Source organism: Catellatospora coxensis (genome assembly GCF_016862635.1).
Lineage (GTDB): Bacteria > Actinomycetota > Actinomycetes > Mycobacteriales > Micromonosporaceae > Catellatospora > Catellatospora coxensis.
Map to the genome: position 1 here is coordinate 1 of NZ_BONI01000001.1, position 56,494 is coordinate 56,494.

General features: G+C 71.9%; 52 protein-coding genes and 1 tRNA gene (1 of these 53 cut by a window edge). 23 read left to right on the forward strand and 30 right to left on the reverse strand.

The window, feature by feature from the left end:
* Positions 1-149: 149 nt before the first annotated feature.
* Positions 150-476, reverse strand: a complete 327-nt coding sequence (locus tag Cco03nite_RS00005) for a hypothetical protein (RefSeq protein WP_203687790.1) — start codon at positions 474-476, stop codon at positions 150-152.
* 235 nt (positions 477-711) lie between these two features.
* On the opposite strand from Cco03nite_RS00005, the gene Cco03nite_RS00010 reads away from it, so the two are divergent.
* Both Cco03nite_RS00010 and Cco03nite_RS00015 read left to right on the forward strand, forming a co-directional pair.
* Positions 712-1,206, forward strand: coding sequence for a DUF3145 domain-containing protein (locus tag Cco03nite_RS00010; RefSeq protein WP_203687791.1), 495 nt, complete (start codon positions 712-714; stop codon positions 1,204-1,206).
* 35 nt (positions 1,207-1,241) lie between these two features.
* Complete coding sequence (locus tag Cco03nite_RS00015) at positions 1,242-2,993, forward strand: glycoside hydrolase family 3 protein (protein ID WP_203687792.1); 1,752 nt, start codon at positions 1,242-1,244, stop codon at positions 2,991-2,993.
* A 104-nt stretch (positions 2,994-3,097) separates the two neighbouring features.
* Here Cco03nite_RS00015 and Cco03nite_RS00020 read toward each other — a convergent pair whose 3' ends face one another.
* From Cco03nite_RS00020 to Cco03nite_RS00030, 3 genes are all read right to left on the reverse strand, one after another.
* On the reverse strand, positions 3,098-4,405 hold the full coding sequence (locus tag Cco03nite_RS00020) for an RNA polymerase sigma factor (RefSeq protein WP_203687793.1): 1,308 nt from the start codon (positions 4,403-4,405) through the stop codon (positions 3,098-3,100).
* Positions 4,402-4,740 carry a YciI family protein gene (locus Cco03nite_RS00025; protein ID WP_203687794.1) on the reverse strand — a complete coding sequence of 113 codons (339 nt, stop codon included), beginning with the start codon at positions 4,738-4,740 and terminating at the stop codon, positions 4,402-4,404. The genes Cco03nite_RS00020 and Cco03nite_RS00025 overlap by 4 nt, the downstream gene beginning before the upstream one ends.
* 328 nt (positions 4,741-5,068) lie before the next feature.
* Positions 5,069-5,599, reverse strand: coding sequence for an XdhC family protein (locus Cco03nite_RS00030; RefSeq protein ID WP_203687795.1), 531 nt, complete (start codon positions 5,597-5,599; stop codon positions 5,069-5,071).
* A 290-nt stretch (positions 5,600-5,889) separates the two neighbouring features.
* Between Cco03nite_RS00030 and Cco03nite_RS00035 the strand changes: the two genes are divergently transcribed.
* Positions 5,890-6,564, forward strand: coding sequence for an SGNH hydrolase domain-containing protein (locus Cco03nite_RS00035; protein WP_203687796.1), 675 nt, complete (start codon positions 5,890-5,892; stop codon positions 6,562-6,564).
* Positions 6,565-6,682: 118 nt separating this feature from the next.
* On the opposite strand, the gene Cco03nite_RS00040 is transcribed toward Cco03nite_RS00035, so the two are convergent.
* The 8 genes from Cco03nite_RS00040 to Cco03nite_RS00075 form a co-directional block, all read right to left on the reverse strand.
* Positions 6,683-8,086, reverse strand: coding sequence for an acyl-CoA carboxylase subunit beta (locus tag Cco03nite_RS00040; RefSeq protein ID WP_203687797.1), 1,404 nt, complete (start codon positions 8,084-8,086; stop codon positions 6,683-6,685).
* A 144-nt stretch (positions 8,087-8,230) separates the two neighbouring features.
* Positions 8,231-9,457, reverse strand: a complete 1,227-nt coding sequence (gene fabF, locus Cco03nite_RS00045; protein WP_203687798.1) for a beta-ketoacyl-ACP synthase II — start codon at positions 9,455-9,457, stop codon at positions 8,231-8,233.
* A 16-nt stretch (positions 9,458-9,473) separates the two neighbouring features.
* Positions 9,474-9,716 (reverse strand): acyl carrier protein, encoded by a 243-nt coding sequence (locus Cco03nite_RS00050; RefSeq protein ID WP_120316303.1) that lies wholly within the window; start codon positions 9,714-9,716, stop codon positions 9,474-9,476.
* 58 nt (positions 9,717-9,774) lie between these two features.
* Positions 9,775-10,719 carry a beta-ketoacyl-ACP synthase III gene (locus Cco03nite_RS00055; RefSeq protein WP_203687799.1) on the reverse strand — a complete coding sequence of 315 codons (945 nt, stop codon included), beginning with the start codon at positions 10,717-10,719 and terminating at the stop codon, positions 9,775-9,777.
* Positions 10,716-11,681, reverse strand: coding sequence for an ACP S-malonyltransferase (locus Cco03nite_RS00060; RefSeq protein WP_203687800.1), 966 nt, complete (start codon positions 11,679-11,681; stop codon positions 10,716-10,718). The genes Cco03nite_RS00055 and Cco03nite_RS00060 overlap by 4 nt, the downstream gene beginning before the upstream one ends.
* Before the next feature lie 118 nt (positions 11,682-11,799).
* Complete coding sequence (locus Cco03nite_RS00065; RefSeq protein WP_203687801.1) at positions 11,800-12,999, reverse strand: PucR family transcriptional regulator; 1,200 nt, start codon at positions 12,997-12,999, stop codon at positions 11,800-11,802.
* A gap of 142 nt (positions 13,000-13,141) precedes the next feature.
* The gene (locus Cco03nite_RS00070; protein WP_203687802.1) at positions 13,142-13,933 is read right to left on the reverse strand and encodes an LppM family (lipo)protein; all 792 of its coding nucleotides are present in this window, start codon (positions 13,931-13,933) and stop codon (positions 13,142-13,144) included.
* Between the two features lie 90 nt (positions 13,934-14,023).
* Positions 14,024-14,647, reverse strand: coding sequence for a hypothetical protein (locus Cco03nite_RS00075; RefSeq protein WP_203687803.1), 624 nt, complete (start codon positions 14,645-14,647; stop codon positions 14,024-14,026).
* A gap of 302 nt (positions 14,648-14,949) precedes the next feature.
* Here Cco03nite_RS00075 and Cco03nite_RS00080 point away from each other — a divergent pair, with 302 nt between their 5' ends.
* A complete protein-coding gene (locus tag Cco03nite_RS00080) occupies positions 14,950-15,519 on the forward strand; it encodes a copper resistance CopC family protein (RefSeq protein WP_203687804.1) in 570 nt (189 codons plus the stop codon).
* 58 nt (positions 15,520-15,577) lie between these two features.
* On the opposite strand, the gene gltX is transcribed toward Cco03nite_RS00080, so the two are convergent.
* Both gltX and Cco03nite_RS00090 read right to left on the reverse strand, forming a co-directional pair.
* Positions 15,578-17,005 (reverse strand): glutamate--tRNA ligase, encoded by a 1,428-nt coding sequence (gene gltX / locus Cco03nite_RS00085; protein WP_275411987.1) that lies wholly within the window; start codon positions 17,003-17,005, stop codon positions 15,578-15,580.
* Between the two features lie 116 nt (positions 17,006-17,121).
* The gene (locus Cco03nite_RS00090) at positions 17,122-18,801 is read right to left on the reverse strand and encodes a glycosyltransferase family 39 protein (RefSeq protein WP_203687805.1); all 1,680 of its coding nucleotides are present in this window, start codon (positions 18,799-18,801) and stop codon (positions 17,122-17,124) included.
* A 98-nt stretch (positions 18,802-18,899) separates the two neighbouring features.
* Here Cco03nite_RS00090 and Cco03nite_RS00095 point away from each other — a divergent pair, with 98 nt between their 5' ends.
* Entirely contained in the window at positions 18,900-20,573 is a 1,674-nt protein-coding gene (locus tag Cco03nite_RS00095; RefSeq protein ID WP_203687806.1) for a stealth family protein, read from the forward strand.
* Positions 20,574-20,726: 153 nt separating this feature from the next.
* Here the strand turns inward: Cco03nite_RS00095 and Cco03nite_RS00100 are convergent, their stop codons facing one another.
* Entirely contained in the window at positions 20,727-22,559 is a 1,833-nt protein-coding gene (locus Cco03nite_RS00100) for an ABC transporter ATP-binding protein (protein ID WP_239167003.1), read from the reverse strand.
* A gap of 94 nt (positions 22,560-22,653) precedes the next feature.
* Here Cco03nite_RS00100 and Cco03nite_RS00105 point away from each other — a divergent pair, with 94 nt between their 5' ends.
* Both Cco03nite_RS00105 and Cco03nite_RS00110 read left to right on the forward strand, forming a co-directional pair.
* Positions 22,654-23,307: a ThuA domain-containing protein gene (locus Cco03nite_RS00105; RefSeq protein WP_203687807.1), complete on the forward strand. Its 654-nt coding sequence runs from the start codon at positions 22,654-22,656 to the stop codon at positions 23,305-23,307.
* Positions 23,308-23,543: 236 nt separating this feature from the next.
* A complete protein-coding gene (locus Cco03nite_RS00110) occupies positions 23,544-24,437 on the forward strand; it encodes a sulfotransferase (RefSeq protein WP_203687808.1) in 894 nt (297 codons plus the stop codon).
* Between the two features lie 89 nt (positions 24,438-24,526).
* On the opposite strand, the gene aceE is transcribed toward Cco03nite_RS00110, so the two are convergent.
* Positions 24,527-27,262 carry a pyruvate dehydrogenase (acetyl-transferring), homodimeric type gene (gene aceE, locus Cco03nite_RS00115; protein WP_203687809.1) on the reverse strand — a complete coding sequence of 912 codons (2,736 nt, stop codon included), beginning with the start codon at positions 27,260-27,262 and terminating at the stop codon, positions 24,527-24,529.
* Between the two features lie 202 nt (positions 27,263-27,464).
* On the opposite strand from aceE, the gene Cco03nite_RS00120 reads away from it, so the two are divergent.
* The 4 genes from Cco03nite_RS00120 (at position 27,465) to Cco03nite_RS00135 (ending at position 33,145) form a co-directional block, all read left to right on the forward strand.
* Positions 27,465-27,998: a hypothetical protein gene (locus tag Cco03nite_RS00120; protein ID WP_203687810.1), complete on the forward strand. Its 534-nt coding sequence runs from the start codon at positions 27,465-27,467 to the stop codon at positions 27,996-27,998.
* 153 nt (positions 27,999-28,151) lie between these two features.
* A complete protein-coding gene (locus Cco03nite_RS00125) occupies positions 28,152-28,556 on the forward strand; it encodes a secondary thiamine-phosphate synthase enzyme YjbQ (protein WP_203687811.1) in 405 nt (134 codons plus the stop codon).
* A gap of 367 nt (positions 28,557-28,923) precedes the next feature.
* The gene (locus Cco03nite_RS00130) at positions 28,924-31,476 is read left to right on the forward strand and encodes a glycoside hydrolase family 9 protein (protein ID WP_239167026.1); all 2,553 of its coding nucleotides are present in this window, start codon (positions 28,924-28,926) and stop codon (positions 31,474-31,476) included.
* Positions 31,477-31,570: 94 nt separating this feature from the next.
* Positions 31,571-33,145, forward strand: coding sequence for a DUF4139 domain-containing protein (locus tag Cco03nite_RS00135; RefSeq protein ID WP_203687813.1), 1,575 nt, complete (start codon positions 31,571-31,573; stop codon positions 33,143-33,145).
* 115 nt (positions 33,146-33,260) lie between these two features.
* Here Cco03nite_RS00135 and Cco03nite_RS00140 read toward each other — a convergent pair whose 3' ends face one another.
* Positions 33,261-34,187, reverse strand: coding sequence for a metallophosphoesterase family protein (locus Cco03nite_RS00140; protein WP_203687814.1), 927 nt, complete (start codon positions 34,185-34,187; stop codon positions 33,261-33,263).
* 101 nt (positions 34,188-34,288) lie between these two features.
* Between Cco03nite_RS00140 and Cco03nite_RS00145 the strand changes: the two genes are divergently transcribed.
* The 4 genes from Cco03nite_RS00145 (at position 34,289) to Cco03nite_RS00160 (ending at position 38,013) form a co-directional block, all read left to right on the forward strand.
* Entirely contained in the window at positions 34,289-36,607 is a 2,319-nt protein-coding gene (locus Cco03nite_RS00145) for a thiamine pyrophosphate-dependent enzyme (protein WP_203687815.1), read from the forward strand.
* Between the two features lie 287 nt (positions 36,608-36,894).
* Positions 36,895-37,338: a DUF3052 domain-containing protein gene (locus tag Cco03nite_RS00150; protein ID WP_203687816.1), complete on the forward strand. Its 444-nt coding sequence runs from the start codon at positions 36,895-36,897 to the stop codon at positions 37,336-37,338.
* 72 nt (positions 37,339-37,410) lie between these two features.
* Entirely contained in the window at positions 37,411-37,869 is a 459-nt protein-coding gene (locus Cco03nite_RS00155) for a peroxiredoxin (protein WP_203687817.1), read from the forward strand.
* A gap of 72 nt (positions 37,870-37,941) precedes the next feature.
* Positions 37,942-38,013: transfer RNA gene (locus Cco03nite_RS00160), tRNA-Val, on the forward strand.
* A gap of 309 nt (positions 38,014-38,322) precedes the next feature.
* Here the strand turns inward: Cco03nite_RS00160 and Cco03nite_RS00165 are convergent.
* Both Cco03nite_RS00165 and Cco03nite_RS00170 read right to left on the reverse strand, forming a co-directional pair.
* The gene (locus Cco03nite_RS00165; protein WP_203687818.1) at positions 38,323-39,279 is read right to left on the reverse strand and encodes a hypothetical protein; all 957 of its coding nucleotides are present in this window, start codon (positions 39,277-39,279) and stop codon (positions 38,323-38,325) included.
* Positions 39,280-40,047: 768 nt separating this feature from the next.
* Positions 40,048-40,227 carry a hypothetical protein gene (locus tag Cco03nite_RS00170; protein ID WP_203687819.1) on the reverse strand — a complete coding sequence of 60 codons (180 nt, stop codon included), beginning with the start codon at positions 40,225-40,227 and terminating at the stop codon, positions 40,048-40,050.
* Between the two features lie 152 nt (positions 40,228-40,379).
* On the opposite strand from Cco03nite_RS00170, the gene Cco03nite_RS00175 reads away from it, so the two are divergent.
* On the forward strand, positions 40,380-41,600 hold the full coding sequence (locus Cco03nite_RS00175; protein WP_203687820.1) for a helix-turn-helix transcriptional regulator: 1,221 nt from the start codon (positions 40,380-40,382) through the stop codon (positions 41,598-41,600).
* Here Cco03nite_RS00175 and cutA read toward each other — a convergent pair.
* A complete protein-coding gene (gene cutA / locus Cco03nite_RS00180) occupies positions 41,587-41,910 on the reverse strand; it encodes a divalent-cation tolerance protein CutA (RefSeq protein WP_203687821.1) in 324 nt (107 codons plus the stop codon). The two genes, Cco03nite_RS00175 and cutA, sit on opposite strands and share 14 nt — an antisense overlap.
* A gap of 140 nt (positions 41,911-42,050) precedes the next feature.
* Here cutA and Cco03nite_RS00185 point away from each other — a divergent pair, with 140 nt between their 5' ends.
* Positions 42,051-42,233 (forward strand): hypothetical protein, encoded by a 183-nt coding sequence (locus Cco03nite_RS00185; RefSeq protein ID WP_203687822.1) that lies wholly within the window; start codon positions 42,051-42,053, stop codon positions 42,231-42,233.
* A 35-nt stretch (positions 42,234-42,268) separates the two neighbouring features.
* Positions 42,269-42,835 (forward strand): hypothetical protein, encoded by a 567-nt coding sequence (locus Cco03nite_RS00190; protein WP_203687823.1) that lies wholly within the window; start codon positions 42,269-42,271, stop codon positions 42,833-42,835.
* Positions 42,836-42,989: 154 nt separating this feature from the next.
* Here Cco03nite_RS00190 and Cco03nite_RS00195 read toward each other — a convergent pair whose 3' ends face one another.
* The 7 genes from Cco03nite_RS00195 to Cco03nite_RS00225 form a co-directional block, all read right to left on the reverse strand.
* Positions 42,990-43,607 (reverse strand): hypothetical protein, encoded by a 618-nt coding sequence (locus tag Cco03nite_RS00195; protein WP_203687824.1) that lies wholly within the window; start codon positions 43,605-43,607, stop codon positions 42,990-42,992.
* 198 nt (positions 43,608-43,805) lie between these two features.
* Positions 43,806-44,450, reverse strand: a complete 645-nt coding sequence (locus tag Cco03nite_RS00200) for a GTP cyclohydrolase II (protein ID WP_203688033.1) — start codon at positions 44,448-44,450, stop codon at positions 43,806-43,808.
* Between the two features lie 5 nt (positions 44,451-44,455).
* Positions 44,456-45,163: a RibD family protein gene (locus tag Cco03nite_RS00205; protein ID WP_203687825.1), complete on the reverse strand. Its 708-nt coding sequence runs from the start codon at positions 45,161-45,163 to the stop codon at positions 44,456-44,458.
* Positions 45,156-46,100 carry a lysylphosphatidylglycerol synthase transmembrane domain-containing protein gene (locus Cco03nite_RS00210; protein WP_203687826.1) on the reverse strand — a complete coding sequence of 315 codons (945 nt, stop codon included), beginning with the start codon at positions 46,098-46,100 and terminating at the stop codon, positions 45,156-45,158. Before Cco03nite_RS00210 ends, Cco03nite_RS00205 begins: the two co-directional genes overlap by 8 nt.
* Positions 46,101-46,191: 91 nt before the next feature.
* Entirely contained in the window at positions 46,192-47,247 is a 1,056-nt protein-coding gene (locus Cco03nite_RS00215; RefSeq protein ID WP_203687827.1) for a glycosyltransferase family 4 protein, read from the reverse strand.
* A 100-nt stretch (positions 47,248-47,347) separates the two neighbouring features.
* The gene (locus Cco03nite_RS00220; protein ID WP_203687828.1) at positions 47,348-47,746 is read right to left on the reverse strand and encodes a 6-pyruvoyl trahydropterin synthase family protein; all 399 of its coding nucleotides are present in this window, start codon (positions 47,744-47,746) and stop codon (positions 47,348-47,350) included.
* A 5-nt stretch (positions 47,747-47,751) separates the two neighbouring features.
* Positions 47,752-48,732, reverse strand: coding sequence for a zinc-dependent alcohol dehydrogenase (locus Cco03nite_RS00225; RefSeq protein WP_203687829.1), 981 nt, complete (start codon positions 48,730-48,732; stop codon positions 47,752-47,754).
* Positions 48,733-48,776: 44 nt separating this feature from the next.
* Between Cco03nite_RS00225 and Cco03nite_RS00230 the strand changes: the two genes are divergently transcribed.
* Positions 48,777-49,541 (forward strand): CDP-alcohol phosphatidyltransferase family protein, encoded by a 765-nt coding sequence (locus tag Cco03nite_RS00230; RefSeq protein ID WP_203687830.1) that lies wholly within the window; start codon positions 48,777-48,779, stop codon positions 49,539-49,541.
* Between the two features lie 51 nt (positions 49,542-49,592).
* Here the strand turns inward: Cco03nite_RS00230 and Cco03nite_RS00235 are convergent, their stop codons facing one another.
* Entirely contained in the window at positions 49,593-50,315 is a 723-nt protein-coding gene (locus Cco03nite_RS00235; protein WP_239167004.1) for an FkbM family methyltransferase, read from the reverse strand.
* A gap of 196 nt (positions 50,316-50,511) precedes the next feature.
* Here Cco03nite_RS00235 and Cco03nite_RS00240 point away from each other — a divergent pair, with 196 nt between their 5' ends.
* From Cco03nite_RS00240 to Cco03nite_RS00250, 3 genes are all read left to right on the forward strand, one after another.
* Complete coding sequence (locus Cco03nite_RS00240) at positions 50,512-51,444, forward strand: aminoglycoside phosphotransferase family protein (RefSeq protein WP_203687832.1); 933 nt, start codon at positions 50,512-50,514, stop codon at positions 51,442-51,444.
* Between the two features lie 182 nt (positions 51,445-51,626).
* Complete coding sequence (locus tag Cco03nite_RS00245) at positions 51,627-53,066, forward strand: alpha-amylase (protein WP_203687833.1); 1,440 nt, start codon at positions 51,627-51,629, stop codon at positions 53,064-53,066.
* Positions 53,067-53,186: 120 nt separating this feature from the next.
* Positions 53,187-54,011, forward strand: a complete 825-nt coding sequence (locus Cco03nite_RS00250; protein WP_203687834.1) for an oxygenase MpaB family protein — start codon at positions 53,187-53,189, stop codon at positions 54,009-54,011.
* Positions 54,012-54,083: 72 nt separating this feature from the next.
* On the opposite strand, the gene Cco03nite_RS00255 is transcribed toward Cco03nite_RS00250, so the two are convergent.
* On the reverse strand, positions 54,084-54,725 hold the full coding sequence (locus Cco03nite_RS00255) for a hypothetical protein (protein ID WP_203687835.1): 642 nt from the start codon (positions 54,723-54,725) through the stop codon (positions 54,084-54,086).
* Positions 54,726-54,864: 139 nt separating this feature from the next.
* On the opposite strand from Cco03nite_RS00255, the gene Cco03nite_RS00260 reads away from it, so the two are divergent.
* On the forward strand, positions 54,865-55,623 hold the full coding sequence (locus Cco03nite_RS00260) for a VOC family protein (protein WP_203687836.1): 759 nt from the start codon (positions 54,865-54,867) through the stop codon (positions 55,621-55,623).
* 83 nt (positions 55,624-55,706) lie between these two features.
* Here Cco03nite_RS00260 and Cco03nite_RS00265 read toward each other — a convergent pair whose 3' ends face one another.
* A protein-coding gene (locus Cco03nite_RS00265) for a C39 family peptidase (protein WP_203687837.1) crosses the window boundary here: on the reverse strand, positions 55,707-56,494 show its 3' portion. 550 nt of this gene lie beyond the right edge of the window; only the last 788 of its 1,338 coding nucleotides appear in the window; its start codon lies off the right edge, out of view — the gene reads right to left on this strand; the stop codon is at positions 55,707-55,709.

Consider the following 56,494-nt stretch of genomic DNA (forward strand, 5'->3'; position numbering starts at 1 on the left):
AGCCTCTAAGAGTTGCGGCCGGGGGACAGCGCCCGCGCCGCCGGCCTGGTCGCCGCGGGGCCCGGTGGTGGGTGAGGTCTCGGGTGGGTGGGCATGGTTGAGGCCCCGGCCGCGGGGCGGACGGGGCCTCAAGGTGAGACAGAGGGGGCTCAGCCCTCGAAGATGCCGGCCTCGGCGAGGCGCTTCTCGGTGGCGTCCCACCCGTGGCCCGGGTGGGTGCTGTTGAGAGCGACCAGCTCGGCGCGGATCTTGGCGGCGTGGCCGGCGCCCGCGAGCACGCGGATCTCCTCGACGAAGGCGTCCGAAGAGGTGCTCAGGTGCACGGTCTTGCCGTTGGTGAGGTTCCGCACGTAGGCGTGCTTGCCGTTGTTCAGCGGAATGATGTACTTGAACTCACCGAGCACGCTCAGCGCGCCACCCTTGGCCTCACCGGCCCGGACAGACGCGCGCGCGGTCTTGGAGGTGTTGCTCGCCACGACGTACTCCTTGAAAGTCTGGTTGACTTAAGAACTCTACACGACCCCTGAGCAGACCCTGACCGGCGTCGCCTTCCGGTGTGACGGACACGTCGCCGCGGGCCGCTCGGACAATTCATCCGGCGAGTTTGGCGATTCTCTGGCGCCACATCCGCCCCAGACGTCATCATGGGTGAGATCGCCGGAGTCGCCAGGCCGTAGGGGAAGACGCGCCTGTCCGTCTCGGGAGGTCACCGTGCCCACGCGTGGCGTCGTACACGTCCACTCGAGCCCGCTTGCCGTGTGCCCTCACGTCGAGTGGGCGATTTCGCGCGCCCTGAAAAGCGGCGCGGTCAACCTGCACTGGACCGTGCAGCCACTCGAACCCAGCGCCCGGCGCGCCGAGTGCGGCTGGTCCGGCCGTCCCGGCACCGCCGCGGAGATCGCGGCCGAGCTGCGCCAGTGGCCGATGCTGCGGTTCGAGATCACCGAGGAGCCGAGCGCCGGTGTCGACGGCGAGCGCTTCATGCACGTGCCCGGCCGCGGCCTGTTCCGGGCGGCGATGGGCGCGGCCGGCGACATCCAGCTCGGCGAGGACCGGCTGCGCTCGCTCATCGCGGGCAGCCGCAGCCCGGAGGCGCTGGCGCACGCCCTCGACATGGCGATGGGCACCCCCTGGGACGCCGAACTGGAGCCGTATCGCTACGCCGCCGAGGGCGCGCCGGTGACGCTGCTGACCAGGGCGGGTTAGTCCGCGCGTGGGTGGCGGGCTCGGCCGTAAGGAGGATGTGGTCGCGTGTAACGGTTGACCCCGTCCCGTACTGCTGGTGGGATACCCGCGTGACCTCGTCAACGCAGAAGTGGTTCCGCCGGCTCGGCGCCGTCGTGTCCGGCCTGTGCACCGTGGCGGTCGTGGCAAGCGCATGCGGCACGGCGCCCGACAACGGGGGAACTCTGCCGATGCAGGATCCGGCCGACGTCTCCGCCAAGGTCGCGGGGATCATCAAGAAGATGTCCGACGCGGACCTCGCCGGCCAGGTGCTGATGCCGTTCGCCTACGGGCGCTCGGCCACCGACGTCTCCGCCGGCACCGCGGCGGGCAACAAGGCCATCGCGGGTGTGGACACCCCCGCGCAGATGATCGAGAAGTACCGGCTCGGCGGCATGATCCTGATCGGGTTCGGCGGCAACGACCCGACCGCGGCCAACCAGCCGGTCAACAACGTGCAGTCGCCGGAGCAGGTGCGGGCGCTGACCGGGGGCCTGCAGGCGGCCGCGGCCCGGCTGCCCGCCGACGTGCCGCTGCTGATCGGCATGGACCAGGAGTTCGGCGTGGTCACCCGGCTCACCACCGGGATGACGGTGCTGCCCAGCGCGATGACGTTCGGGGCGGCGGCCGACCCGCGGCTGACCGAGGTGGCCTGGCGCGCGGCGGGCCTGGAGCTGGCCGCGGTGGGCGTGAACGTGAACTTCGCCCCGGTCGCCGACGTGCTCGGCCCGGCGGGCAGCACCGTGATCGGCTCCCGGTCGTACGGGTCGGACCCGCGGGCCGCCGGTGACCAGGTCGTCGCCGCGGTCAACGGCATGCGGGCGGGCGGCGTGGCCGCGACGCTCAAGCACTTCCCCGGGCACGGCCACACCAGCGCGGACAGCCACACCGAGCTGCCGGTCGTGAAGCAGTCCCGGCAGCTGCTGGACACCGACGACCTGGCCACCTTCAAGGCCGGCATCAAGGCCGGGGCGCCGATCATCATGTCGGGCCACCTGGACGTGCAGTCGGTCGACCCGGGCGTGGCGGCGACGTTCTCCAAGAAGGTGCTGACCGACCTGCTCCGCAAGGAGCTGGGTTTCCAGGGCGTCGTGGTGACCGACGGCATGAACATGGCCCCGGCGATGAAGGTGCCGCCGGGCGAGGCCGCCGTGAAGGCGCTGCTGGCCGGAAACGACCTGATCCTCATGCCGCCGCACGTGGGCCAGGCGCACCAGGGCATCGTCGACGCGGTGAAGGCGGGCACCCTGCCGCGGTCGCGGCTCGTCGAGGCCGTCGGCCGGATCCTGCACCTCAAGCTCGGCTTCGGCCAGGCCGCGGCCCCCGCCCTGTCCACGGTGGGCACCCACCAGCAGGACGTCGCCCCGCTCGCCGCGGCCGCCGTCACGGTGCTGCGCGGAGCCTGCGGCAAGGCGCTGGTCGCCGGGCCGGTGCGGGTGACCGCCTCCGCGGGCCGGGACAAGGCCCGCAACCGCCTGACCGAGGCGCTCAAGACGTCCGGGGCCACCGTCGTCGAGACCGGCGGCAGCGTCGTCCACCTCGTCGGGTACGGCGACACGGCCGAGGACCTGGCCGCGGGCGCGGCGGTCACCGTGCACATGGACGTGCCCACGCTGCTGGCCAAGTCGACGTCGAAGGTGCTGGTCGCGACGTACTCGTCCAGTGACCTGTCCATGGACGGGCTGGCCGCGGTGCTGACCGGGAAGGCCAAGCCGACCGGCCGCTCGCCGATCGAGGTGGCCGGCCTGCCCCGGACGACCTGCGCCTGATCTGCCGAGACGCCCGCTGCGTGCCCCCGTGGCCGCAGCGGGCGTCTCGCTGTCCGCAGGGCCATGTCGTCAGGTCAGCACCAGCCACTGCCTGCCGTCGTTGTTCACGCAGCGGCAGCTCCGTCGGATGCCTCCCGGAGCTCGTCGGCGCGGTCGAGCAGTGCGCGCCGCTCGACATCGCTGTGGGCGTGCGCGGCGGCGGCACGGAACAGGTCCGCGGCGCGCGCCCGGTCGCCGGCCCGCGCGGTGAGGTCGGCCTCCGCGGCGATCGCCAGCGGGTAGCCGTCGAGTGCCCCGCCCGCGCGGGCGCGGCCCAGCAGGTCCAGCCCGGCCGCGGGCCCGTGGGCGTAGCCGTGCGCGACCGCCCGGTTCAGCTCGATCACGGGGCTGGGCCGCAGCTCGGCGAGCCGGTCGTAGCAGTCCGCGATGCGCCGCCAGTCGGTGTCGGGGACGGACGCCGCCGTGGCGTGGCAGGCCGCGATCAGGGCCTGCAGCGCGTAGGGCCCGGGTTCGCCGAGCGCCGGGTCGCCGAGGTCTGGTTCGCCGAGGCCTGTTCCACCGAGGCCTGTTCCACCGAGGCCGGACAGGATGCCGACGGCTTCGTCGATCGCGGTGCGGTCCCAGCGGGCGCGGTCCTGCCGGTCGAGCGGGACCAGGTCGCCGGCCGCGTCGCGGCGGGCGTGCCGCCGCGAGTGCTGCAGCAGGAACAGCGCGAGCAGGGCGTGCGCCTCGGCCTGGGCGGGCATGAGCCGGGCGAGCAGGCGGGCCAGCCGGATCGCCTCGTCGGCGAAGGCGGGCTCCCCGTCGGGGTTGTAGCCGTGGGTGAACAGCAGGTACAGCACGGCCAGCACGCCGGGCAGGCGCTCCTGCAACGCGGGGCCGGTCGGCACGCGATACGGGATGCGGGCTTCGGAGATCTTGGTTTTGGCCCGGGTCAGCCGCCGGGTCATGGTGGACTCGCTGACCAGGAACGCGCGGGCGATGTCGGGGGTCGGCACGGCGCAGATGGTGCGCAGGGTCAGCGCCACCCGGCCTTCGAGCGGCAGCGCGGGATGGCAGCAGGTGAAGACCAGCCGCAGGCGGTCGTCCACGATCTCCTCCGGCTCCGGTTCGGCGGTGGCCGCGGTCAGCGCCAGCACGGCCAGTTCACGCAGCTTGCGGCGTTCGACGGTGCCGCGCCGCAGCACGTCGAGGGCGCGGTTGCGGGCCACGGTCATCAGCCAGCCGCCCGGGTTGTCCGGCACGCCGTCGGCCGGCCAGCGGTCGAGCGCGAGCGCCAGCGCCTCCTGGGCGCAGTCCTCGGCCAGCGTCCAGTCGCCGGTGATCCTGATCAGGGGGGCCACGATGCGCTGGTACGCCTCGGTGGCCGCGGCCGCGGCGGCCTGCGCCGCCGCGGCTCGTGCCTCGGTCAAGACCGGTCCCAGTCGGCCTGCGGCCGGATCTCGATGCGACCACCGCGGGCCATCGGGTGCGCCTTCGCGACCTCGATCGCCTCGTCCAGGTCGGCGCACTCCAGCAGGTCGAAGCCGACGATCAGCTCCTTGGTCTCGGCGAACGGCCCGTCGGAGACCAGGGTCTGCCCGTCGCGCACCCGCACGGTCGTCGCCGTCGACTTCGGCGCGAGCGCCATGCCCATCAGGCGCTGGCCGCTGGCGTCGTGCCGGTCCACCCAGAGGTTGACGTCGGGCTCGGGCGTGGGGTCGGTGTCCGGCTCGGTGTCGGTGCAGACGAACATCAGATACTTCATCTCTTCGCTCCCTAGCTTTCGAGTTCACCCCGGTGACGAACGGCGAACCCCGTTCCGGACAACCCCCACCAAGATTTTTAAAGGAAGGGCACCTTCTTAACGCTCCGCGTATAAGAAGGTGCCCTTGTTAACGCGGTATGCCGTGTGAGCAGGGCATCGGCGAGACGACGGCGCGGAGGCCGCCACCTCCCGGCCCGCGCCGCCGAGGACATGACGTCGCTCGCAGGCTTACCTCTTTTTTGATGTGCCCACATCAAAAAAGATGTGGGCGCCGGCAGACATGGCCAAGCGCACGCGCCACCTGCTCCCGGCTGCGTCACCAGGCGGGTCAGAAGGCGAAGCCGCCGGGGCGGTCGTTGCGGTCGGCGATCAGCCCGGCCAGCGTCGCCACGGCGATCTCCGCGGGCGTACGCGACCCGATGTTCAACCCGATCGGCCGGTGCACCCGCGCCACCGCGCTCTCGCCCACCCCGCGTTCACGCAGCGCCGCCACGTGCGGGGCGGTGTGCCGCGGGCTGCCCATCACGCCGATCCAGCGGGCCCGGGTCTGCAGCGCCGCGTCCAGGATCGCGCCGAGTTCCGCCCGGTCGTGGTCGGTGACCACCACGTCGGCGTCGCCGTCGGCGAACGACGGGTCGACGGTGCTGGCCAGCCGCAGGTGCTCGGGCCGGGACACGCTCTCGATCAGGTGCAGGTCGGGCTCGACGAGCACGGTGCGGTAGCCGAGGTCGTGGCCGAAGTGCAGCAGGTGCTCGGCGACAGGGGACGCGAAGACGGCGACCAGGGTGCGCGCGCCGTGTGGCGCGGGAAGATCGCCGTGCGCGGCGGCGCAGGCCGGATCCGTGTGCCGATGTGCCATCCGCCCAGCCTAGTACCGTGCCGTCGCTGCGCAGGCCGACAGCGATGAGCCAGGCTCTGCGGCGGTGATCGCGGTGAGGCGAGTCCGCCGGGAAGTCGCAGATCAGCTGCGTGCTGCGTTAAGAAGGGCACCTTCTACAACGCGGAGCGTTGTGAAGGTGCCCTTCCTTTGTTCTCAGGGGACGGGGGCGGTGGCGCGGATGGTGTGGGCGGTGATGGTGGACATGACCATCGTCTGGTCGGGTTCGGGGGTGGCGCGACGGGTGCGACCCGGCGTTCAGCGAGTCCGAGGTGCGCAAACCCTGCATGTACGGCGACACGGGCGGCAAGACCACCATCGTCCTGTTCGGCGACTCGCACGCCGGGCACTGGTTCCCGCCGCTGGACACGATCGCCAAGCAGCGCGGCTGGCGGCTGGCCGTGGTCACCAAGTCGGCCTGCTCCGCCGCCAGCACCCTGATCTACATGAGCAACCTCAAGCGGCCGTACGAGGAGTGCGTGCGCTGGCGCGACGCCGCCGTGGAGTACATCCGCTCGCTGAATCCCGCGATGGTGGTGATGTCGTCCAACGGCAACGGCAACGGCGACGCCCTCGACGTCGGGCCCGACCAGGCGACCGGCTGGGCGTCGGCGTGGCGCAAGACGTTCGGCCGGCTCGCCCGGCCCGGCCAGAAGCAGGTGCTGATCAGCGACACCGCCTGGCCCGCCGGCGACGCCCCGGAGTGCGTGTCGAGCCACCTGGCCAAGCTGGAGGCCTGCCACCGCCCCACCCAGGCCGCGATCGGCGACGGCCGCCGCCGCGCCCTCGTCGCCGAGGCCGCGACCCTCGACGGCGTCACCGTCATCGACCCGCTCCCGTGGATGTGCACGGCCGCCAAGTGCCCCGTCGTCATCGGCAACGTCCTCGTCTACAGGACAACAGCCACCTCACCGCGACCTTCGCCGCCCTCCTCGCCACCGTCCTAGCCGACCGCCTCCCCCCGCCCTGACGCCCCCGCCCACCCCCCACCTGGCGCAACTCTTAAAGACTTGCGGCCTCGGAGTGGCCCGGAGGCCGCAAGTCTTTAAGAGTTGCGGCCGGGGGTCAGAGGGGGATGTTGCCGTGGGCGCCGCGGGCGGCGGGGGCGGCGGCGAGGGCTTCGGCGATGCGTTTGCGGGACTCGGCGGGTTTGATGACGTCGTCGACGACGCCGATCTCCAGGGCGCGGTTGACGCCGCCCGCGGCCCGGGTCTGCTCCTCGACCAGGCGTACCCGCAGCACCTCGCGCTCGTCGGGCGGGGCGGCGGCGAGCCTGCGGCGGTGCAGGATGTTCACGGCTGCGCCCGCGCCCATGACGGCGACCTCGGCGTTCGGCCACGCGAACACGGCGCTCGCGCCGAGCGAACGCGAGTTCATCGCGATGTACGCCCCGCCGTACGCCTTGCGGGTCACCAGCGTCACCCGGGGCACGACGGCCTCGGCGAAGGCGTGCAGCAGCTTCGCGCCGCGGCGTACCACACCGTCCCACTCCTGGCCGAGGCCGGGCAGGTAGCCGGGCACGTCCACGACGACGATCAGCGGCACGCCGAGCGCGTCGCACATGCGCACGAAGCGGGCGGCCTTCTCGGCCCCGGCGGAGTCGAGGCAGCCGCCCAGGCGCAGCGGGTTGTTGGCGACGACGCCGACGGTGCGGCCGGCGAAGCGGCCCAGGGCGGTCACGACGTTCGGGGCCCACCTGGCGTGCAGCTCCACGCCGGGCTCGTCGAGCAGGGCCTTGACCAGGGGTCGGACGTCGTACGCCCGGTTGGCCTGCTCGGGCAGCCACGCGCCGAGGTCCCGGTCGTCGGCGACGTCGGCGGGGGACAGGCGGCCGGGCCGGCCGAGCAGCCGGGCCAGCCGCCGTGCCTCGGCGACCGCGGAGGCGTCGTCCTTGCAGGTGAGGTGCACGACGCCGGAGCGGCGGCCGTGCGCGTCGGGGCCGCCCAGGCTCTCCATGTCGACCTGCTCGCCGGTGACGGAGCGGACGACCTCGGGCCCGGTCACGAAGATCCGGCCCGCATTGCTCATGATCACGATATCGGTCAGCGCCGGCCCGTACGCCGCGCCACCGGCCGCCGGGCCGAGCACCACGGAGATCTGCGGCACGCGGCCCGAGGCCCGCACCATCGCCGCGAAGACCTGCCCGACACCGTCCAGCGCGACGACGCCCTCGGCCAGCCGGGCCCCGCCGGAGTGCCACAGGCCGACGACGGGCAGACGCTCGCGGACCGCGGTGTCGATGACGTCCACGATGTGCTCGCAGCCCTGCGCGCCCAGCGCCCCGCCCATGCGGGTGGCGTCGGTGGCGAAGGCGACCGCGGGCATGCCGTCGATCTCGCCGCGCGCGCCGAGCACGCCCGAGCCGTCCGCGCCGGCCAGGGTACGCAGCGTGCCCTCGTCGAACAGGGCCCGCAGCCGTACCAGCGGGTCGCGGTGGTCGACGATGCCCGCCGCCGAGGTCGTGGTCATGCGGATCTCCCTTGGGGCAGGCGGTCTACGCGACGACGCCCAGGCGCACTGAGGCACCTGGGCGTCGCCTGGCCACGAGCCCGGGGACCGAACTGCTCGGCCGACCAGGCTCAGGGCCGCGTCTTGAGCTGCCGGTCACTCGGCCTACGGCCGCGTGAACAGGAGGGCGACGTTGTGCCCACCGAAGCCGAACGAGTTGTTCAGCGCGGCTGCGATCTGCAGCGGGCGGGCCTTGTGCGCCGCCACGTCCATGGTCAGAGCGTCGTCGGGGTCGTCGAGGTTGATCGTCGGCGGCACGACGCTGTCGCGGATCGCCAGGATCGTCGCGATCGACTCCAGCGCGCCCGCCGCGCCGAGCAGGTGCCCGGTCATCGACTTGGTCGCGGTCAGCACCGGGTGGTCACCCAGCGCCGCCCGCAGCGCCGCGATCTCGGCCATGTCGCCGACCGGGGTCGACGTGGCGTGGGCGTTGACGTGCGCGACGTCGGCCTTGGCCACGCCCGCGTCGCGCAGTGCCATCGCGATGGCCCGGGCGGCGCCCGTGCCCTCGGGGTGCGGCTGCACGATGTCGTACCCGTCGGAGGTCATGCCCGCGCCGGCGAGGCGCGCGTAGACCCGCGCGCCGCGCGCCGCGGCGTGGTCGGCCCGTTCCAGGATCACGATGCCGGCGCCCTCGCCCAGGACGAAGCCGTCCCGGCCCTTGTCCCACGGGCGGGAGGCCTTCTCCGGCTCGTCGTTGCGCGTCGACATGGCGCGCATCGAGGCGAAACCGGCGATCGGCAGGGGGTGGATCACGGCCTCGGTGCCGCCGGCGATGACGACGTCGGCACGACCGGACCGGATCATGTCCAGACCCCACGCGACGCCCTCGGCGCCGGTGGCGCATGCGCTGGTCGGCGCGTGCACGCCGGCCTGCGCGCCGTACTCCAGGCCGACGAAGGCGGCCGGACCGTTCGGCATCAGCATCGGGACCGTGTGCGGGCTGACCCGCCGCGCGCCGGATGCCTCCAGGATGTCGTCCTGGGCCAGCAGGGTCTGTGCGCCGCCGATGCCGGAGCCGACGACCACGCCGAGCCGCTCTTTGTCGAGGCCGGCGTCGGCCAGCCCGGAGTCGGCCCACGCCTCGGCGGCGGCGATGAGCGCCACGGCCTCGGAGCGGTCCAGCTTGCGCAGCCGTACGCGGTCGATGACCTCGCTCGGCTCCACCGCCAGCTGGGCGGCGATCTTAACCGTCAGCTGATCGGCCCACTCCTGGGTCAGCTTGCTGACCCCGGAGCGGCCCGCCAGCATCGCGTCCCAGGTCGACGCCACGTCCCCGCCGAGCGGGGTGGTGGCGCCGAGACCGGTGACGACAACGTCAGGCTTGGTCACGTCAAATCTCGCAACTTCAGGAGTTGGCGACGATGAAGGAGACAGCGTCGCCGACGGTCTTCAGGTTCTGGACCTCGTCGTCCGGGATCTTCGCGCCGAACTTCTCCTCGGCGGCCACGACGACCTCGACCATGGAGAGCGAGTCGACGTCGAGGTCCTCGGTGAACGACTTCTCCTCGGAGACGTCGTCGGGGTTCACGCCGGCGACCTCTTCGAGGATCTCGGCCAGGCCGGTGACGACCTCTTCGCGCGTAGCCATGGAACTTGGTTTCCCTTCGGTTGGTGGAACTGATGTGGGTGTAAGCCAGGGGTGGGGCTCAGGGGCAGCGGACTACCTGACCGGCGTAGGTCAGGCCGCCGCCGAAGCCGACGAGCAGCACCGGCGAGCCGGACTTCACCTCGCCGCGCTCGATCATCTTGGACAGGGCCAGCGGGATGCTCGCGGCCGACGTGTTGCCGGACTCCACGATGTCGCGGGACAGCACCGCCGGGTCCACGCCGATCTTGCGGGCCAGCGGCTCGATGATGCGCAGGTTGGCCTGGTGGGGCACGAAGCCGCCCAGGTCGCCGGGGGCGACGCCGGCCTTCTCGCAGGCCGCGAGAGCGACCTGGGGCGCGGTGCCGGTGGCCCAGCGGAAGACCTTCTGGCCCTCCTGCACGATGTACGGCTGCCAGCCCTCGATGGCGATCGCGTCGCTGGGCTCGCTGCCCCAGACCACGGGGCCGATGCCGGGCTCCTCGCCCTCGGCGGTGGCCGACACGACCGCCGCGCCCGCGCCGTCCGCGAAGATCACGCAGGTGCTCCGGTCGGACCAGTCGGTGATCTGCGACAGCTTCTCCGCGCCGATGACCAGCGCGTGCCTGGCGGCGCCCGCGCGGATCGCGTGGTCGGCGTTGGCCAGCGCGTACGAGAAGCCCGAGCACGCGGTGTTCAGGTCGAACGCGGCCGCCCCGGCGACGCCGAGCTTGTCGGCGACCCGGCAGGCCACGTTCGGGCTCCGGTCGATCGAGGAGCAGGTCGCCACGATCACCAGGTCGATGTCGGCGGCGGTCAGGCCGGACGCGGCCAGCGCCTTCTCGGCGGCGAACCCGGCCATGTCGGCGACGGTCTCGGTGTCGGCGATGCGCCGCTCCTTGATGCCGACGCGAGACTGGATCCACTCGTCGTTGGTGTCGACCATCTGCGCCAGATCGTCGTTGGTCACGACGCGAGACGGCTGGTAGTGCCCGAAAGCGAGGATCTTGCTGCCGCTGACGCTCATGATTGCTCTCCGATGCGGGCTTGCGGGGTGGAATCGTGCGACCCCGGCGCGCTGTGGCGCGAGATGAGGTCCTTCGCGGCGGCCAGGTCGTCCGGCGTGTTCAGCGTGACGATCTCCGGCGTGCCGGGCTTCAGCTCGCGCTTGACCAGCCCGGCGAGGGTGCCCGCGGGCGGCAGCTCGATCACGGCGGTGACGCCGCGCTCGGCCAGGGTGCGCATGCACAGGTCCCAGCGGACCGGTGCGGTCACCTGGCGGACCAGGCGGCCGAGCATCTCCTGGCCGTCGGTGACGGCCGCGCCGTCGGCGTTGGACAGCTGCGGGCGCGCGGCGTCGGCGGTGGCCGTGCTGCTCGCCACAGCGGCCAGGGCCGCCTCGGCCGGAGCCATGTACGGGGTGTGGAACGCGCCTGCGACAGCCAGCTTGATGACCCGGGTACGGGCCGGCGGCGCGGCGGCGAACTTGTCGAGCGCGTCGAGGGCGCCCGCGATGACGATCTGGCTGGCCCCGTTGCGGTTCGCGGCGTAGAGGCCGCCCGCCTCCAGCGCGGCCAGCAGCTCGGCCTCGTCGCCGCCGAGCACGGCGGCCATGCCGGTGGGCTCCAGCGCGCAGGCGGCGGCCATCTCGCGGCCGCGTACGCCGGCCAGCGTGATCGCCGCGTCCGGGGTGAGCATGCCGGACAGCGCCGCCGCGCCCAGCTCGCCGACGCTGTGCCCGGCCACGAGCGACACGCCGTTCAGCGGCAGCTCACCGGCGGCCAGCAGGGCGGCGGCGATCAGCAGCGGCTGGGTCTTCGCGGTGTCCTTGATCTCCTCGGCGTCCGCCTCGGTGCCCAGGTGCACCAGGTCGACTCCGGCGAGGTCCGACCACCAGCGCAGGCGGTCGGCGGCGCCGTCGAGGTCGAGCCACGGCGTGAGGAATCCGGGTTTCTGGGCACCCTGGCCCGGGGAGAGTACGGCGAGCACGTATTCAACCCTGAGGGATCACGGTCCGGCGCGCCGTTGCCGGGGATGACTAAATCCTCCTACCGATGTTGTGGGTACTCCACAAAGATCGGCGTACGGTGGCGGAATTTTGTCCCGTTCATGTCGGCTTGGTGAGCTGTTCGCCCTGCGTACCGGGCTCAAGCCGGCCCAGCGCCAGGGCGATCTTGAGGGTGAACGCGTCACGCGGAGTCAGCGGCCCGAAGCCTGTGACCTCGGCCACTCGGCGCAGACGGTAACGCACCGTGTTCGGGTGGACGAACAGCGCCCGCGCCGTCGCCTCCAGCGCGCCGCCGTGCGTGAGGAACGCGTCCAGCGTCTCCAACAGCTCCCCGCTGGTCCGCGCGAGCGCGCCGTACGCCGAGTGGCGCAGGATGCGCCGGGCCTCCCCGTCGCCGGCCAGGGCCCGTTCGGGCAGCAGATCGTCGGCGGCCACCGGCCGGGGCGCGGCGGGCCACGCGGGCGCGGCCCGGTAACCGGCCATCGCCGAGCGGGCCGACTCCGTGGCCGCCTCCAGGGACGGCACCGCCGGGCCGACCACCACCGGGCCCTCCCCGAACGCGGGCAGCAGCCGCTCGGCCACCGACACCGGATCGCTGGCTCCGCCCACCACCACGACCAGCCGGTCGCCGTGCACGCCGCCGAGCACCTCGACGTCGGCGCGCCGCGCCGCCCGGTGCACGCCGTGCAGCACGATCGCGGCCTCACCGCCGGGGGAGCGGCCCACCACCACCGCGACCGGCGGCGCGTCGGTCCAGCCCAGCGCGGCCGCGCGGCTGGCCAGCACGTCCGCGGAGTCCCCGCGCAGCAGCGCGTCCACCAGCAGCGCCTGCAGCCGGGCGTCCCACGCGCCGCGCGACTCGGCCGCGCGGGCGTACACCCGGGCGGCGGCGAACGCGACCTCGCGGGAGTAGCGCAGCACCGCCTCGCGCAGCTGCTGCTCCTCGCCGGGCGCGGCCAGGTGCGGCACCTGCTCCTCGACCACGTCGATGGTGACCTTGATCAGGGCGACCGTCTGCTGCAGGTTGATGCTGCGGGCCAGCGCCCGCGGCGCGACGTCGAACACCTCGTCGGAGACCGCCTGCGGCCCGCCCCGCGTTCCCGCGCCGGTGCGCAGCCACTGCACCAGCGACTGGACACCGGCCTGCGCCACCAGCATGACCCACGACCGCTGGTCGGCCGGCAGCTCGCGGAACCACGGCAGCGACTCGTCCATGCGCGAGACGCTGGCGGTGGCCAGCGCGCCGGCGGACCGCTCGATCTGCCGCAGCGTCGCGGCCAGCGGCTCGCCGTCGGTCATGTGCCCCATATTAGGGAGCCTGCGGGCGCCACCGCCCCGGCTCACCCGGCACGCCCCGACGACCGGCCGGAACCGGCCGCGCCGCTCGCCGGCCCCGGAGCGGGGGACCCGGCTCCGGGCGCGGCGTCGTCGGCGCGTGCGGTCACGGCTGCGGGTGCCCGTCGCCCTGCTGCGGCGTGGGGTGCGGTGAGGCGGGCTGGGCCACCGTGGCCGGGTCGAACGCGGGCGCGGCGTACGGGTCGGGCGCGGCGGCGGGCGCCTTGCGGCGGGTGAGCCACACGGCCAGGAACACGATGCCGATGATCACGGCGAGGCCGAGCACGCCGCCGACCACGGCGACGACCAGCCACGGGAACGCGCTGCCCTCCTCGGCCACGGCCCGCAGCTCGTTCTTGCCGCCCAGCGCCACGTTCCAGCGCACCGTGTCGCCGTCGACGACCGCCTTGGCGTCGTGCTCGACGACCTTGCCGGGGAAGGTGACCGCGAAGGTGATCTGCAGGCTGCTCAGGAACGGCTTGACCATCTCGGCCTGCGGGCCGAGGCCGTCGGCGCCGGTGTCGAGGTCCGCGGTGAAGACGTACTTGCCGTTGGCGTGGGTGATCGTGGGCGAGCCCTTCTCACCGGTGTTGAACTCGGTCAGCGGCAGGTCGTCGTAGATGATCTTCTTGCCGTAGTACTTGCCGTCGTCGTACACCTCGGTCTTCGCGCCCTTCGGCAGCTCCGCGAGGCTGTCGCCGGCGTCGGCGAACGCCTGCTCGGGGCTCTTGCCGCTCAGCTGGAGCACCGACTTGTCCAGCGCCATGATGATCGTGCCGTCGACGGTGTCGTCGCTGTTGACGGTCATGTTCATGTCGAGCTTCATGCAGCCGGTGAGGCTGAAGGCCGCCAAGGCCAGTACGGCGAGGGTGCGCAGAGGTTTGCGGGCAAGTCGCATCGGGCCAGTATGTGGCACCTGTGCCCCGGCCGGAAGCCGGGGCACAGGGCACTCGCGTCAGGCGAGTGCGCCGGAAGGCGTACCCCGATGTCAGATGGTGCGGCGGAACGCGTACGCGATGGCGAACACGCCGAGCGCGATGACCACGACGACCGCGCCGTTGAGCCCCACGAAGCGCTGCCAGTCGCCGACCATGGCGCGGATGTCCGGCTCGGCCGTCGCCGACTCGACCAGACCGCCGCCCACGCCGCCGCCCTCGGCCGGCGCGGCCGTGCCCAGCGGGATCCCGGCGCCGCGCAGCGAGGCGTCCATGGTGAAGCGCCCCAGGAACCAGGCCGCGGTGACCTTGCGCTTGTCCGGCTGCGCGGCCGGGCGGAACACCCGGGGACCGCCCGCGGCCAGCGGGTACAGGTCGAAGGTCTGCTTGTCCACGCCGTTGACCGCGCTCACCACGGTGAACTTCGGGCCGAGCTTGTCGGCGGCCGGAGCCTTGAGCGTCGAGGTCCCGCCGGCCAGCCAGTCGACCTCGCCCGCCATCGCCGTGAACGGGCGCTGGTGCTGGTCGGAGCGCAGCACGATGGGCGCGGACAGGGTGTCCGAGGAGATGGTGATGCTGCGCACCGTCGGCGACGGGCTCGGCTTGGGTGACGGCGCCGGCGCGCCGAACGCGGGCGCGCCGAGCAGCAACAGGGCTGCGGCGAACAGTCCTGCCACGACCTTCACGATGGTGCCCCTCACGTTGGTGCCCTGCATTGGCCCGCCCCGTTTCGCTGCGTCACCTGGTGCCAGTGTGACTGGTGGTACCTCTTCTAGACCCGCGAGAAACCTGTCAGGTTGCTACGCCGATAGTCACGTTTCGGACACGGGCGCGGCACTGTCGGGCTTGGTGGGGTAAGCCACGCGATTGGTCGGGAACCTAAAGGGCCGGTAACGTCGACCAACTGCGGAATGCGGTGGATCATAACGAAGCGGAGGCGATCGTGGGGGACAGTCGGCGGCGGAGCGGGCGGCGCCAGGTGGCACGGCGTGGCGCGGCGGTGCTCGCCGTCCTGGTGGGACTCGGCGCGCTGCTGCTCGGCGCGACTCCCGCCTGGGCGCACAATGCCCTGGTCACGGCCTCTCCGAAGAAGGACGCCACGCTGACGGCCGCCCCCGGTGCGGTGAAGCTGACCTTCCTGGCGACGCTGAAGAGCGATGGGACGAAGCTCACGGTGACCGGCCCGGACGGCGGCGCGGCGGCGGGCCCGGTGACCGTCAGCGGCAAGGCGGTGTCCGTGCCGTTCACCGGCACCGCGGGCGGGGCCTACACCGTCGCGTACGAGGTGTTGTCAAAGGACGGCCACCTGGTGAAGGGCTCCTACCGGTTCAGCCTCGCAATGGCCGAGAGCGCCGCCCCGAGCCCGTCCCCGGTCACCGAGTCGGCGCAGGTCAGCCCGTCGGCGAGCCCGGCCGCGGCAAGCACCGCCCCGGTCGCCGACACCGGCTCCGGCGACCCGTGGTGGCCCTGGGTCGGCGGCGCGGCCGTGGCCGGCCTGCTGGTCGGCGGGGTCATCAACCTCGTCAAGAAGCGCCGCGAACAGGCCTGACCCGCGAACGGCAAGACGCCCCCCGCCAAGCACGGCGGGGGGCGTCGTCGTATGCGGATCAGGCCGCGGCGGCCTCCAGCCGGCGCAGCGTGCGCTCGCGGCCGAGCACCTCCAGGGACTCGAACAGCGGCAGGCCCACCGAGCGGCCGGTGACCGCGACGCGGACCGGGGCCTGCGCCTTGCCCAGCTTCAGCCCGTGCGCCTCGCCGACGGTGACCAGGGTGTTCTTCAGCGACTCGGCGTCCCACGACGACAGGTCGCGCAGCGCCGCGATGACGTCGGGCAGGATCCCGGCATCCTTCGAGGCCTTCGCCCAGGAGGCCTCGTCCAGCAGCGGCTCGTCGAGGAACAGGAAGTCCACGTAGGACGGCACCTCGGACAGCACCGCGATACGGGTCTGCACCAGCTCGGCGACCTGCGCGAACACGGCCGGGTCGTACGCGTCCGGCGACCACGGCGGCGGCGTGATCCCGTACCCCCGCTCGGCCCGCTCCTCCTCGGTCGGGAACGGCCCGGTCAGCCACGGCGTGCAGGCCTCGGTGAACTCCGGCACGCTCAGCGCCCGGATGTACTCGCCGTTGAACGCGCGCAGCTTCTTCTCGTCGAAGAACGCGGGCGACGGGTTGACCTCGTCCAGGCGGAACTCGTCCTCGATCACCGACCAGGGCACGATCTCCCGGTCGCCGCTGGGCGCCCAGCCGAGCAGCATCAGGTAGTTGCGCATGGCGGCGGCGAGGTAGCCCTCGTCGCGGTACATCTCCAGGGCGACCTTGTCGCGGCGCTTGGACAGCTTCTGCCGCTTCTCGTTCACCACGACCGGCACGTGCGCCCACACCGGCGGGGTCTTGCCCAGCGCCTCCCAGAGCAGCTGCTGCTTGGGCGTGTTGGGCAGGTGCTCCTCGGCGCGGATCACGTGGGTGATCCCCATGGTCATGTCGTCGACGACGTTGGCCAGCAGGAACACCGGCGAGCCGTCGCCGCGCGCGATGACGAAGTCCTCGATCAGCTTGTTCTCGAAGGTCGGCTCGCCGCGGATCAGGTCGACGACCTTGGTCACGCCCTCGTCCGGGGTGCGGAAGCGCAGCGCCCGGCCCTCGCCCGCGGCCAGGCCCCGGTCGCGGCAGAAGCCGTCGTAGCCGGAGAACTTGTTCTCGGTGCGGGCCTGCACGTCGTCGCGGGTGCAGTCGCAGTAGTAGGCGCGGCCCGCGTCGAACAGCTGCTGGGCGGCCTTGGTGTGCTCCGCGTGGTACGACGACTGGAACAGCGGGCCCTCGTAGGTGTCCCGGGCGATGCCGATCCACTCCAGCGCGGACAGGATGCCCTCGGTCCACTCGGGGCGGTTGCGCGCGGCGTCGGTGTCCTCGATGCGCAGCACGAACACCCCGCCCTGCTGCTTGGCGAAGACCGCGTTCTGCAGCGCCGAGCGGGCGCCGCCGACGTGGAACATACCGGTCGGGGAGGGAGCGAAGCGCACACGTACCGTCACGGTCTCCAGGGTACGGCGCGCCCCCGGGCGCCGCGCCACCAGGTTTGCCGGGGGTGTCCCCGGATACGCCAAGGGCCCGCTCCAGCTGGGAACGGGCCCTTCGGGCAGGTGTGCCGCTACGGCTGCGAGGCCGGGGGCTGCTCGCGGACCAGCAGGGCCACCGCGACACCCTGGGTGCGCTGGGCGAACACCGTGGTGAACTCGTCGCGCAGCAGCTCGGCGCGGGCCACCGGCATGGCCGCGAACAGGTCGCGGTCGGGCGCGGAGGTGACCAGCCAGATCCGGGTGACACCCTGGGCGCACTCGGCCGGGTCGGCGCACTCGACGGCCTCGAAGCTGCCCCGGTCCTGGCCCCGGACGGACACGAAGACGTCCTTCGGCCCGTCGAGGTCGCGCAGCTCGAAGGTCATCCCGCGGCGGAAGGTGCGCGGGCCGCCGTGCGACTCGCCGCCGTAGGCGATGGCGTCGCCCGGCAGCAGGCGCGGCCGCATGATCTCGGCGGCGGTACGCAGATCGGCCTGGTTGCCGGCGGGCAGCGTGCGCGCCTCGACCTGCCCCGGCAGGCCGGCCAGGGCCAGCACCGCCAGCGCGCCCAGCGACACCGCCCAGCCCGGCCCGTCCCCGGCCAGCGCCCGGACCGCGCCGCGCCGCGCCGAGCCGCCGGTCTGGGCCGCCTCGCCGCCGAGGATCGCCTTCGCGCTGAGCGGGCCCGCGACGGCCCGGCGCGCCGCCGTCGTCGGCGGGACCGGGGACACCGCTCGAGCCGCCGCGGCGCGGGCCGCCGGGGTCAGCGCGGCGACCCGCGCCGACGCCTGGCGCAGCGTGCAGGCGGCCAGCAGCACCCAGGCCGGCACCGTGAACAGCAGGTACCGCGACAGCATCATGTTGATCACGGGGGTGAGTGCCAGCACGGCGGCGGGCGGCAGCAGCGCCCAGGCCAGCAGGAAGCGCCGCCGCGGCTCGGCCAGCCGCACCGCCAGCAGGGCCAGCCCCAGCACCGCCAGGCCGACCCAGAGCGAGCCGAAGATGCTGGTGATGAACTCGCGGATCGACTCCTCGCCGCGGTCGCCGATCCAGCCGATCTGACCGGTCTGCCGCTTGCCCAGCCACAGCAGCGGCAGCACGGGCAGCCCGCCGGCCGCGGTGGCCAGCACCCAGTTGCGCAGCGCCGTCGAGCGCAGCCCCACCGCGCCGAGCACGGCCACCGCGTACGCGGCCAGCACCGTCAGCGCGACCAGGTGCGACCAGCCGATGGCGGTGACGATCAGCGCGTACGGCGCCCAGCGCCGCCACCGCTCCGGCTGCTCCAGTGCGCGGAGCAGCGCGAGCGCGCCCGCCACGGCGAACGCCAGCGCGAACGCGTACGGCCGGGCCTCCTCGCCGTAGCGGGAGACCGCGGGCAGCAGGGCGAACAGCAGCCCGGCGACCAGGCCGGCACCGGGGGAGAACAGCCGCCGGCCGAGTGCCCCGATCAGGCCCGCCGCGGCCGCCATGGCCAGCGCCGACGGCAGTCGCAGGCTGGTCAGGCCGTCCCCGAAGAGGGCGACCCACGCCCGGGTGAACAGGTAGAACGGCGCGAACACCGCATCTACCTTGGACAGCAGGAGTTCCAGCTGGTCCGTGGTGAGCGAGGCGGCCCACCAGGTGGCGTACTCGTCGCGCCAGAGGGCGCGTCGGTCGTGTCCGACCAGCACCACGAGCAGGGTCACCAGCGCCGGAATCGTGATCGGAAGGCTGCGGGCGAGCCGGGCGCCGAACGGGGCCGGGCCGAAAGCGTGCGGTTGTGGGCGGGTCAAGCGTTGACCCCCTGACGGCTGAAAACGGCAGTCAACATGAATGTCCTTATTAACCAAATACGCAGTCCTATACGGCTTATAACCTATGTTGGGTTGTTGTGAAGCAGATTGTCAAACGCCTCCTGCCGAGGCCCGCACTGCGCGCCGCCGCGTACCGGCTGCCGCTGCGCCAGCGGGTCCGCATCGCCAAGCTGCTCGTCGGCGGACCGTCCCGCACCCGGTCCACCGGCTCCGCCCCCCAGGCCGGCGGGCCGTCGCCCGCCCACGCGTGGCACGACAATCTGCAGACCGTGACCGGGCTGCTGGAAGCCGACGGCGTCGACTACTTCTGCCTGCCGCACACCGACCCGCGCCGCAGCGCGGTCGCCGTCGCGGCCGAGCACCGCGCGCAGGTGCTGCGCCTGCTGCGGGGCAGGGCCGCCGAGGACACCGTCATCCGGACCCTCGACGTCGCCGGCCGCCGGGTCAGCCCGCAGCGCTGCGCGGTGGTGCAGGTCTACCGGTCCGCCGGGGGCGCGGCGAACCTGCCGCTCACCCTGGACGCGTACGCCTGCGAGATCGAGTTCTGGTCGACCGTGAAGCAGCAGGGCTGGCAGGCCCCGCGCCAGGTCGGGCCGCGCAACCACAAGGTCGGCACCGTCGTCAGCGTGGACAACCCGACGCAGTACGTCGCCGCCGCGCGGCTCTCGGCGTTCGTGCCGCGCGACGCCGAGCCCCGCTACCGCAGCCGCGCCGTCTACGCCGAGCCCGGCCCCAACGATGTGCAGTTCCCCATCGACGTCGTCTACACCTGGGTGGACGGCGACGACCCGGCCTGGCGCAGCCGCAAGGCGCAGGCCCTCGGGGAGGACGAGGACGACTCGTTCGCCGGGCTGGCCACCAACGCGTCCCGCTTCACCTCACGCGACGAGCTGCTCTACTCGATGCGCTCGCTGCACGCGTTCGCCCCGTGGGTCAACCACATCTACCTGGTGACCGACGACCAGACGCCGTCCTGGCTCGACCCGACCTCGCCGCACGTCACGCTGGTCTCGCACAAGGAGATCTTCGGCGACGTGGGCGTGCTGCCGACCTTCAACTCGCACGCGATCGAGTCGCGGCTGCACAAGGTCGCCGGCCTGTCCGAGCACTTCCTGTACTTCAACGACGACATGATCCTGGGCCGGCCCGTGCTGCCCACCCAGTTCTTCTTCGCCAACGGCGTGGCCAAGTTCTTCCCGTCCAGCTCGCTGGTCGACGTCAACCCGCCCGCGCCCGCCGACGCGCCCGTCGACGTCGCCGCGAAGAACAACCGGCGGCTGCTCCAGTCGCGCTTCGGCACCCAGCTCTACCAGAAGATGCGGCACGTGCCGTACCCGCTGCTGCGCGGGGTGCTGGAGGAGATCGAGACCGAGCTGCGCGAGGAGTCGCACGCCACCGCCTCGCACCAGTTCCGCGATCGCGGCGACCTGTCCATCCCGTCGTCGCTGGCGCACTACTGGGCGCACAGCACCGGGCGCTCGGTGCCCGGCTCGATCAGCCACGTCTACATCGACCTGGGCCGCCTGGTCGCGCCGATCATGCTGGCCCGGCTGGTCCGCCAGCGCAACGTCGACGTGTTCTGCCTCAACGACACCAACTCGGCGGCCGGGGAGATGGACGAGCAGACCGAGATGGTGCGCGACTTCATGGAGGCGTACTTCCCGTTCCACGCGCCCTGGGAGCTGTCCGGCCGCATGGACCTCACCCAGCGCACCGCCGAACCCGCCGTCGCCGCCCCGGTGGCCGGCTGACCCTGGTTTGCCATCGACGTTGGCCTATCTCATCGAAGATGATCGCCTCTTTTTCGATGAGATAGGCCAGCGTTTATGCGTGGAGGCCGCGGGCCCGCGGAACGCCGGAACGCCGGAACGCCGGCACGGTCGGTGAGTGTCGTGGCGGCCCGGTCAGGCCGGGTCCGGGGCCGGGTCGACGAGGAACTGGTGGGCGGCGAGCTCGCGGTAGAGCGGGCTGGTGTCGAGCAGTTCCTCGTGGCGGCCGGTGGCCACCACGCGGCCGTGTTCCAGCACCACGATCTGGTCGGCGTCCACGACGGTGGACAGGCGGTGCGCGACGATCAGCAGCGTACGGCCCTGCGCGACGGTGTCGATCGCCGAGCGCAGGGCCGCCTCGTTGCGCGCGTCGAGGTTGCTGGTCGGCTCGTCCAGCAGCAGGATCGGCGGCGCGGCCAGCAGCGTACGGGCGATCGCCAGCCGCTGCCGCTCCCCGCCCGACAGCAGCACACCGCCCTCGCCGACCTGCGCGTCCAGCCCCAGCGGGGTCCGGTCGACCAGCTCGTCGAGGTTCACCGCGGCCAGCACCGCGCGCATCTGCTCCTCGGTCGCGTCCGGCGTGGCCAGCCGCAGGTTCTCCCGTAGCGTGCCGGCCAGCACCGGCGACTCCTGCTCGACGTAGCCGAGCCGGGACCGCAGCGTCTGGTGGCTCAGCTCGCGCACGTCCACCCCGTCGACGCGCAGGCTGCCCGAGGTCACCTCGTAGAACCGCTCCACCAGGGACAGCAGTGTCGACTTGCCCGCCCCGGACGGCCCGACCAGCGCGGTCCGCGTACCCACCGGGGCTTGGAAGCTGACCTCGCGCAGCACCGGCTCGCCGACCCGGCCCTCGGCGTCGGTGTAACCGAAGCCGACCCGGTCGAACTCGATCGCCGGCGCGCCGGGCCGCGCCGCCGGCTCCGCGCCTGCCATCCGCACCGCGTCGGTCTGCGGCGGCGCAACCTGCGCCCCCGGCGCCGCGCCACCGGCGCCCTCCAGCGGGATGACCAGGACCTCCTCCATGCGCTGCAGCGCACCGAGCCCGGCCTGCAGCTGGGTGTACGCGTTGAGTGCCTGCCCCAGCGGCATCACCAGGAAGAACACGAACAGCACGAAGGCGACCAGGTCGCCGACGGTTATCGCGCCGGACGCGACGCGCGCCCCGCCGACGCCCAGCACCAGCAGGAACGAGCCCTGGATGGTGGTCACCATGGCGGGCTGCACGATCGCCTGCAACCGGGCGATCCGCACTCCCGCGTGGTACGCCTCCTCGGCGCTGTGCGCCACGGTCGCCGTCTCGCGGGCCTCGGCGCGGCTGGCCCGGATGGTGCGCGCCGCGGTGATGGAGCGTTCGACGGCGGCGGTCATCTCACCGATGCGCGCCTGCGCGTCCCGGGACATGCCACGCACCTTGCGGGCGAAGAAGATGCCGCCCGACATGCCGATGACCAGGCCGATCAGGGTGACCCCGAACAGCAGCGGGTCCAGCAGCACCATCGCCGTCGCCGCGCCGACCACCATGATCGCGCCGCTTACCGTGTCGAACAGGCCGGAGGTGACCACGGCCCGCAGCAGCGTGGTGTCCGCGCCTACCCGGGACAGCAGGTCACCGGTGCGGCGCTGGTCGTACTCGGCGATCGGCAGGCGCAGCAGGTGCCCGGCCAGCCGGCGGCGCGACGTGAGGACCAGGCCCTCGGCGGTGCGCTGGAGCAGGAAGTGCCGGAAGCCGTCGATCGCGGCGACGCCGACCAGGGTGACGACCAGCGCGAGCACGCTCGCTCCGATCGGCGCCCGCGCGCCGAGCCCGTCGAGCACGTTGCGGGTCAGGACCGGCTGCAGCAGCGTGCCGGCGGTGGTGACCAGCGACAGGGCGGCGACGACGAGCAGCGAGGAGCGGTGGGCGCGCAGGTACGGCCAGAGCGTGCGCAGCCCCACCTGGGGCATGGCGGCGGGGTCTTCCGGGGGCATGCCCCGACACTAGCCGCCGCCGGGCAACGGCTGCCCCGAGCGGCGATGCCGGTGGGCTGGCCACCGCGGAAGGAAAACGTTTACCCTGTGCGCCATGCGTAGCGCGTTGATCGTCCGCGGTGGTGCCGAGTTCCACGACCCCGTCGGCACCACTGACAGCTTCCTGCCGTTCCTCAAGGACCAGGGCTTCACCGTCGAGACCGCCGACGACCTTTCCGTGTACGACGACGCCGCGCTGCTCGCCCGCACCGACCTGATCGTCAACTGCTGGACCACCGGTGACCTCAGCCCCGACCGGGCCGCGAACCTCGACGACGCCGTCCGCGCCGGCACCGGCCTCGCCGGGTGGCACGGCGGCATCGTCGCCGCGTTCACCGAACGCCGCTACCAGTGGCTCACCGGCGGCTGGTTCACCTGCCACCCCGGCGACTTCGTCCCGCACACCCTCACCGTGCGACCCGACCGCGCCGACCACCCGATCGTCGCCGGCATCAGCACCGTCGCCCTGCACACCGAGCGCTACTGGATGCTCGCCGACCCCCTCAGCGACGTGCTGGCCACCATCACCTTCCCGGTCGAGGACGGCGAACCCTGGCGCGAGCCGGTCACCCACCCCGCCGTGTACACCCGGCACTGGGGCCAGGGCCGCGTCTTCGTCTCCACGATCGGCCACCACCTGCCCGACCTCGACATCCCCGAGATCCGCACCCTCACCGAACGCGGCCTGCTCTGGGCCGCCCGCCCCTGAACCACCGACCGCCGCTGGATCTAGAAGAGTTGTGGTCGCGGGGACGACGACAACTCTTCCAGATCCGGCGCACCAGGAACTCGGCTGCCCGCTCATCCCTTTTCACCGCGCCGCCTGGTTCTCGCACCGAGCCGGTGGGCTGGCCGGGCGTGTTCACAGGCGATTCACACCCTTTCGAAAGGTGACCCGGACCTGACCCGGACGTCGCCCTGACCTTCGCCGCGCACTGTCGGCGGATGACACGAGTGCTCTATCTAGCGGGTTGGGGCCGTAGCGGCACGACGATCATCGACAACGTGCTCGGCTCCCACCCCGGTGTCTTCACCACCGGTGAGCTGTGGTTCCTCTGGGAACGCGGGCTGCTCGGCGGGCGCAGCTGCGGCTGCGGGGAGCCGGTGCGCTGCTGCCCGCTGTGGCGCGAGGTGCTGCGCCGGGCGTACGGCCCGAACGTCCCCGATCCGCGTCAGGTCAAGCGGTGGCAGCGCGAGTCGGCGCGGGCCCGGCACACCATGCGCGTGCTGCGGCACGGGCACCCGCTGGTGAGCGTGTTCAGCAAGCTGTACGCGGCCGTCGCCGAGGTCACCGGGGCGACGACGATCGTGGACTCGTCGAAACTCCCGTCGGGGGCGGCGGTGCTGGCCCGCCAGCAGGCGGGCGTCACGCCGTACCTGCTGCACGTGGTGCGCGACCCGCGCGCGGTGGCGCACTCCTGGCAGCGCCCGAAGCGGCAGCTGGACCGGTCGGCCCCGGCGATGATGGTGCGGCACGGTCCGTACGACAGCGCCGTGAAGTGGGTGTCCTGGAACGGCCTCATCGAACGGGCCGCCCGTGCGTTCCCCGGCCGCTACCTGCGCCTGCGCTACGAGGACTTCGCGGCCGATCCGCGCGCGGCCATCGCCGGCGTGCTCGCGTTCGCGCAGACCGCCCCGGGCACGAGCCCGTTCCGGGGCGAGCGCACCGTGGAGCTGTCCGCCAACCACACCGTCTCCGGAAACCCGGGCCGCTTCCGTACCGGCACGGTCGAGGTGCGCGCCGACGAGGCCTGGCGCGGGGAGCTGCCCGCCTCCTCCCGCCTGGCCACCACCGCCCTGACCCTGCCCCTGATGCGCCGCTACGGCTACCGCGTATGACGAAGGCCCCGCGACACAGGTCGCGGGGCCTTCGTGGTTAAGAAGGGCACCTTCTACAACGCGGAGCGTTGTGAAGGTGCCCTTCCTTCTCAGCTGTCGCCGCCGGTTTCGCCGGCGGGGGCCGCCAGGACGTCGTCGATGGCGTACTTGCGGGCCGCTTCCGCCGGAGCGTTCGCGGGGACCTCACCGGCGCGGGCGAGCTGGGCCAGGACCGCCACGACGACCGACTCGGCGTCGACGTTGAAGTGGCGGCGCAGGGCCGAGCGCGTGTCCGACATGCCGAAGCCGTCGGTGCCGAGCGAGGTGTAGTCGCCCGGGACCCAGCGCGAGATCAGGTCCGGGACGGCCCGCATCCAGTCGGACACGGCGACCTTCGGGCCGGGCGCGTTCTCCAGGGCGCGGGTCACGTACGGCACCTTGGCCGGCTGGTCCGGGTGCAGCAGGTTGTACCGCTCCGTCTCGACCGCGTCGCGGCGCAGCTCGGTCCAGCTGGTCGCCGACCACACGTCGGCGGCCACGCCCCAGTCCTCGGCCAGCAGCTGCTGGGCGCGCAGCGCCCACTGCATGCCGACACCCGAGGCCATGATCTGCGCCTTGGGCCCCTCGACCGTCGCGGGCGCGTACCGGTACAGGCCCTTGAGCAGGCCGGCCACGTCCACGTCGGCGGGCTCCGCCGGGTGCACGTACGGCTCGTTGTAGACGGTCAGGTAGTAGAAGACGTCCTCCGGCGACTCGCCGTACATGCGCTTGAGGCCGTCCTCGACGATGTACGAGATCTCGAAGCCGAACGCCGGGTCGTACGCCACCGCGGCCGGGTTGGTCGCCGCGATGAGGTGCGAGTGGCCGTCCTCGTGCTGCAGGCCCTCACCGTTGAGCGTGGTCCGGCCCGCGGTCGCGCCGAGCAGGAAGCCGCGCGTCATCTGGTCCGCCGCCGCCCACAGGCCGTCGGCCGTACGCTGCCACCCGAACATCGAGTAGAAGATGTACACCGGGATCATCGGCTCGCCGTGCGTGGCGTACGCGCTGCCCGCGGCCGTGAACGAGGCGACCGAGCCGGCCTCGTTGATGCCCTCGTGCAGGATCTGCCCCGCGGTCGACTCCTTGTAGGACAGGAACAGCTCCCGGTCCACCGCCGTGTACTGCTGGCCGTGCGGCGAGTAGATCTTCGCGGTCGGGAACAGCGAGTCCATGCCGAAGGTGCGCGCCTCGTCGGGGATGATCGGCACCCAGCGGTGGCCGATCACCTTGTCCTTCATCAGGTCCTTGAACAGGCGGACGAAGGCCATCGTGGTGGCGATCTTCTGCTTGCCGGAGCCCTTCTTCAGGTCCGCGTAGACCTTGGTCTCGGGCAGCTGCAGCGGCTTGGGCGCGGTGTTGCGCGAGGGCAGCGAGCCGCCCAGCGCGGCACGCCGCTCCATCAGGTAGCCGATCTCGTCGCTCTTCGCACCGGGGTGGAAGTACGGCGGCTCGTACGGGTTGGCCTCCAGGGCCGAGTCCGGGATGTCCAGGAAGAGGCGGTCGCGGAAGCTCTTCAGGTCGTCCAGCGTCAGCTTCTTCATCTGGTGCGTGGCGTTGCGGCCCTCGAAGTGCGAGCCCAGCGTCCAGCCCTTGATGGTCTTGGCGAGGATGACCGTCGGCTGACCGGTGTGCTCGGTCGCGGCCTTGTACGCCGCGTAGAGCTTGCGGTAGTCGTGGCCGCCGCGCTTGAGACCCCAGATCTCGTCGTCGGACATGTGCTCGACCATCTTGCGGGTCCGCGCGTCGCGGCCGAAGAAGTGCTCGCGCACGTACGCGCCGGACTCCGCCTTGTAGGTCTGGTAGTCACCGTCGGGCGTCACGTTCATCAGGTTGACCAGCGCGCCGTCGGTGTCCTGGGCGAGCAGCGGGTCCCACTCGCGGCCCCAGACGACCTTGATGACGTTCCAGCCGGCGCCCCGGAAGAACGCCTCCAGCTCCTGCATGACCTTGCCGTTGCCGCGGACCGGGCCGTCGAGGCGCTGCAGGTTGCAGTTGATGACGAAGGTGAGGTTGTCCAGCTCCTCGCGCGCGGCCAGGCCGTTCGCGCCCAGGGTCTCCGGCTCGTCCATCTCGCCGTCGCCGAGGAAGGACCATACTCGCTGGTCCGAGGTGTCCTTGATGCCGCGGTGGTGCAGGTAGCGGTTGAACCGCGCCTGGTAGATCGCGTTCAGGCCGCCCAGGCCCATGGACACCGTCGGGAACTCCCAGAAGTCCGGCATCAGGCGCGGGTGCGGGTACGACGGCAGGCCGCCGCCCGGGTGCGTCAGCTCCTGGCGGAACCCGTCGAGCTGGTGCTCGGTCAGGCGGCCCTCCAGGTACGCGCGCGCGTACATACCGGGGGAGGCGTGGCCCTGGTAGAAGATGTGGTCGCCGCCACCAGGGTGGTTCTTGCCCCGGAAGAAGTGGTTGAAGCCGACCTCGTACAGCGACGCCGACGACGCGTACGTCGAGATGTGCCCGCCGACGCCGACACCGGGGCGCTGCGCTCGGTGCACGGTCATGGCCGCGTTCCACCGGATGTACGCGCGCAGCCGGCGCTCGATGTGCTCGTCGCCGGGGAACCACGGCTCGCGCTCGCTGGGGATCGTGTTGATGTAGTCGGTCGTGGTCAGCGGGGGGACGCCGACCTGCCGCTCACGAGCCCGCTCCAGCAGGCGCAACATGACGTACCGGGCGCGCTTGGCGCCTCGCTCGTCGATCACTCCGTCGAGCGACTCCACCCACTCGGCCGTCTCCTCGGGATCGATGTCCGGGAGCTGGCTCGGCAGGCCGTCGCTGATCACCGGGCGCTTGCGTTCGGTGGCCACAGGCGTTCCCTCGTAGTTGTAGTGATGATCGGTCTAGACACAGAGTTTGTCTGTTCGACCCATCCTGCCCCTCCGGTGGGGGATTCGTCACGCGTACCGGCACGCGATGCGACACGCGACACGCATACTGACCAGTAACATTTCGGTCGGCTTCACGACCGGGGGAGCGCTCCAGTGGCGTACGCCGATTAGATTGCCGCCCATGCGACGACTCCTCGGTCTCCTACTCATCGCATACGGGTTCCTGCTGGCCGTCAACACGACCTTCCCCCTCCTGGCCGATCTGGGCGGGGAAAAGGTGACGGCGGGGAACAACGGTGATGCTTTGGTCTGCCAGCAGGACCTGCTGGCCCCGCCGTACGCGGGCATCTACGGCAACTGCGAGCTCAGCTGGGTCAACGGGCCGCTCCGGGACAGCGGCCGGGTGGTCGGCCGGGACGTCGCCGCCGCGCTCGACGCGAACAAGACCGCCGTCCCGGCGGTCGCGATCACCGGCATGGACGGGTACGCCTTCATCGCGCCCACGGGCCTGGAGCGCATCGCCGGCTTCGCCGCCCCGCTGGTGATCGTCTTCGGCCTGATCCTGCTGTTCGCCCCGCGCAAGCGCCGCCGCAGGAGCGGTGGCCACTCGCACGGGGACCACGACGGTGACGACGACTACGACAGCGACGACTCCGGCGACTCGGGTGACTCCGGCGGCGACGGCGGGGGCGACGGCGGGGGCGGCGGCGACTGACCGCTGCCTGCCGCTGCGCCCTCCCGGTGTCAAGATCGGCGTTTCCGGTCCAGAAGTGCGGTCCGACCTCACTTCCTGACCGGGAACGCCGATCTTCCTTCGCTCGTGGCCGGGCCGGACCGAGCCGGGATCGGGGGCGTCTAGGGTGGGCGGGTGCGTAGTGAAGTGCTGACGGTGCGGACCGGGAACCGGGCGACCGTCGTCGACATCACCGATCAGGCGGCGTCCTTCGTGCGGGAGCTGGGGGACGGGCTGCTGCACGTGTTCGTGCCGCATGCGACTGCCGGGATCGCGATCATCGAGACCGGCGCGGGCAGTGACGACGACCTGCTCACGGCGCTGGAGCACGTGCTGCCCGCCGACAACCGCTGGCAGCACCGGCACGGCTCACCCGGGCACGGGCGCGACCACGTGTTGCCCGCCTTCGTGGCCCCGTACGCCAGCCTGCCGGTCCTGAACGGTCGCATCGCCCTGGGCACCTGGCAGTCGATCTGCCTGGTCGACACCAACGGCGACAACCCCACCCGCCAGGTCCGCCTCTCCTTCCTCGCCGGCTGAAACTTTCGGCGGTAGGCCGGTTCCGCTCGCACCGCCCACCCCTCGCACGCCGCCCGGCCGCGCCCCGCGCCGCCCCGCGCCCCGCGGGCCGCGCCCCCCCAAGATCGCTCGATTTGCCCGGCACCTGTGCGTATCTTGAGCGCCCATTCACCCACCTGCCTGGCAAGTCGAGCGATCTCGGGCAGCTGCCGGGCGCGTGGCGAAAGGGCGGGGCCGGGCGGGTGATTGACACCCTCGAAATGTGGCGGCAATAATTCATGGGCGCAGATGGGAGCGCTCCCAGATCTTTGGCGCGTTCTGGCTGCTCACGCCCGCTTTCGATGCACCACCGATCGCCCCATCGAAAGGACCCCCAGTGCGTAGACCCGTGCTGATCGCGCTGGCCGCCGTGGCCGGGCTCGTCTCGACGAGCCTGACCGCCGCCGCCGCCTCGGCCGACGGCCCTGAGCAGATCGTCAACGGCACCTTCACGTCCGGCCACGCCCCCTGGTGGGGAACGTCGAACATCACGCTCGACTCCAGCGGCGGGCAGTTGTGCGCCGACATCCCCGGCGGCACCGTGAACCCCTGGGACGTGATCATCGGGCAGGACAACGTCCCGCTGGTCGCGGGGGACACCTACAGCTACAGCTTCACCGCGAGCGCGACGCCCGACAAGGTCGGCAAGGCGCTCATCCAGCTCCCGGTGGACCCGTGGACGCAGTTCCTGGCCGCGAATCCGCTGATGACCGGCACTGCCACCGGCTACTCGTACACCTTCACCGCGCCCGTCTCCCTTCCGAACGCGCAGGTGGCGTTTCAGATCGGTGGCAGTGCCTCCCCCTGGCGGCTCTGCCTGGACGACATCTCCCTCAAGGGCGGCGCCGAGCCCGAGGTCTACGAGCCCGACACCGGCCCGCGGGTGCGGGTCAACCAGGTCGGCTACCTGACCAAGGGCCCGAAGAACGCCACCGTGGTCACCGAGGCGACGGCGGCGCTGCCCTGGCAGCTCAAGAACGCCGGCGGCACCGTGGTCGCGAGCGGGAGCACCACCCCGCGCGGCGTGGACGCCAGCTCCGGCCAGAACGTGCACTCGATCGACTTCAGCTCGTACGCGGTCGCGGGCGCCGGCTTCACCCTGGTCGCCGACGGGGAGACCAGCCGCCCGTTCGACCTGGCCGGCAACCTCTACGCGGGGCTGCGCGACGACGCGCTGAAGTTCTTCTACACGCAGCGCTCCGGTGTCGCGATCTCCGACGCCCTGCGCCCCGGCTACGGGCGGCCGGCGGGCCACGTCGGCGTCGCGCCGAACAAGGGCGACACCTCGGTGCCCTGCCAGCCGGGCGTCTGCGACTACTCGCTGGACGTTTCCGGCGGCTGGTACGACGCCGGTGACCACGGCAAGTACGTCGTCAACGGCGGCATCTCGGTGTTCCAGATGGTCAACGAGTTCGAGCGGGGCAAGTGGGCGGCGACCGCCCAGGCGTTCCCGGACGGCCAGCTGAACCTGCCGGAGAGCGGCAACGGCGTGCCGGACATCCTCGACGAGGCGCGCTGGCAGCTGGAGTTCCTGCTGAAGATGCAGGTCCCGGCGGGCAAGCCGCTGGCCGGCATGGCCCACCACAAGATCCACGACAGCGAGTGGACCGGCCTGCCGCTGCTGCCGAACCTCGACGACAAGCAGCGCGAGCTGCACCCGCCGTCGACCGCGGCGACGCTGAACCTGGCCGCCGCGGCGGCCCAGGCGGCCCGCGTGTACGCCCCGTACGACGCGGCCTTCGCGGCCCGCAACCTGGCCGCGGCCCGCACCGCGTACGCGGCGGCGCTGGCCCACCCGGCGATCTACGCCAGCCCGTCCGACGGCACCGGCGGCGGCACGTACGACGACGTCGTCGTGACCGACGAGTTCTACTGGGCAGCCGCCGAGCTGTACCTGACCACCGGTGAGAACCAGTACCGGGACGCGGTGACGGCTTCGCCGCTGCACACGGCCGACGTGTGGAGCAGCAACGGCTTCGGCTGGCAGTCGCTGGCCGCGCTGGGCCGCCTCGACCTGGCCACGGTGCCCAGCGCGCTGCCCGGCCGGGCCGCGGTGCGCGCCTCGGTGGTGTCCGGCGCGGAGGAGTACCTGGCCGCGATCGAGGCGCACCCGTACGGCGTGCCGTACCAGCCGGCGAACAACTCCTACGACTGGGGCTCCAACAGCCAGATCGCGAACAACCTGGTGGTGCTGTCGGCGGCGTACGACATCACCGGCCAGGACCGGTTCGCCGACGCGGTGACGCAGGGTGCGGACTACCTGTTCGGCCGCAACGCGCTGAACATGTCCTACGTGACCGGCTACGGCGAGGTGCACGCGAAGAACCAGCACAGCCGCTGGTACGCCCACCAGCTCAACCCGGAGCTGCCAAACCCGCCGAAGGGCACCCTGTCCGGCGGCCCGAACTCGTCCATCCAGGACCCGCTGGCGCAGCAGAAGCTGACCGGCTGCACCGGGCAGTTCTGCTACATCGACGAGATCGACTCGTGGTCCACCAACGAGCTGACCATCAACTGGAACGCCCCGCTGGCCTGGGTGGCGGCCTTCCTCGCCGGCCAGGGCGACGGCGCGAGCGCGCCCGCGCCCACCTGCAAGGTGACCTACACCAAGCACGCGCAGTGGCCGGCCGGGTTCAACACCCAGATCACGGTCAAGAACACCGGCCCGACCGCGATCAACGGCTGGACGCTGCGCTGGTCGTTCCTGGGCGGTCAGCGGGTCGACTCGGTCTGGAGCGCCGCAGCGACCCAGGCCGGCGCGACGGTCAGCGCGAGCAACCTGTCCTGGAACAAGGTCATCGCGCCCGGCCAGTCGGTGACCTTCGGGTTCCTCGGCGACGTCGCGACCGGCCCCAACCCCGACCCGGCCCTGTTCACCCTGAACGGCGCCGCCTGCTCGTAACACCTCCTCCCACAGGGGCGGTCGCGGCCACAAGCCGCGGCCGCCCCGCCCCATTGGGACGCTTCCCCCGGGCCGGTTTGGGTAGCCTCATTTCATGAGCGAACGATTCACGGGATCGGACGGCCCCGACCTCGTCGACGCCCCGATCGTCGCGGTGACGGTGTTCCCGGACCGGGCGCGGGTGACCCGGCGCGCCACGGTGACCCTGACCCCGGGCGAGCACCGCGTCCCGTGTGGACCCCTGCCGCTGAACCTGCTGCGCGACTCGGTGCGGGTGTCCGGCCACGGCCCGGCCGCCGTCGCCGGGGTGAACGTGGTGACCCGCCGCGAGCCGGTGACCACGCACGGCGCCGTCGTCGAGCTGGAGGCGGAGCTGCGCGAGATCGAGGCGGTGATCGCCGTGCTCGACGACGCCGACACGGTCGCGACCGCCCGGGAGCGTTTCCTGGGCAGGCTGGCCATGCGCGGCGCGGGCACGCTGGCCGCCGGTGAGCCCGGGGCGGCGGCCCGCTTCGCCGACGGGCTGGACGAGCAGCTCACCGCGATCCACGCGGGCCGCCGCAGCCGTGAGCGGGAGCGGTTCGACCTGCACCGCCGCCGGGAGGCGGCCGAGCGCCGGCTGATGGACCTGCGCGGCAGCACCCGCCCGGACCGGCTGGCCGCGGAGATCCTGCTGGAGGTCGACGAGGCGGGCGAGATCGAGCTGGAGCTGGCGTACGTGGTGCCCGGCGCGAGCTGGAGCAGCGGCTACGACCTGCGGCTCGCGGGGGACGCGCTGACGCTGACCTGGCACGGCATGATCACCCAGCGGACCGGTGAGGACTGGCCGGAGTGCGCGCTCAAACTGTCCACGGCCCGCCCCGCGGGCGCGCTGGAGGTGCCCGAGCTGGACCCGTGGTTCGTCGACGTGGAGCGCCCGGTCCTCTACCAGCCCGTGGCGATGGCGATGGCGGCCCCACCGCCGCCCGCCCCGGGGGCCGCGCCGATGCAGACGATGATGCCCAAGGCGCGGGCCGCGGTGCGGGAGACCAGCGCGAGCGTGGAGGAGGGACCGGTCGCGGCGACGTACACCCCGCTCAAGCCGGTGGCCGTGCCCGCCGACGGCACCGCGCACCGCACCCTCATCGCGCGCTTCGACCTGGCCGCCCGCCTCGACCACATCACCGCCCCGGTACGCGCCGAGGAGGCGACGCTGCGCGCCACCGTGCTCAACACCTCCGGCCACACCCTGCCCGGCGGCTCCGCGGCCCTCTTCCACGAGGGCGACTTCGTCGGCTCCACCCGCCTCGACCCCTGGGCCCCCCACGAGGAGCGCGAACTGGCCCTGGGCGTCGACGACCGCGTCCGCGTCGAGCGCGAACTCGTCCGCCGCGCCGCCAGCAAGGCCACCCTCGGCTCCTCCCGCCGCACCGACGCCGAATACAAGATCACCATCGCGAACCACACCCCCCGCGACATCACCGTGACCGTCCTCGACCAGCTCCCCGTCTCCCGCGACTCCCAGATCACCGTCAAGGAACTCCACACCAAACCCGACCCCGCCGACCGCTCCGACCTCGGCGTCTACACCTGGAAACTAGCCCTCGCCCCCAACGCCACCCAGGAAATCCACTTCGCCCTCCGCGTCGAATCCGCCAAGGGCGTCGACATCTCCGGCTGGCGCGACTGACCCGACACGAAGATCGCGACGATCTTGCGTGGACTGTGGGGATGACACGCCCCAATCGGGCATATCCTCAACAGTTCGCGCAAGATCGTCGCGATCTTGAGCGTGGGGCGGCGGGTCAGTGGCAGGTGGCGAGGCCTTGGTCCTGGAAGGTGCTGCCGGGTGGGGTGACGAATTTCCAGGTGTAGGAGTCCTGGTAGAGGGAGAGTTTCAGGACGCCGAAGGTGTCGTCGTTGCGGGCTCGGGAGTTGGGGGCGATGGTCTTGCTGAAGCCGTTGAGGCCGCCGCCGCCGGTGCCGACGGTGAACTGGCGGACGCCTTTCTCCTTGTCGAGCTCGCCGTCGGGGGTCTGGGGGGCGAAGCGCTCGTAGTGGTGGTTGTGGCCGTTGAGGACGAGTTCGACGCCGTGGTCGTAGAGGAGCTGGAAGAAGGGCTTCACGCGGGGGTCCGAGCCGTGTTTCCAGCCTGAGGTGAACAGGGGGTGGTGCCACATGGCGACGGTGCACTTGGCGTCGGAGGACTCCAGCTCCTCGCGGAGCCAGTCGGCCTGGTCGGAGTCGTCCTCGCAGTCGACCAGGTCGCAGGTGGAGTTGAGGACCAGGACCTGCCAGCCGTTCAGCTCGTACGAGTACCAGCCCTTGTCCTTCTCGCCGGCGGCGTCGCCGAAGTAGTCGTAGTAGGGCCCGCCGTTGTCGGTGCGCATGTCGTGGTTGCCGATGGCGGGGCGGGTGCGGTCCTTGTGGCGGCCCCAGTGCGGCTCGTAGCACTTCTGGAACTGTTCGGCGGTGCCCGCCACGTAGGCGTTGTCGCCGAGTGTGAACACCGTGCCGGGGATCCGGTCGAGCAGTTTCGCGGTGGCCTCGTCGCCGTCGCTGAGGCAACTGCCGATGTCGCCGGCGCCGACCAGCACCGCGGGTTCCTCGGCGGCGGGCGCGCGCTCCGGCGCGGCGAGGGCGGCGGGCTGCTGGGGCGCGAGTGCGGCGAAAAGGCCGAGACCTGCGGCGGCGAGCAGGAGACGGCGGGCACGGGGGGACCGGTGAACCATGACGCAGATTATGGGTAAATCTGGATAAATCGTCCATCTTGTGCAGTGGTCTGGCGTGTCCGATCGCCGATCCGGGTGGTCGCCCCCGCCTCCTCTGGGTAATGCTGTGCAGCGTGAGCACCTCTCATGATCTCGACGAACGGTTCCGGAGCGCGCTGGCGGCCTGGACCGCCGGCACCCCGCCGAACGGCGATCCGCATGCGACGGTGCGCCCCGACAGCGGCCTGACCGGGGCCATGGCCAGGGAACTCTTCGACGCCCAGGTCACCAGCCGGCACCTGGACCTGGCCGCGCGGCGGCTGCGTGCCGACGGCGCCGGGTACTACACCATCGGCTCGGCCGGCCACGAGGGCAACGCGGGCGTCGCCGCGGCGCTGCGCCCCACCGACCCGGCGCTGCTGCACTACCGCTCCGGAGCCTTCTACGCCGCCCGCGCCGCCCAGCTCGCCGAGGGCAAGGTCGACGCCATCCGCGACGTGCTGCGCGGCATCGTGGCCAGCGCCGCCGAACCCATCGCGGGCGGGCGGCACAAGGTGTTCGGCAGCACCGACCTCAACATCATCCCGACGACCTCGACCATCGCCTCGCACCTGCCCCGCGCGGTCGGGCTGGCATTCGCCGTCGAGCGCTCCCGGCAGGGCCTGGACGCCCGGCGGGGCCGGCACGCCGCAGAGGACGGCGGGCCCGCGCTGGTGCCGCCCGCCTGGCCTCGCGACGCCGTCGTGCTGTGCTCGTTCGGCGACGCCTCGGTCAACCACGCCAGCGCCGTCGCCGCCTTCAACACCGCGGGCTGGTCCGACTTCACCGGGCTGCGGCTGCCGCTGCTGTTCGTGTGCGAGGACAACGGCCTGGGCATCAGCGTGCGCTCGCCCGCCGGCTGGGTCGGCGAGACCCTGCGCGCGCGGCCCGGCCTGCGCTACTTCCACGCCGACGGCTGCGACCTCGCCGACACGTACGCCGTGTCCCGCTCCGCCGTCTCCTGGGTGCGCCGCCACCGCCGCCCCGCCGTGCTGCACCTGCGCACCGTACGGCTGATGGGCCACGCCGGGGCCGACGCCGAGCTGGCCTACCGGACCACCGCCGAGATCGAGCACGACCTGGCCCTGGACCCGCTGCTGCGCACCGCGCGGCTGCTCGTCGACGCCGGGCAGGCCAGCCCGATGGAACTGCTCAGCCGGTACGACGAGATCGGCTGGCGGGTGCAGCAGGCCGCCGCCGGAGTGCGCGACGAGCCGAAGCTCGCCTCCGCTGCCGAGGTCGTCGCCCCGCTGGCCCCCCGCCGCCCGCTGCGCGTCGCCAAGACCATCGCGGCGGCCGGGGAACGCGCCGCCGGGGCCGCGCTCGCCGAGCGCCACCGCATCTTCGGCGGCAAGCTCCCTGAGCAGACCGGCCCGCAGACGCTCGCCCAGGCCGTCAACGCCACCCTGGCCGACCTCATGATCAGCCACCCGCAGGCCATGGTCTTCGGCGAGGACGTGGCCCGCAAGGGCGGCGTCTACGGGGTCACCAAGGGCCTGCGCGACCGCTTCGGCCCCGCCAGGGTCTTCGACACCCTGCTCGACGAGACGTCCATCCTCGGCCTCGGGCTCGGCGCCGGGCTGGGCGGGCTGCTGCCCATCCCCGAGATCCAGTACCTGGCGTACCTGCACAACGCCGAGGACCAGCTGCGCGGCGAGGCGGCCAGCATGCGCTTCTTCTCGCAGGGGGCGTACCGCAACCCGATGGTCGTGCGCATCGCCGGGCTGGCGTACCAGAAGGGCTTCGGCGGGCACTTCCACAACGACCACTCGGTGGCCGTGCTGCGCGACATCCCCGGCCTGGTCGTGGCCGTGCCCTCGCGCGCCGACGACGCCGCCGCGATGCTGCGCACCTGCGTCGCCGCCGCCGAGGTCGACGGCACGGTCAGCGTGTTCCTGGAGCCCATCGCCCTCTACCACACCCGCGACCTGCACACCGACGGCGACGGCGGCTGGCTGAGCCCGTACGCCGCGCCGGACCGCTGGGCCGACACCCACGTGCCCGTGGGCCGCGCCCGCAGCCACTCCTACGGGGCCGGGGACCGGCTCACCGTGCTCACCTTCGGCAACGGCGTACGCATGTCCCTGCGTGTCGCCGCGCGGCTGGCCGAGGAGGGCCACGGCTGCCGCGTCGTGGACCTGCGCTGGCTCGCCCCGCTGCCGCTCGCCGACATCGTGCGCGAGGCCGGGGCCACCGGCCGCGTCCTGGTCGTCGACGAGACCCGCCGCTCCGGCGGCGTCGGCGAGGGCGTGCTCGCCGCGCTCGTCGACGCCGGCTACGTCGGCCTGGCCCGCCGCGTCGCCGCCGTGGACACCTTCCTGCCGCTGGGCCCCGCCGCCGACCACGTCCTGGTCGGCGAGGACGCCATCGAACGCGCCGCCCGCGCCCTCCTGGCCGCCTGAACGGGCAGTAGGGCCAAGATCACTCGATTTGCCCGACATGTGGGCGAAAACCGGAGCAAGATACGCATAGGTGCCGGGCAAGTCGGATGACCTTGGGCGGATGCGGTCCCCGCGCCGCCCCCGGCAGCGCCTGAGCCGCGTTTTTGGCGACCCGCCGAGGCCGCCACTTGCGCTGGACGCTAGAACTGTGTGGACTACCCGCAGTCGGCTGTGACGCCGACGACAATAATCGAGTGACCCCGCAGCGAACCGCGGGTGTCCGGAAAACGAAGAGGAGGCACAAGACAGTGAGCGCGACCGCAGGTCAGGCCGCCGAGGGCGTACGCAGCCTGGCGGACCGGTTCGGCATCGAGCCGGACATGGTGGTCATGGAGATGGGGTACGACGACGACGTCGACCACGAGCTCCGTGACGCCCTGGCCGACGCATGCGGATCTGATCTGGTTGACGAGGACACCGACGAGGTCGTCGACGCGGTGCTGGTGTGGTACCGCGAGGACGACGGTGACCTGTTCGAACTGCTTACCGACGCCATCTCCCCGCTCGCCGAGAGCGGCGTGGTGTGGCTGCTGACCCCGAAGTCGGGCCGGCCCGGGCACGTCGAGCCCAGTGAAATCGCCGAGGTGGCACCCACCGCGGGACTCTCCCAGACTTCCACCCTCAGCGCCGGCAAGGACTGGAGCGCGGCGCGGCTGGTGGCACCGAAGGCGGCACGCGCGTCCAAGCGCTGAACCCCGCCGCGGTCCTTCGAGCGGCCTGCCCCGACCGGCAGGCCGCCAGGGAAACCTGCGACCATGGAACCCATGCCGATCGAGGTGGGCGCGGCGGCGCCGGATTTCGTGCTGAAGGACCAGAACAATCAGGAAGTACGGCTGTCCGACTTCCGGGGCGCGAAGAACGTGCTTCTGGTGTTCTACCCGCTCGCCTTCACGCGCACCTGCCAGGGCGAGCTGTGCGAGATCCGGGACAACCTCAACGACTTCGTCAACGAGGACACTCAGGTGCTGTCGATCAGCGTCGACTCGGTGTTCGCGCACAAGGTGTGGGCCGGTGAGCAGGGGTACGAGTTCCCGCTGCTCGCCGACTTCTGGCCGCACGGGGCCGTGGCCCAGGCGTACGGGGTCTTCAACGAGGACCGGGGGTACGCCAACCGGGGGACGTTCGTCGTCGACAAGGCGGGGGTCGTCCGGTACGCGGAGATGAACCTGCCCGGTGACGCGCGTGACCAGGAGGCGTGGCGCAAGGCGCTCGGGGCGCTCTGAGCCGTAAGTCCGGTGAGGGCGGGGTCGGCGGTCAGGTAGGATGTGCCGGTTCGTGTCGGCGCAGGCCGAAGCGGGCGTGTAGCTCAGCGGGAGAGCATCCGCCTTACAAGCGGAGGGTCGCAGGTTCGAACCCTGCCACGCCCACAGTCCAGGAGCAGGCATTTCGCCTGCTCCTGCTGTTCTCGTGATCGTCAGCGCGGGCAGACCTTCGCCGCCGGTGACCGCTGTAGACCCTGGATTGCCGCCGCTAGTTGCACGGATGTTGCACGCAAGATCGACCCGGTGTGGTCGGTACGGCCTGCGGCTTAGGAAGGGGCTCGTCCTAACCGAAACAATCTGTCGGCAACCTGCGCAAACGCGCGCCTCCTCGCGTCGTCGCCGCTAGATCATTCCGTGAATGTTCCGCGCGCCCGCCCGCGGGTTCAGCGGAGACGCACCCGCCCCAAGATCACGCTATCGAGCCACGCCGATGATTGCTACTAGTGGTAGCACCAGGAGAATGATCGTGCTCCACCGCGGCCTCCGCGTTACCGGCCGGCAGGCATTAGGGGCTTCGACGACGGCCGCCAACAGCTCGTCCAGTTCCGTATTGTTCTTTCGGAACAGTCCCGGAAGCTCCCGCTTGACCGTTCCACCACCCTCACATTCGCGAAGGACGACATAGGCGGTATGCGAGAACGCGCTGACCTCCGTCGACATGATCCTGCTCCGGGGGATGGACAGCTCCGTCACGGCACCCAGCACCTTCACGCGTTCCGGCAGAACGACCACGCGCCGAGCCACGCCGAAAACGCCGATCAGCGCAAGTACCGGCCCGAAGACGGCGACCAACATCAGGACGTTGTCGGTAGTCAGCGGCCACCCCAGGTAGCCCGCGACGGCTAGCCCAATCACAAATGGTCCGCCGTAGATGATCGCCCACGGCTCGATCTGACAGACCACAGCGCGATCAGACTGCCGAACGACCGGGCGGCGCGATTCCGCCCGTCTTGCACGGAATCCACGCCCCCAGCGGGCGAACAGCACCCCGGCACCGAGCCAGAGCAGGTACGGCGCGAGAGCAAGAACGATGTCGCTGGTGTAGGCGTCACCGGCCGCCACACGAGCGTGCGTTCGGATGATCGAGATCCGCACCTCATCACCCTTCCGCAATGCGCTGGATGGCCAAGCCAGCGTGAGCCAGAACTGCTCACATCGCGCCTCGGCACAGGCCTCGACCTCGACGAAGTAAGAGCTGCCGTCAGCGCCGTAGCGCCCTGGGAGGCCGATGGTGTCCACAACTCGCGCGGGGACGCGCTCACCCTCACGTACGACGGTGTTGACCCTTGCCGAAGCCAGGCCAAGCGCCGTCGCGCCGAGTATGGCGAGCAGCACCGCGAGATAGCCGGACGTCTGCCATCGCCTGATCACGTCGTTTGTTCTCCTCACGCCGCCGTGCAGTCCAGACCTCGCCGACGCCGGTACCAGGCATGATCTCCAAAACCAGCAGCACGGGTCAAGCTGCGCTCCAGTGCGCGACCACCAGCAACGGCCTGAAAGGGCGAGCCTCAATGCCTCGTCAAACGGGTCGCACGGCTCGCAGGCGGTTCAAGGTTCGCCGGCACCCATCCAAACCCTGAACCTACGGATTACTGGCGGCAAGGTCGGTAGCGCCTTCTGACGAGGTCCACGGACCGAAGACGGTCGAACACGGATGAGTGGGGGCAACGGCGTTGCTGTACGTACCTGCTGTACAGCAACGGCAGCGATCGGTTATCCCTCGGTGGTCGAGGTAACGGCCTGTTCCATCGCTCTAGCGGAGCCGGGATAGTTGGCAGGTTTGAAGCTGCCGACAGCGATTCCGGCGGCGCGCAAGCGATCTAGGCGAGACTTAAAGTGCACCAAAGCCCAGGGTCGATCGTCGCCGAAAGTGAGTGGTCGATCGCGCATCGTTGTTCGCCTCGCACGATTGCTGCTATCCAAGGCGAAGTAGGACGTGTGTTGGCCAAACCACGAGTCGTGATCCAACGCGCTGACCGGCAACTAATTCCAAGACGGGCGCTCCGTGAGTGGGATCAACGCCGATGACAACTCCGACGGCATCCCGATCCAGGCCGAACGGAAGCGGATCGATGGCAACCGTGTCACCGATTCGGAAGCTGCTGCCATCTTCGGCGAGCCAGAACGTCGGGCTCGCCATTATGCGTGCTCGGACTCGCGCAGGTGACGGCTGATGACCCGTATGACGGCAGTCGAGGTATTCCAGGAGACCGAACGGGACACCGCTTTCGGGTCGTAGAGGATGCGGTCGACTTCGGTCATCTCCTGCGTGTCCTCGTCGGCCCAGAGTGGTCGATCGGCACTCTCGATGGCAGTCATTGAACTCCCCTGAAACAGCACATACCGTTGGGATGGGGCCCGAGGCGGTCGGCGGTGCGAGCGCGACCACTCCGAGCTGTATTCAGCCTCGGGGTCGGACGGCGAGCACTGAAGACCCTGACCGTCTACGCCCGTCTACGGAAAGCTGTGATGTGACCAGCGAGTTCGGTGAAGTCATGAAGGTTCTGCGCGAGTCCGCCGGCCTGAGCTTGTTCGGGCTCGCGAAACGAATCACCTGGAGCAAGGCGGCGGTCGGCCACGCGGAGAGCGGGCTCCGCGCGCCGACTCCCGAACTGGCGCGTGCCATCGACAGGGCGCTTGGGGCGAACGGCGTGCTCATCGCGGTGGCCGCGACGATGCGAACTCGGCGACGTAACGTGAGCGATGTGGACCGCCGTGATCTGCTGAGGTTGCTGGCGTCGACGGGTGTCGCTACAGCTGCGGAACTTGGCGACAGCGAGGTACCCGGTCGACTCGGCGGGACCGATGTCGCCCGAGCGCTGGAGCGCACGAAGCGGCTGCGGCGACTGGACGACTCGCTGGGTGGCGCTGACACCTACGGATTGTTCCTGGCGGAGGTACGTTCAACCGAAGCGACGTTGGTCGGCGGCAGCTTGAGCGGCAGTGTCCGACGCCAGTTACTCGCGGTGCTGGCCGAGCAGGCACAGCTTGCAGGTTGGGCGGCGTTCGACGCTGGTTGGAGCGACAAGTCGACGCGACTCTTCGCGATGAGCCGTCAGGCGGCATTGGAGGCGGAGGAGCCGGCGCTGGTGGCCAATGCGATGGCTCTCGACGCATACCAGCGGGCGTTCAGCGGCCGGGTCGATGTGGCATTGGCGCGAGCGTCCTGCGCCGCATTGACCGATGCGGTTCCCGGACTGGTCAGGGCGCTCGTGTTCGACCGAGCTGCCTGGTCACACGCGGTTGCGGGCGATGCGGACCAAGCCGAGGCGGCGCTGGCCGAGGCGGCGGCAGCGGTGGAGTCAGCTGTCGGCTCGCCCGAACCCGATTGGGCCGCATGGGTGGATGCCCACGAGATCGATATAATGACGGGCCGGTGCTGGTCGGTGCTGGGCCGACCTCTCCGGGCGGTGGCGCCGCTGGAGAGCGCGTTGAGCGTGTTCCCTGACGCATACGCCCGGGACAAGGCTCTTTACCTGCTCGCCCTGGCCGAGGCGTACCTACACGGTCGAGAGCTGGAGCTTGCCGCGCAGACCATCCGACAAGCGCACATGTTGACGAAGGGTGTGGCGTCGGATCGTCCACGGCATCGGCTGAACACGACCCTGACTCTGGCCGCGCCGTTCGCGACGGTGAAGCCCTTCAAGGAGCTTCACGAACACATCGCCGGGACCTCGACTATTCCGCGTTGACCGCGGTGCGCGCCCATGCGATGCACGCGGGCGCGGCCGCGGTCATGGCCACGGCGGTGATCTGAGGGTTCTGCCAAGGATGATGCGCTGCGAGGTACTTCTCGACCTCGGAGTACCGGTCCTCGGTGGTGATGAACACGGCCTGCCACTCCTCGCCGGTGCCGTACTCGCCGAGGTGCCAGAACACCGACGTCACAGGGCCGACTACCTGTGCGGACGCGGCCAGTCTGGCCTGCACCACCGCACCGGCGAGCGCGACCGCGTCGTCACGATGTTCCGTTGCCGTGGTCACCTGAATCAGCCCGGTCATGCCGACAGCCTCTCATTTCGGCTTCCTCCCGGATACTTCGCCGGGCAGCCATATTCGAGCCGGCCCGCGTTGCTCGGGCTGTTCGCCAGGTTGCTGCTCCCCGACGACGTGATGTACGACGTGATCCAGACCGTGCCCGCATGGCTGGCCCCCGGCCGGCGACGCAGGGCTGGATCGGGTTCGCGCGCGAGGAACTCTCACTGCACCCCTGGCTGAACTTCTACGTCCAGGACGGCCACCCGTACGTGGCTGAACCCGGAGGCGTGGTGCAACCGCTGGCCGAATCCGCGCCGCCCTTCACCCTCCGCCAGACCACCGACTGACATTCCGCCGCCACGCGCCGTGCCAGACTCTCGCAGTGCGAGAGGAAACGGGAGATCAGCTGACTGCCGACGAACTGGTGCCGACTCCGGGCGGCCGGTGGAGCGGCCTGCTGTTCGACAATCCGAAACTAGGCATCAGCCCGTATCTGAGCTGGAGTTTTTACTTTCCCTACGCGGACGTGGAACGCGAATACGGAGCAAGCACTGTTTCGCTCAGCCTTGACTGGATCACCCTCGCGCCTGCGACTTGGCGCGACATGGCTGGCCAAGGTGTGAACAGCGCGCAGGTCGCGGGCCTTGCCGAGGCGAGCGTCTACTTCTTCCAGCACCACAGCTACGACAACGCAGAACTCCAGGTTGTCGAACAGCGCGGCACGCAGGTCCACGTCACCACCACTGTCTCCGGTGATCTCGACGGACTCGGTGTCGATCCCATCGGTGCCGAGCGCTGGCTGAGTTTCAGCGGTATCCGCGTGTCTGTCAGCTCAGTGCGGTCCGTGGCGGAGGCTTCGACCCGGCTCGGTGAGTTCATCGACGTCGCGGGCCTGTCATGTGTACCCGGTGTCGTGGCGGGCAGCTTCGTGTTCCGCCCCGTGAACTGAGACGGCCGTTGCGAGGCTGGGTTTGCCTTCCGCCAGGATTCCGCCGGACGAGTTCGCGACCAAGAGGCCGGAAGCGGCTGCTGCTGTATGCCGGGTGGGCCCGGTTGACGCCGGGCACCATGTCTTCACCTGGTGCCCGGCGTGGAGTGCCGGATCAGCAGAAGTCGGTGCCGCCCTCGTAGCTGGACTTCAGGTAGGCGGCGTCGCCGGCGATCATGGCGAATACCTTCTTGTTCTGGTCGAGGTCGAACAGGATGCCCCGTCCGGACGTCGTGGTGACCAGGTACGCCGCGCCGCCGTTCAGTTCCTTGCCGAGGTTGCCGTAGATCGACGAGACGGCGGCCAGCGTCATGCCGAGGCGGGCGCCGGACGGCGTCGGGATGGTCTTGGACCGGTTGACCACCAGGTACAGCTCGCCGTCGGGCCGGAACTGCAGCTGGACGTCCTTCCACACGCCGGTGCCGCTGGCGGTGGTGTTCACCGGGCAGGTCTCCGCGCCGGTGGCGACCTTGTCGAGGAGCCCGCCCGCCTTCAGCGCCTCCAGGTTCCCGCCGATCGTGTACGGGCCCGCGCCGTCGACGGTGAAGTTGATCGCGGGGGACGGCGACGGCGACGCTGCCGGGCTCGTCTCCGCGCTGGGGGAGGCCGCCGCGGACACGCTGGTCTGCGCGCTCGGCGCGGGCGTGGTCGGGGCGGGGTCGTCGTCGCCGCAGCCGGCGAGAACGGCGACGGTGAGCACGGGAAGCAGAGCGAGACAGGCACGACGCAGCATGATCTGTAGTGGAGCGGATCGCGGATCGGCGCGCTATCAGCAAACCGACTCACGTTTCAGCCCACACGCACATCGATCCGAACGGCCGATCCCACCCGATCCCGTCGTCCCGGCGTGCAGTTTCAGGGAAACTGCGCCTTCGCGGCCGCGCGTTGCCGCACTTTCCTTGAAAGTGCACGCCGCGGCGGCGAGCGGGCGTCAGCGGGTCGGGCGGAGTTGGAGAGTGTGGGAGGCGTGGCGGGCTTTGGTGGCCAGGTAGCCGGCGTTGGCGGGGGACAGGTGCACCTCCGTCGGGACGCGCTCGGTCACCGCCACGCCCAGGCGGGTGAGCTGCTCGGCCTTGTCGGGGTTGTTGGAGAGCAGCGCGACCCGGGTCACGTCGAGGGCGCGGAGCATCTGCGCGGCGACGGTGTAGTCGCGGGCGTCCTCGTCGTGGCCGAGGGCGAGGTTCGCCTCGTAGGTGTCCAGGCCGGTGTCCTGCAGCGCGTACGCCTCCATCTTGGCGTACAGGCCGATGCCCCGGCCTTCCTGCCGCAGGTAGAGCAGGTAGCCGCCGGCGACGGTGATGCGTTCGGCGGCTTCGCGCAGCTGCGGGCCGCAGTCGCAGCGCTGGCTGCCGAACACGTCGCCGGTCAGGCACTCGCTGTGCGGGCGGACCAGCGGCACGGGCAGGTCGTCGGCGTCGCGGCGCAGGGTGGTGGCGTGGTCGCCGAGGCCGAGCGCGAGGTGTTCGCGGCCGTCGACGAGGCCGGTGAAGGTGACGACCCGGGCCGTGGTCGTGTAGCCGTCGGGGAACCGCAGCGGCACCTGGACCTGGGTGCGCACCGTCGCCGGCGGCGGCACGGCGGTCACCGGTCGCCCTGCTCGGCGCTGTCGAACCGGGGCGACAGCGCGTACCGCAGCAGCACCACGTCCCCGATCTGCCGCACGTCGGCCAGTTTGGCGCGGCGGCCCGGGTGGAACGGGAAGTCGCCGTCGTTGACGAAGCGGCTGGCCCGCGAGTCGCCGACGAAGAACGGGGCCACCACCAGGTGCAGCTCGTCGGCGAGGTCGGCGGTGAGGAACTGGGTGTGGATGGTGCCGCCGCCCTCCACCATCAGCCGCTCGACGCCGCGCTCGTACAGGTCCTCGGTGACCTGGCGCAGGTCCACGGGCAGGCCGCCGTCGACCACGGTGGCGACGTCGCCGAGCAGGGCGCGGGCGTGCTCGACGCGCGGGCTGGCGCAGTACACGATCTTCTCGGCGTCGCCGGCGGTGAAGAAGGCGGCCCCGGGGTCGAGTTTGGCCTTCTCGGTGACGGTGACCTTGATCGGGCACTCCGGCACGCCGCGGGCCGTCCGGGCGTCGCGGCGGGCCTGGGTGCGCACCATCAGCCGCGGGTTGTCCCGGCGTACGGTGCGCGCGCCGACCAGGATCGCGTCGCAGGAGGCGCGGACCGCGTCGACGCGGTCGAAGTCGGCGGCGTTGGACAGCAGCAGCCGCTCGTCGGTCGCGCCGTCGAGGTAGCCGTCGATCGACATGCTGCAACTGAGCAGGACGTACGGGCGCTCACGCATGCTGTCCACTCCGACTCTTGGTGCGTGCCAGCAGGACGGCGGCCCCGGGCAGCGCGGCGACCAGGCCGAGCACGCCGTAGGTGACGGCGGCGGCGACGCCCTGCGTGGAGGTCATCCCGGCGGCGGCGAACGCCCAGGCGGCGACGCCTTCGCGGGGGCCCCAGCCGGCGACGTTCAGCGGCAGCGCCATGGCCAGCAGCGCGAGTTGCGTCAGCGGCACCAGCAGCGTCACCGGGGCGTGGGCGCCCGCGGTGCGGGCGGCGATCACGAACATGACGAGCTGTCCGGTCACGACGACCGCGGAGGCCAGGCCGATGCCGACCCAGCGGCGGCGGGTGACCAGGACCTCCCGGACATCGGTGTACGCGGTGCGCAGCGCCGCCGCCCAGCGGGCCGTCCGGCCCCGGGCCAGCGCCCGCAGCGCCAGCGCGACGGCCAGCCCGGTCGCCGCGACGGCCGCGACGACCAGCGGCATGCGGTCGCGCACCGGGGACGGCAGCACCAGCAGCAACAGCAGCGAGGCGGTGATCTGCACGGTCAGCCCGATGGTGCGCTCCAGCACCACGGCCCGCACCGCGAGGCGCACGTCGCTGATGTCCAGGCCGTGCCGCACCGCGCGGTGCACGTCGCCGACCACGCCGCCGGGCAGCGTCGTGTTGAGGAACAGCGAGCGGTAGTACGCCTTGACGGCCCGCCCCAGCGGCAGCCGCACGCCGAGGCCCTCGGCGACCAGGCTCCACCGCCACGCGCAGGCGACCGTGCTCAGCGCGCCGAGCCCGAGCGCGGCCAGCAGCGCCTGCCGGTCGAGCAGGCGTACCCCGTCGAGGAAGGGCCCGGTCCCCACCTGCCACACCAGCAGCGCGAGGATGAGCACTCCCGCGATCGCGCGCGCCCAGGCCCCGAGCCGGACCGCGGGCGGCGGGGGGACCTCTGTCACGGCACCGTGCAACGCGCTCTCCTGTTCAGACACTTCATCCTTCCTAGAGGTACCGTCCCCGCGTGTCTGTGGATTTATACACACAGCGCCGTCAACGGGCCAGCGGACCGGACCCTTCCACCCGGGAGAGCACCGCAGCGACCTGGTCAGCGGTCCGGGTCCAGCCGGTGAGGCCGGCGCGCCGGGCGCGGGCCGCGTGCCGGAGCCGGTCGCGCAGGTCGGGGTCGGTGAGCCAGCCGCGCAGCGCCGTGGCGAGCGCCGGGCCGCCGGGCGGGACGAGCAGGCCGGGCAGCCGGCCGCCGGGGGCCGTGCCCAGCGCCTCGGGCAGCCCCTGCACGTCGTGGGCCAGCACCGGGATGCCCCGGGCCAGCGCTTCGGTGACGACCATGCCATAGCTCTCCCCGCGCGAGGGCAGCACGAGCAGGTCCGCGGCGCGGTACGCGGCGGCCAGTTCGTCGCCCAGGCGCACGCCCGAGAACGTGATCCGATCGGCTACCGGATGTGCCCGCAGCCGGGCCGCGTACGCCGGGTCGCGGTCGGGCGAGCCGACGAACACGCAGCTCCAGGGTAGCTCGGTGAGCGTGGCCAGGGCGTCGAGAAGCAGGTGGTGGCCCTTGTGCGGGGCGAGCGCGGCGACGCAGAGCAGGCGGTTGCCGGCCGGTGAGCCGGGGGAGACCGGAGCGGGGTCCACGCCGGGTGGGGCGGCGTGGACGAGGGCGGGCGGCAGGGCGTACGCCTCGACGGCCCGCTCGCGGCACCACCGGCTGGTGGTGACGACGGCGGCCGCGCCCCGCAGCACCCTGGCCTCGCCGGGCCGCAGGCCCGCGTCGGTGTCCCCGAACAGCATGTGGGCCAGCACGACGAGCCGCAGCCGCGGCGCGCCCGCGGCGAGCACGTCGGGCGCGGCGACGGCGACCAGGCCGTCGAGCAGCACCACCGCGCCGTCGGGCAGCGCCGCGAGCGCGTCGGCGAGCCCGGCCAGGTCGGCTGCGGCCGGATACGGCCACGAGCCGAGTACCGGGTGCTCGCACACCGTCCAGCCGGCCGCGGCCAGCCCGTCACAGACCCGCCGGTCGTAGGCGTTGCCGCCGCTGGGAAGTGCGGGATCGTCGACGCCGCCCGGCAGCACGACGTGCACGGTGCTCACCCGCCGGACCGCCGGGCGGCTATTCCGGATCTTGTGCACTTCGTGTCGCTCCGGCAGCACGAAGTGCACAAGATCCGGGAGGCGCGTGGCCGGATCCGGCTCACAGGGGCCGCTCGTACGAGGCCCAGGCGATGTGCGACTCGTGCAGGGTGACCGTGATGCCGGCCAGGCCGCGGGCGTTCTCGCCGAACGCGCCCGCGTGTACCCGGGCGGCCAGCCGGTCCGCGATGACCTGGGCGAGCTTCTCGGTCGTGGTGTTGACGCCCGCGAAGGCGGGGTCGTCGTCGAGGTTGCGCAGGTTCAGCGCGCCGACGACGGCGTTGAGCTCCTGCGACGCGGCGGCGATGTCGACCACGATGTCGTCGGGGTCCAGCTCGGCCCGCCTGAACGTCGCGTCGACGACGAACGTCGCGCCGTGCAGGCGCTGGGCCGGGCCGAAGACCTCGCCCCGGAAGCTGTGGGCGATCATCATGTGGTCGCGGACCGTCACGCTGAACATGGGGTTCACTCTCCGTCGTAGCTGATGGTGTGGCACAGGGCGGGCAGGGTGCCGTCGGCGAGGCCGGCCAGCACCTCGGGCAGCCGGTCGAACGCCGACTCGCCGGACAGCAGCGCGTCGAAGGCCGGGTCGCGCAGCAGGTCCAGGGCGATGGCGAGCCGGTCGGTGAAGGAGCGCCGCGCGGCGCGGGCCGGGGAGACCGTGCCGACCTGGCTGCCGCGGATGGTCAGCCGTCCGGAGTGGAAGGCGCCGCCCAGCGACAGGCCGATCTCGCGGTCGCCGTACCAGCTCAGCTCGACGACGGTGCCCTCCGGGGCCAGCAGGTCCAGCGCGCGCTGCAGCCCCGCGCCGGTTGCGGAGGCGTGGAAGACCAGGTCGTTGCCGCCCTCGGCGGCTTCGGGCGAGGTGAACGCGACGCCGAGCGCCGCCGCGACCGCGGCCCGCGCCGGGTTCGTGTCCACCAGCTGCACCGACACCCCGGGGAAGCGCGCCAGCAGCGCCGCGACGCAGCAGCCGACCATGCCCGCGCCCAGCACCGCGATCCGGTCGCCGACCAGCGGCGGGCCGTCCCACAGCGCGTTGACCGCGGTCTCCACGGTGCCCGCGAGCACGGCCCGGCGCGCGGGCACGCCGTCGGGCACCGGCACCACCGCGCCCGCGGGCACCACGTAGCGGGTCTGGTGCGGGTACAGGCAGAACACGGTGCGGCCGAGCAGCTCGGGCGGACCCTGCTCGACGACGCCGACGCTGAGGTAGCCGTACTTCACCGGCCCGGGGAAGTCGCCCTCCTGGAACGGGGCACGCATCACGGCGTACTGGCCCGGTGGCACCTCGCCGCGGAACACCAGCGTCTCGGTGCCCCGGCTCAGACCGGAGTGGAGGGTGCGCACCAGCACCTCGTCCGGTCCCGGATCGGGCAGCGCCACGGGACGGATCTCGCCCGCGCCGGGCGCGGCGGTCCAGAAGGCGCGCGCGTAGGATGCCATCGGCTTCCTCTCCTCGGATCAAGGTCGAACCTAACGGAGGTACGGTGCCGCCGGTAAGGCCGGGCCCCGTGATCGGGCTGTGCGTCCAGTTCGCCATGCTCGCGCTGCTGTCGGCGGCGGTCGGCCTCGGACACGCCGGATGGGCGGCCGGGATCGCCTACGCCGTCGGGTTGTGCGTGCTGCTCACCCGGGCGATGCGCACCGCCGGGCTGGTCGCGTTCGGACCGGCCGACCTGGTCACGCTGACGCGTGCGGCGCTGGCCGGGTGCGTCACCGCGCTGACCGCGGCCTCGTTCACCGGCGACATCCGGGTGCCGGTGCTGGTCGGGATCACGGTGGTGGCGCTGGTGCTCGACGCGGTCGACGGCAAGGTCGCCCGGCGCACCGGCACCGAGACGGCGTTCGGCGCGCGGTTCGACATGGAGGTCGACGCGTTCCTCATCCTGGTGCTGAGCTGCTACGCCGCCCCGTCGGCGGGGTGGTGGGTGCTCGCGATCGGCGCGATGCGCTACGTCTACGTCGTGGCCACCTGGGTGCTGCCGTGGCTGCGCGGGCAGCTTTTCCCGCGGTACTGGCGCAAGGTGGTGGCCGCGATCCAGGGCATCGTGCTGGCGGCCGCAGCCGCAGAGGTGCTGCCCCGGCCGGTGGTGCTCGTCGCGCTCGCGGGCGCGCTCGCGCTGCTCACCGAGTCCTTCGGCCGCGACGTGGTCTACCTGTGGCGGCGGCGCGCGGTCGCGGTCCGGCCTGACCCGGCGCTGGTCGGCGCGCCGGCACCCGCGGTCGCCGCCGCTCGCGGCGATCGGGCCTGAGGCCCGCCCCCGACCGGGACGGGCCGCCCGCCCGCCGGTGGCTTGATGCGGCTAACGGGTGCGGGCGTAGACGTCGCCGGAGCGGCCGAGGGCGCGGAAGCGCTCGTCCAGCAACCGCACCAGGCCGGCCGCGTCCAGCCACTGCTCGCTGGCGAAGCGCATGGTCTCCACGGGCGCGTAGTTGTACTCGTATCCGCCGAGCCGTTCCACCAGGTCCAGCGCGGTGAGGGCGGCGTCGTGGGCGAACGGCAGGTACTCGAAGGACAGCGCGCGCAGCGGCCGGGACAGCCCGCGCAGCACGTCCGCCTCGAAGCCCTCGACGTCGATCTTGCAGAAGGCCGGCTCGCCGTGCGCCGCGATGAGATCGTCCAAGGTGACCACCTCGACCTCGACCGACCGGTCCCAGCGCACCTCGGCGAAGCGCTCGTCGGCCGCGGTCACCGACTCGATCCACTCGTGCGACAGCGAGGAGACCGTCGGCGTCGCCGACGACAGCGCCAGCGACGCCGTGCCCGCCCGCGCCCCGACCGCGGTGGGCAGGATGGTCACGCCCTGGTCGCGCCCGAAGAACAGCCGCAGCACCCGCAGGCAGTCGGGCTGCGGCTCGATCGCCAGCACCCGCGCCCCGAGCCGCCGCCACGGCCGCACCCGGCTCCCGACATGCGCCCCGACGTCGAAGGCGAGGTCACCCGGCCCGAGGAACTGCGCGTAGAAGCGCCGCATCCGCCGATGCCGACCCGGGATGCCGTGGTACATCACCAGGGACCTGGCCATCCCCCAAGCACGAGCGAGCATGGCCGAGCCTAACCCCCGAACCCACCCCCCACCCCACACCCCGCCCCGAGTTCAAGCAAGGAAGGGCACCTTCACATCGCTATGTGTTGTAGAAGGTGCCCTTCCCAACGCCGCTCCTCGCGGAGCCGGCGTAATGCGGTGGTTGGGGAGGTGGGTGGGGTGGAATCGTGGGGCGGTGATCGAGTTTCCCGACCGGATGCGGCGTACCGCGTTGAGCAAGGGCATGGCGGGCCGGGAGTGGCTGGCGGGGCTGCCGGAGCGGCTCTCGTATGCGTGCGCGGCCTGGGGGCTGACGCCCGGGGAGGCGCTCGACGGCGGGTCGGCCGCGCTGGTGCTCGCGGTGCGCCGGAGCGACGGGACGGACGCGGTGCTGCGGCTGGCTCCGCCGGGTGACGGCTTCGCGGGGCAGGTGCGCACGATCGCCGCGGCGGACGGGCACGGGTACGTCCGGCTGTACGCCCACGATCCGGAACGGGACGCCGCGCTGCTGGAGCCGCTCGGCCCGGCGCTGGGCGCCACCGCGCCCTCGCCCGAGCACACGCTCGACGTGCTGGCCACGACGCTGCGGCAGGCGTGGCTGGTGCCCCGGCCGCCGGACGCGAGCGTGCCGCCCGGCACGGACAAGGCCAGCACGCTGGCCGAGCTGATCATCGAACTGTGGCCGGGGACCGGCCGGCCCTGCCCGGCCGAGGTCGTCGACCGGGCCGTCGGGTACGCCCGCCGCCGCGCGGCCGCGTTCGACCTGGACGGCAGCGTGGTCTGCCACGGGGACCCGCACCCGGACAACGCGCTCGCGGTGCTGTCGCCGAGGCTCGGCGCGGAGTCGGGCTATGTCTTCATCGACCCGGACGGCTTCCTCTGCGACCCGGCCTACGACCTCGGCGTCGCGGTGCGCGGCTGGACGGACGAGGTGCTGGCGGCGGCGGACCCGGTCGGCCTGGTGCGGGGCTACTGCGCGCGGCTGGCGGCGGCCACCGGCGTGGCCGAGCAGGCGATCTGGGAGTGGGGCTTCACCGAGCGCGTGTCGTCGGGGCTCTACATGATCCGGCACGGCGCACCCGACGAGGGCCGCGAGTACCTGGCGTCGGCCGGTCGGCTGCTCGGCTGAGGCGTGTGCCGGGGCTTGTTGGAAAGATCTTGCGTAGGGGCCGTCGTGCCGTTTCGGGCCGGATCCGTTGACTTCATTGAAACTTCTTGTGAACATTGCGGCAAGGTTTCAATGCGGTTTCATCCGCGTACCCCTGTACCGCTGCGCGACGATCCGTCCCCTCGTACGTCCGGAGTGTCCTCATGCAACGACGCAGACTTCTCCCCCTGGCGCTCGCGGCGGTCCTCGCCGCGGCGCTGCCGATCCCGGCCGCCGTCCCCGCGGCCGCGGCCCCCTCGGGCAGCAAGGACGTCATCGTCCAGCTCTTCGAGTGGAACTGGCCCTCGGTCGCGGCCGAGTGCACCAACTACCTCGGCCCGCGCGGCTACGGCTACGTGCAGGTCTCCCCGCCCCAGGAGCACGCGCGCGGCCAGCAGTGGTGGGTCGCGTACCAGCCGGTCAGCTACCGGGTCGAGTCCCGCAAGGGCACCCGCGCCCAGTTCCAGTCGATGGTCACCACCTGCCACAACGCGGGTGTGAAGGTCATCGTGGACGCGGTGGTCAACCACATGACCGGGGTGGGCTCGGGCGCCGGCTGGGCCGGCTCGACCTACACGTCGTACACCTACCCGGGCATCTACCAGACGCAGGACTTCCACCACTGCGGCCGCAACGGCAACGACGACATCGTCAACTACGGCGACCGGTACGAGGTGCAGAACTGCGAGCTGGTCAACCTCGCCGACCTCAAGACCGAGAGCGACTACGTCCGCACCAAGCTCGCGGGTTACCTCAACGACCTGCTCAGCCTGGGCGTCGACGGGTTCCGGTGGGACGCCAGCAAGCACATGCCCGCGGCCGACATCGCCGCGATCAAGGGCAAGCTGTCCCGCTCGGTGTACCACGTGCAGGAGGTCATCTACGGCGCGGGCGAGCCGGTCCAGCCGACCGAGTACACCGGCAACGGCGACGTGCACGAGTTCCGCTACGGCAAGGACCTGGGCCGGGTGTTCCGCCGCGAGAAGCTCGCCTACCTGGCGAACTTCGGCGAGCCGTGGGGGCACATCGCCACCGCCAAGGCGGCCGTGTTCGTCGACAACCACGACACCCAGCGTGAGGGCGGCGACATCCTCACGTACAAGGACAACGGCATCTACGCGCTGGCCAACGCGTTCATGCTGGCCTGGCCGTACGGTTCGCCCACGGTGATGAGCAGCTACGAGTTCAGCAACAAGGACCAGGGGCCGCCCTCGGACGCCAACGGCAAGACGAACAACAGCACCTGCTTCTCGGGCGGCTGGCGGTGCGAGCACCGCTGGCAGGTCATCGCGAACATGGTCGGCTTCCACAACGCGGTCAAGGGCACCGCGGTCGTCAACTGGTACGACAACGGCAACAACCACATCGCGTTCGGGCGCAGCGGCAAGGGCTACCTGACGATCAACGACGAGGACGGCGCGGTCAACGGGCGGTCGTACCAGACCAACCTGCCGGCGGGCCGGTACTGCGACGTGATCCACGGGGAGAAGAGCGGCACCACCTGCACCGGCCCGGTGATCACGGTGGACGCGAGCGGCTGGTTCGCGGCCAACGTCGCCGCCCACGACGCCATCGCCATCCACGTCAACGCCAAGATCAGCTAGCGTGGTGATCACTCGACTTGCCCGGCACCTGTGCGAAACGTCGCCCAGACACGCACGAGTGCCGGGCAAGTCGAGTGATCTTGAATGCGGCGCGCCGCCGGGCGTGGCACGCTGGGACGCATGGACGATGCGGGCGACCTCGGACTGTTCGGGCCCGGGTCGGTGACCTGGCGGGTGCACGGTGAGCCGGTGCTCTGGGTGGCCGGGGTGCGCTCGCTGTTCCTGCAGGCCCTGCACCCGCGGGCGATCGCCGGGGTGGTGCAGAACTCCAGCTACAAGGTCGAGCCGTGGGGCCGGCTGATGCGCACCGCAGACTACGTCGGCACGGTCATGTTCGGCACCACCGCGCAGGCCCGCGCCGCCGGGCGGCGTATCCGGGGCGTGCACGCCCGCATGCGCGCGGTGGACCGGCACACCGGGGAGGTGTACCGCATCGACGAGCCCGAGCTGCTGCGCTGGGTGCACGTCACCGAGGTGGAGTCGTTCGTGAGCACCGCCCGCCGGGCGGGCCTGGAGCTGAGCGACGCCGACGTCGACGGGTACTACACCGAGCAGCGCCGGGCCGCGCAGCTCGTCGGGCTGGACCCGGCGTCCGTGCCGGGCACCGCGGCGGAGGTCGACGCCTACTACCGGCGGATGCGTCCGGAGCTGGCGCTGACCCGCGAGGCCCTGGACACCCTGTTCTTCCTGATGGCGCCGCCGCTGCCGTGGCGCCTGGGGCTGACGCCGGCCCGGCTGGTCTACACGGGCCTGGCCGCCACGGCGTTCTCGCTGCAACCGGGCTGGGCCCGCCGGATCTACGGCACCCTGGGCCTGCCCACCACCGACCTGTCCGCGTCGGTCTCGGTACGCGCGCTGCGCCTGACCATGCGCGCCCTGCCCGATCGCTTCCTGCACGGCCCCATCTACCGCGACGCCATGGCCCGCGCCGCGGCCGCGGCCTGACCTGCGCCGCCGGCCCCCGGCGGATGGGAAGGGCACCTTCTACAACGCGGAGCGTTGTGAAGGTGCCCTTCCTTACGTCCAGGCGGGGGAGGGGGGTCGGGACTGCTGGGCTTCGGTGGAGACCCGGGGGTCGCCCGAGTGCAGGCCGTGCCACCAGCGGCGGCCGTCGGCGGCGAACGAGGCCAGCGGTACGGGGGAGCCGTCGGCGCGCTCCACGGTCAGCCGCTGGAAGTGGATGTCGCCCTCGATGCAGTACTCCGTGTCGCCGCCCGGCTCCTCGCGGGCGCACTCGCAGAACCAGTACATGCTGTGCGTGGCCGGGCCGGTGCCCGCCAGCATCAGGCTGGCCGTCGCGGGCCAGTCCCGGGTGAGCTCGGGGTCGTCGAGGAAGCGCCAGCCGTACATCGGGTCGGAGCGGCTGACCGAGGCGAGGAACGCGTCGGCGGCGTCGGCGTCGGCCAGCTCGATCGGGTGGCCGTAGTCGCGGCTCGCGGTCCGGGTGCGGTCCCGGCGCAGCAGCACCCGCATCAGGCTGACGCCGGTGAACACCAGGGCGCGGCGGGTGTCCGGGTCGATCGGTCCCTGCTCGGGCATGGCGAGCACGTGCAGCAGCAGGCGCACCGTGCGGGCGGGCCAGTTCACCCGCAAGCCGACCACATCGGACTCGTTGAGCGCCACGTTGCACCCGTCGAGCAGGGAACGATCCTCGAACATGATGACCATCATCGCGGGTGATCGGCCCGTGCGCACCGCCCCGGCTGCCCGGATCGCCCGGCCGGTCAGCCGAACGGGGCGATCCGGTCGGCACGCGCAGAGGTCGCCGTGAACCTCGGATGGACCTAAGGTGGCGGGCATGCGAGTGAGGGGATACGCGCCCGCCACCCCGTGCTGGGCGGAGTACATGACCGCGGACCCGGCCGGTGCCGCGGCGTTCTACAGCGGGTTGTTCGGATGGACGCCGGGCGAGGTGTTCGCGCTCGACGGCCGGGCGGTCGCGGGCCTGCTGCCGGGCGAGCCCGGCCGGCCCGGGAGCTGGCTGTGCTACGTGTCGGCGGTGGCCGCCGAGGACGGCGTGGCGGCGGTGCTGGACGCCGGCGGCTCGGTGCTGGTCCCGGCGCACGACCGCGGCCCGCGCGGACGCGCCGCCCTGGTCGCGGACTCCGCGGGAGCGGTGTTCGGGCTGTGGCAGCGCGGCACGTCCGGTGGCGCCGAGGCGGCCGCCGAGCCGGCCACGATGTGCTGGACCGAGGTCGTGACCTGGGACGAGGCCTCCGCGGTGGAGTTCTACGGCAGGGCGTTCCACTGGTCGGAGCGCAAGAGCGAGATCGCCGAGGGCGTCGACCACATCGAGTGGTTCGTCGACAGCCGTACGGTCGGCGGGCTGTCCGTGATGGACGAGCGCTACCCGGCCGGCACGCCCGCGCACTGGCGGGTCACCTTCGAGGTCGAGGACTGCGCCGCCACCATCGCGCGCTGCCTGGAGCTGGGCGGCGCGGTGCTGACCGGGCCGCTGGACCTGCCGGTGGGGCACTACGCGCTGCTGGCCGACGCGCAGGGCGGCACGTTCGGCGTGATCGAGCTGTCCGACGCGATCCTGGACACCCGGCTGTGACCGGGCAGTCAGAGATTCGGCGGTCCGAGATGTGGAGGTGACCTGGGTGCGCCCCGCGGCGGGGGCGCACCCAGGTCGCCAGGTCACCAGTTCGTGGAGCCCGCGACCGTCGGCCACGGCTTCCACCACGGCTTGATCAGGTAGGCGATGCCGCCCGAGCCGGAGGCCACCGTGCCGTTCGCGCGGTAGCGCTTGGTCCGCAGCCAGATCTGCTCGAACTGTTCACGCGGGTAGATGTTGCGCACCACGTCGTTGCTCGACGACGCCGGGTCGTTGACGATCACGTCGCCGTCGGCGGTGAAGCCGACGATGACGAACAGGTGCCCGGAGGTGCCGTAGCCGGCCCCGTCCAGCTCCTCGGACAGGAACGACTGGCTGGTGATCACCGGGATGCCGGCCTTGATGAAACGCTCCGCCTCGTCGAGCGAGTGCAGCCGGGTGACCTTGGCGTCCAGGCCCGGGAACGACGCGGCGTACGCGGTGTTGAACGGCCAGTTGCCCGCGCCCTGGTACGCGTAGTCGTACGTCATCCGGGCCGCGTGGTCGACCTGCGGGTCGGCGTACGACGGGTCGACCCAGGCGGTGTCCTCGGCCGACGGGCCGCGGCCGTAGTACTCCAGGACCATCGTGGTGGAGGTGGGCGAGCACCAGGCCTCGCCGCCGCCGTCGTACTCCGGGTACTCCCCGATGTGGATGTTCTGCGAGCGGCGCGGCACGGCCAGCTCGGTGCCCCAGGCGATGCCGCCCGCGCTCGGGGTGACGGTGAACCGGTCCGGCACGTTCGAGCTCATCGCGCCGAGCATCCACACCCGCGGCGAGCGCCACTGGTCCGGCGCCCGGTACAGGGTCAGGCGCAGCTGGTACGCATGCA

Bases quoted from the DNA above. Each gene is read 5' to 3' on its own strand.
- Cco03nite_RS00015 (WP_203687792.1), top strand. From the start codon at position 1,242: ATGTGGTCGCGTGTAACGGTTGACCCCGTCCCGTACTGCTGGTGGGAT.
- Cco03nite_RS00025 (WP_203687794.1), bottom strand. From the start codon at position 4,740: ATGAAGTATCTGATGTTCGTCTGCACCGACACCGAGCCGGACACCGAC.
- Cco03nite_RS00030 (WP_203687795.1), bottom strand. From the start codon at position 5,599: ATGGCACATCGGCACACGGATCCGGCCTGCGCCGCCGCGCACGGCGAT.
- Cco03nite_RS00040 (WP_203687797.1), bottom strand. From the start codon at position 8,086: ATGACCACGACCTCGGCGGCGGGCATCGTCGACCACCGCGACCCGCTG.
- Cco03nite_RS00050 (WP_120316303.1), bottom strand. From the start codon at position 9,716: ATGGCTACGCGCGAAGAGGTCGTCACCGGCCTGGCCGAGATCCTCGAA.
- Cco03nite_RS00055 (WP_203687799.1), bottom strand. From the start codon at position 10,719: ATGAGCGTCAGCGGCAGCAAGATCCTCGCTTTCGGGCACTACCAGCCG.
- Cco03nite_RS00065 (WP_203687801.1), bottom strand. From the start codon at position 12,999: ATGACCGACGGCGAGCCGCTGGCCGCGACGCTGCGGCAGATCGAGCGG.
- Cco03nite_RS00070 (WP_203687802.1), bottom strand. From the start codon at position 13,933: ATGCGACTTGCCCGCAAACCTCTGCGCACCCTCGCCGTACTGGCCTTG.
- Cco03nite_RS00100 (WP_239167003.1), bottom strand. From the start codon at position 22,559: ATGCCCCCGGAAGACCCCGCCGCCATGCCCCAGGTGGGGCTGCGCACG.
- Cco03nite_RS00105 (WP_203687807.1), top strand. From the start codon at position 22,654: ATGCGTAGCGCGTTGATCGTCCGCGGTGGTGCCGAGTTCCACGACCCC.
- Cco03nite_RS00110 (WP_203687808.1), top strand. From the start codon at position 23,544: ATGACACGAGTGCTCTATCTAGCGGGTTGGGGCCGTAGCGGCACGACG.
- Cco03nite_RS00120 (WP_203687810.1), top strand. From the start codon at position 27,465: ATGCGACGACTCCTCGGTCTCCTACTCATCGCATACGGGTTCCTGCTG.
- Cco03nite_RS00135 (WP_203687813.1), top strand. From the start codon at position 31,571: ATGAGCGAACGATTCACGGGATCGGACGGCCCCGACCTCGTCGACGCC.
- Cco03nite_RS00140 (WP_203687814.1), bottom strand. From the start codon at position 34,187: ATGGTTCACCGGTCCCCCCGTGCCCGCCGTCTCCTGCTCGCCGCCGCA.
- Cco03nite_RS00145 (WP_203687815.1), top strand. From the start codon at position 34,289: ATGCTGTGCAGCGTGAGCACCTCTCATGATCTCGACGAACGGTTCCGG.
- Cco03nite_RS00155 (WP_203687817.1), top strand. From the start codon at position 37,411: ATGCCGATCGAGGTGGGCGCGGCGGCGCCGGATTTCGTGCTGAAGGAC.
- Cco03nite_RS00170 (WP_203687819.1), bottom strand. From the start codon at position 40,227: ATGACTGCCATCGAGAGTGCCGATCGACCACTCTGGGCCGACGAGGAC.
- cutA (WP_203687821.1), bottom strand. From the start codon at position 41,910: ATGACCGGGCTGATTCAGGTGACCACGGCAACGGAACATCGTGACGAC.
- Cco03nite_RS00185 (WP_203687822.1), top strand. From the start codon at position 42,051: ATGGCTGGCCCCCGGCCGGCGACGCAGGGCTGGATCGGGTTCGCGCGC.
- Cco03nite_RS00195 (WP_203687824.1), bottom strand. From the start codon at position 43,607: ATGCTGCGTCGTGCCTGTCTCGCTCTGCTTCCCGTGCTCACCGTCGCC.
- Cco03nite_RS00205 (WP_203687825.1), bottom strand. From the start codon at position 45,163: ATGCGTGAGCGCCCGTACGTCCTGCTCAGTTGCAGCATGTCGATCGAC.
- Cco03nite_RS00220 (WP_203687828.1), bottom strand. From the start codon at position 47,746: ATGTTCAGCGTGACGGTCCGCGACCACATGATGATCGCCCACAGCTTC.
- Cco03nite_RS00225 (WP_203687829.1), bottom strand. From the start codon at position 48,732: ATGGCATCCTACGCGCGCGCCTTCTGGACCGCCGCGCCCGGCGCGGGC.
- Cco03nite_RS00235 (WP_239167004.1), bottom strand. From the start codon at position 50,315: ATGGCCAGGTCCCTGGTGATGTACCACGGCATCCCGGGTCGGCATCGG.
- Cco03nite_RS00245 (WP_203687833.1), top strand. From the start codon at position 51,627: ATGCAACGACGCAGACTTCTCCCCCTGGCGCTCGCGGCGGTCCTCGCC.
- Cco03nite_RS00250 (WP_203687834.1), top strand. From the start codon at position 53,187: ATGGACGATGCGGGCGACCTCGGACTGTTCGGGCCCGGGTCGGTGACC.
- Cco03nite_RS00255 (WP_203687835.1), bottom strand. From the start codon at position 54,725: ATGTTCGAGGATCGTTCCCTGCTCGACGGGTGCAACGTGGCGCTCAAC.
- Cco03nite_RS00260 (WP_203687836.1), top strand. From the start codon at position 54,865: ATGCGAGTGAGGGGATACGCGCCCGCCACCCCGTGCTGGGCGGAGTAC.